The 47,417-nt window shown below is 54.6% G+C and carries 42 protein-coding genes and 1 other RNA gene (1 of these 43 cut by a window edge); 18 read left to right on the forward strand and 25 right to left on the reverse strand.

Features of this window, described 5'->3' with window-relative positions; translation table 11 throughout:
• A protein-coding gene (gene yczE / locus WFK85_RS13765) for a membrane protein YczE (RefSeq protein ID WP_166994584.1) crosses the window boundary here: on the reverse strand, positions 1-559 show its 5' portion. 56 nt of this gene lie to the left of the window's left edge; only the first 559 of its 615 coding nucleotides appear in the window; the start codon lies at positions 557-559; the stop codon falls past the left edge of the window.
• A gap of 91 nt (positions 560-650) precedes the next feature.
• Between yczE and yczR the strand changes: the two genes are divergently transcribed.
• Positions 651-2,078: a MocR-like transcription factor YczR gene (gene yczR / locus WFK85_RS13770; protein ID WP_336708312.1), complete on the forward strand. Its 1,428-nt coding sequence runs from the start codon at positions 651-653 to the stop codon at positions 2,076-2,078.
• Positions 2,079-2,154: 76 nt separating this feature from the next.
• Here yczR and WFK85_RS13775 read toward each other — a convergent pair whose 3' ends face one another.
• The 3 genes from WFK85_RS13775 to WFK85_RS13785 form a co-directional block, all read right to left on the reverse strand.
• Positions 2,155-2,379, reverse strand: a complete 225-nt coding sequence (locus WFK85_RS13775) for a hypothetical protein (RefSeq protein ID WP_008454666.1) — start codon at positions 2,377-2,379, stop codon at positions 2,155-2,157.
• Positions 2,376-2,630, reverse strand: a complete 255-nt coding sequence (locus tag WFK85_RS13780; protein WP_008454659.1) for a hypothetical protein — start codon at positions 2,628-2,630, stop codon at positions 2,376-2,378. The genes WFK85_RS13775 and WFK85_RS13780 overlap by 4 nt, the downstream gene beginning before the upstream one ends.
• Before the next feature lie 131 nt (positions 2,631-2,761).
• Positions 2,762-3,208: an Lrp/AsnC family transcriptional regulator gene (locus WFK85_RS13785; protein ID WP_008454658.1), complete on the reverse strand. Its 447-nt coding sequence runs from the start codon at positions 3,206-3,208 to the stop codon at positions 2,762-2,764.
• 105 nt (positions 3,209-3,313) lie between these two features.
• On the opposite strand from WFK85_RS13785, the gene WFK85_RS13790 reads away from it, so the two are divergent.
• A complete protein-coding gene (locus WFK85_RS13790) occupies positions 3,314-4,207 on the forward strand; it encodes an EamA family transporter (RefSeq protein ID WP_166994447.1) in 894 nt (297 codons plus the stop codon).
• A gap of 17 nt (positions 4,208-4,224) precedes the next feature.
• Here the strand turns inward: WFK85_RS13790 and ffs are convergent.
• Positions 4,225-4,321, reverse strand: an RNA gene (gene ffs, locus WFK85_RS13795) — signal recognition particle sRNA small type.
• Positions 4,322-4,492: 171 nt separating this feature from the next.
• Between ffs and WFK85_RS13800 the strand changes: the two genes are divergently transcribed.
• Positions 4,493-4,804, forward strand: a complete 312-nt coding sequence (locus tag WFK85_RS13800; protein WP_336708310.1) for an MGMT family protein — start codon at positions 4,493-4,495, stop codon at positions 4,802-4,804.
• A gap of 28 nt (positions 4,805-4,832) precedes the next feature.
• Here the strand turns inward: WFK85_RS13800 and WFK85_RS13805 are convergent, their stop codons facing one another.
• Entirely contained in the window at positions 4,833-5,405 is a 573-nt protein-coding gene (locus WFK85_RS13805) for a YbaY family lipoprotein (RefSeq protein WP_034807615.1), read from the reverse strand.
• A 200-nt stretch (positions 5,406-5,605) separates the two neighbouring features.
• On the opposite strand from WFK85_RS13805, the gene tesB reads away from it, so the two are divergent.
• On the forward strand, positions 5,606-6,466 hold the full coding sequence (gene tesB / locus WFK85_RS13810; RefSeq protein ID WP_166994444.1) for an acyl-CoA thioesterase II: 861 nt from the start codon (positions 5,606-5,608) through the stop codon (positions 6,464-6,466).
• A gap of 91 nt (positions 6,467-6,557) precedes the next feature.
• On the opposite strand, the gene amtB is transcribed toward tesB, so the two are convergent.
• From amtB to WFK85_RS13835, 5 genes are all read right to left on the reverse strand, one after another.
• Positions 6,558-7,850: an ammonium transporter AmtB gene (gene amtB / locus WFK85_RS13815; RefSeq protein WP_336708307.1), complete on the reverse strand. Its 1,293-nt coding sequence runs from the start codon at positions 7,848-7,850 to the stop codon at positions 6,558-6,560.
• A gap of 31 nt (positions 7,851-7,881) precedes the next feature.
• Positions 7,882-8,220, reverse strand: a complete 339-nt coding sequence (glnK, locus tag WFK85_RS13820) for a P-II family nitrogen regulator (protein ID WP_002891893.1) — start codon at positions 8,218-8,220, stop codon at positions 7,882-7,884.
• Positions 8,221-8,480: 260 nt separating this feature from the next.
• A complete protein-coding gene (locus tag WFK85_RS13825; RefSeq protein ID WP_336708303.1) occupies positions 8,481-10,256 on the reverse strand; it encodes a SmdB family multidrug efflux ABC transporter permease/ATP-binding protein in 1,776 nt (591 codons plus the stop codon).
• Positions 10,246-12,027: a SmdA family multidrug ABC transporter permease/ATP-binding protein gene (locus tag WFK85_RS13830; RefSeq protein ID WP_336708302.1), complete on the reverse strand. Its 1,782-nt coding sequence runs from the start codon at positions 12,025-12,027 to the stop codon at positions 10,246-10,248. The genes WFK85_RS13825 and WFK85_RS13830 overlap by 11 nt, the downstream gene beginning before the upstream one ends.
• A gap of 74 nt (positions 12,028-12,101) precedes the next feature.
• Positions 12,102-12,563, reverse strand: coding sequence for an Lrp/AsnC family transcriptional regulator (locus tag WFK85_RS13835; RefSeq protein WP_039290800.1), 462 nt, complete (start codon positions 12,561-12,563; stop codon positions 12,102-12,104).
• A 115-nt stretch (positions 12,564-12,678) separates the two neighbouring features.
• Between WFK85_RS13835 and WFK85_RS13840 the strand changes: the two genes are divergently transcribed.
• Positions 12,679-13,725 carry a pyridoxal-phosphate dependent enzyme gene (locus WFK85_RS13840; protein WP_166994436.1) on the forward strand — a complete coding sequence of 349 codons (1,047 nt, stop codon included), beginning with the start codon at positions 12,679-12,681 and terminating at the stop codon, positions 13,723-13,725.
• 34 nt (positions 13,726-13,759) lie between these two features.
• Here the strand turns inward: WFK85_RS13840 and cof are convergent, their stop codons facing one another.
• Positions 13,760-14,584 (reverse strand): HMP-PP phosphatase, encoded by an 825-nt coding sequence (gene cof / locus WFK85_RS13845; protein WP_166994434.1) that lies wholly within the window; start codon positions 14,582-14,584, stop codon positions 13,760-13,762.
• Positions 14,585-14,678: 94 nt separating this feature from the next.
• Between cof and WFK85_RS13850 the strand changes: the two genes are divergently transcribed.
• The gene (locus tag WFK85_RS13850) at positions 14,679-16,382 is read left to right on the forward strand and encodes an SgrR family transcriptional regulator (RefSeq protein WP_336708299.1); all 1,704 of its coding nucleotides are present in this window, start codon (positions 14,679-14,681) and stop codon (positions 16,380-16,382) included.
• 74 nt (positions 16,383-16,456) lie between these two features.
• Positions 16,457-17,152 (forward strand): 7-cyano-7-deazaguanine synthase QueC, encoded by a 696-nt coding sequence (gene queC / locus WFK85_RS13855; protein WP_336708297.1) that lies wholly within the window; start codon positions 16,457-16,459, stop codon positions 17,150-17,152.
• Positions 17,153-17,294: 142 nt separating this feature from the next.
• Here the strand turns inward: queC and WFK85_RS13860 are convergent, their stop codons facing one another.
• The 9 genes from WFK85_RS13860 to bolA all read right to left on the reverse strand — a co-directional run bounded on the left by WFK85_RS13860 (position 17,295) and on the right by bolA (position 27,737).
• Positions 17,295-17,696, reverse strand: a complete 402-nt coding sequence (locus WFK85_RS13860; RefSeq protein ID WP_008454627.1) for a YbgC/FadM family acyl-CoA thioesterase — start codon at positions 17,694-17,696, stop codon at positions 17,295-17,297.
• Positions 17,697-17,827: 131 nt separating this feature from the next.
• Complete coding sequence (locus WFK85_RS13865; RefSeq protein ID WP_336708295.1) at positions 17,828-18,184, reverse strand: ComEA family DNA-binding protein; 357 nt, start codon at positions 18,182-18,184, stop codon at positions 17,828-17,830.
• A 139-nt stretch (positions 18,185-18,323) separates the two neighbouring features.
• Entirely contained in the window at positions 18,324-20,198 is a 1,875-nt protein-coding gene (gene ppiD / locus WFK85_RS13870; protein ID WP_336708293.1) for a peptidylprolyl isomerase, read from the reverse strand.
• Positions 20,199-20,434: 236 nt separating this feature from the next.
• Positions 20,435-20,707, reverse strand: a complete 273-nt coding sequence (hupB, locus tag WFK85_RS13875; protein WP_008454620.1) for a nucleoid-associated protein HU-beta — start codon at positions 20,705-20,707, stop codon at positions 20,435-20,437.
• A 209-nt stretch (positions 20,708-20,916) separates the two neighbouring features.
• Positions 20,917-23,271 carry an endopeptidase La gene (gene lon / locus WFK85_RS13880; RefSeq protein ID WP_008454618.1) on the reverse strand — a complete coding sequence of 785 codons (2,355 nt, stop codon included), beginning with the start codon at positions 23,269-23,271 and terminating at the stop codon, positions 20,917-20,919.
• A gap of 176 nt (positions 23,272-23,447) precedes the next feature.
• A complete protein-coding gene (gene clpX, locus WFK85_RS13885) occupies positions 23,448-24,722 on the reverse strand; it encodes an ATP-dependent protease ATP-binding subunit ClpX (protein WP_008454617.1) in 1,275 nt (424 codons plus the stop codon).
• Between the two features lie 132 nt (positions 24,723-24,854).
• Positions 24,855-25,478: an ATP-dependent Clp endopeptidase proteolytic subunit ClpP gene (gene clpP / locus WFK85_RS13890; RefSeq protein ID WP_008454616.1), complete on the reverse strand. Its 624-nt coding sequence runs from the start codon at positions 25,476-25,478 to the stop codon at positions 24,855-24,857.
• 294 nt (positions 25,479-25,772) lie between these two features.
• The gene (gene tig, locus WFK85_RS13895; protein WP_008454615.1) at positions 25,773-27,071 is read right to left on the reverse strand and encodes a trigger factor; all 1,299 of its coding nucleotides are present in this window, start codon (positions 27,069-27,071) and stop codon (positions 25,773-25,775) included.
• A 348-nt stretch (positions 27,072-27,419) separates the two neighbouring features.
• Positions 27,420-27,737: a transcriptional regulator BolA gene (bolA, locus tag WFK85_RS13900; RefSeq protein ID WP_008454607.1), complete on the reverse strand. Its 318-nt coding sequence runs from the start codon at positions 27,735-27,737 to the stop codon at positions 27,420-27,422.
• A gap of 305 nt (positions 27,738-28,042) precedes the next feature.
• On the opposite strand from bolA, the gene WFK85_RS13905 reads away from it, so the two are divergent.
• Together WFK85_RS13905 and ampG are read left to right on the forward strand one after the other, a co-directional pair.
• Entirely contained in the window at positions 28,043-28,621 is a 579-nt protein-coding gene (locus WFK85_RS13905) for a lipoprotein (protein WP_008454604.1), read from the forward strand.
• A 57-nt stretch (positions 28,622-28,678) separates the two neighbouring features.
• Positions 28,679-30,154, forward strand: coding sequence for a muropeptide MFS transporter AmpG (ampG, locus tag WFK85_RS13910; protein ID WP_008454603.1), 1,476 nt, complete (start codon positions 28,679-28,681; stop codon positions 30,152-30,154).
• A 78-nt stretch (positions 30,155-30,232) separates the two neighbouring features.
• Here the strand turns inward: ampG and WFK85_RS13915 are convergent, their stop codons facing one another.
• Positions 30,233-33,010: a flavocytochrome c gene (locus WFK85_RS13915; RefSeq protein WP_336708287.1), complete on the reverse strand. Its 2,778-nt coding sequence runs from the start codon at positions 33,008-33,010 to the stop codon at positions 30,233-30,235.
• A 646-nt stretch (positions 33,011-33,656) separates the two neighbouring features.
• On the opposite strand from WFK85_RS13915, the gene WFK85_RS13920 reads away from it, so the two are divergent.
• The gene (locus tag WFK85_RS13920; protein WP_166876093.1) at positions 33,657-35,168 is read left to right on the forward strand and encodes an anion permease; all 1,512 of its coding nucleotides are present in this window, start codon (positions 33,657-33,659) and stop codon (positions 35,166-35,168) included.
• Between the two features lie 47 nt (positions 35,169-35,215).
• On the opposite strand, the gene WFK85_RS13925 is transcribed toward WFK85_RS13920, so the two are convergent.
• On the reverse strand, positions 35,216-36,535 hold the full coding sequence (locus tag WFK85_RS13925) for a molecular chaperone DnaJ (protein ID WP_166994420.1): 1,320 nt from the start codon (positions 36,533-36,535) through the stop codon (positions 35,216-35,218).
• A gap of 2 nt (positions 36,536-36,537) precedes the next feature.
• The gene (locus tag WFK85_RS13930; protein ID WP_336708285.1) at positions 36,538-38,238 is read right to left on the reverse strand and encodes a molecular chaperone HscC; all 1,701 of its coding nucleotides are present in this window, start codon (positions 38,236-38,238) and stop codon (positions 36,538-36,540) included.
• 540 nt (positions 38,239-38,778) lie between these two features.
• Here WFK85_RS13930 and cyoA point away from each other — a divergent pair.
• The 6 genes from cyoA to WFK85_RS13960 all read left to right on the forward strand — a co-directional run bounded on the left by cyoA (position 38,779) and on the right by WFK85_RS13960 (position 45,087).
• Complete coding sequence (gene cyoA, locus WFK85_RS13935) at positions 38,779-39,741, forward strand: cytochrome o ubiquinol oxidase subunit II (RefSeq protein ID WP_008454597.1); 963 nt, start codon at positions 38,779-38,781, stop codon at positions 39,739-39,741.
• Positions 39,742-39,760: 19 nt separating this feature from the next.
• On the forward strand, positions 39,761-41,752 hold the full coding sequence (gene cyoB / locus WFK85_RS13940) for a cytochrome o ubiquinol oxidase subunit I (RefSeq protein WP_166994416.1): 1,992 nt from the start codon (positions 39,761-39,763) through the stop codon (positions 41,750-41,752).
• Complete coding sequence (locus WFK85_RS13945; protein ID WP_008454595.1) at positions 41,742-42,350, forward strand: cytochrome o ubiquinol oxidase subunit III; 609 nt, start codon at positions 41,742-41,744, stop codon at positions 42,348-42,350. Before cyoB ends, WFK85_RS13945 begins: the two co-directional genes overlap by 11 nt.
• The gene (locus WFK85_RS13950) at positions 42,350-42,679 is read left to right on the forward strand and encodes a cytochrome o ubiquinol oxidase subunit IV (protein ID WP_008454594.1); all 330 of its coding nucleotides are present in this window, start codon (positions 42,350-42,352) and stop codon (positions 42,677-42,679) included. The genes WFK85_RS13945 and WFK85_RS13950 overlap by 1 nt, the downstream gene beginning before the upstream one ends.
• A gap of 11 nt (positions 42,680-42,690) precedes the next feature.
• Positions 42,691-43,578 (forward strand): heme o synthase, encoded by an 888-nt coding sequence (gene cyoE / locus WFK85_RS13955; RefSeq protein WP_008454592.1) that lies wholly within the window; start codon positions 42,691-42,693, stop codon positions 43,576-43,578.
• Between the two features lie 147 nt (positions 43,579-43,725).
• Complete coding sequence (locus WFK85_RS13960) at positions 43,726-45,087, forward strand: MFS transporter (RefSeq protein WP_166876106.1); 1,362 nt, start codon at positions 43,726-43,728, stop codon at positions 45,085-45,087.
• A 69-nt stretch (positions 45,088-45,156) separates the two neighbouring features.
• On the opposite strand, the gene WFK85_RS13965 is transcribed toward WFK85_RS13960, so the two are convergent.
• A complete protein-coding gene (locus tag WFK85_RS13965; protein ID WP_008454581.1) occupies positions 45,157-45,648 on the reverse strand; it encodes a YajQ family cyclic di-GMP-binding protein in 492 nt (163 codons plus the stop codon).
• 141 nt (positions 45,649-45,789) lie between these two features.
• Here WFK85_RS13965 and panE point away from each other — a divergent pair, with 141 nt between their 5' ends.
• Complete coding sequence (panE, locus tag WFK85_RS13970) at positions 45,790-46,707, forward strand: 2-dehydropantoate 2-reductase (protein ID WP_166994412.1); 918 nt, start codon at positions 45,790-45,792, stop codon at positions 46,705-46,707.
• Positions 46,667-47,263 (forward strand): protein deglycase YajL, encoded by a 597-nt coding sequence (yajL, locus tag WFK85_RS13975; protein ID WP_008454578.1) that lies wholly within the window; start codon positions 46,667-46,669, stop codon positions 47,261-47,263. Before panE ends, yajL begins: the two co-directional genes overlap by 41 nt.
• Positions 47,264-47,417 lie beyond the last annotated feature (154 nt).

Consider the following 47,417-nt stretch of genomic DNA (forward strand, 5'->3'; position numbering starts at 1 on the left):
ACCACGGCAGGCAAAGCTGAATGAGAGGCCCGATAGCTAACGCATAAAGCACGGTGCCCACGCCAAAACTGCCGCCCATCAGCCAGCCGGAGATCAGCACTGTCACCTCAATGGCGGTACGCACGCTGCGCACCGACCAGCCCGTTCTGGCATGGATCCCGGTCATCAGCCCATCTCGCGGCCCGGCACCAAAACCAGCGCCGATATACATGCCTGTCGCAAGGGCATTCACTATCAAAGCACCGACCAGCAAAACGGATCGCGCAAAAAGCGATTCCAGCGGCGGCATTAGCGCCAGCGTGGCATCCGCCGCCAGCCCCAACACAATCACGTTGCTAATGGTGCCAAGGCCTGGACGCTGACGCAGCGGGATCCACAGCAGCAACACCAGCGCCCCCACAATAATCATCACCAGCCCGAGGTTGAGCGAAAAAAGTCTGGCCACGCCGAGGTGGAAAACGTTCCACGGGTCCGCGCCCAGATCGGCACGCACGAACATAGCGGTTGAAATGCCGTAAAAGACCAGGCCGGTATAAAGCTGCAGCAGGCGACGAGCCATCATGACAAAGATCCTCAGTGTGTTTTTATGGCTATACCCTCTCGCAAAATGGACCTAGTATTAAGGTCCAGTTATCAGAAAGTGGACTGCTATGACGCTGCGCAGAATCGGAATTTCATCTTTAACTCGCCTGCTTGGCCACTGGCATCAGGCATCATCCCGGTCGCCGGTCTATCGCCAACTGGCGGACGGACTGCGGCTGCTGATCCTGGATGGGCGCCTACCGCTCGACAGCAGGCTGCCGGGGGAAAGAGAGCTTTCTGGCGCGCTGGGCGTGAGCCGCACCACGGTGGCCTCTGCGCTGGCGCAGCTCAGGGAGGAAGGGTATCTGCTGAGCCGCCAGGGCTCAGGCTCCGTCACCATGCTGCCCGAAAGCAGCCCGGCCATTTCCCCCTTGCCCGGCAATGCTCCGGTACTGGATCTCTCCACCGCCGCCCTCAGCGCCGGGCCGGAAATTCATCGGGCATACTCCACCGCGCTCACTTTCCTGCCGGAACATTTGTCCTCAACCGGCTATGACAGCCAGGGCTTGCCGGAGCTGAGAGAAGCAATTGCGCGGCATTATGCGTCACGGGGATTACCCACGACGCCTGACCAAATCATGGTGGTCAACGGTGCCGTCAGCGGACTGGGGCTAATACTTAGACTGTTCACCGGCCCGGGCGATCGCGTCGTCGTAGACCATCCCACTTACCCGATGGCGTTGGCGGCGATTCGCGGCGCCTCCTGCCGCCCCGTGCCGGTCAGCCTGCCCGCAAGCGGTTGGGATGTTGACGGTCTAGCGGCGACTATCGCCCAGACTTCTCCCCGGCTGGCTTACTTGATTCCAGATTTCCATAACCCAACTGGCCGCTGTATGGACGCGGCCACGCGCCAAAGGGTGAACGAGATAGCCGCCCGCAGCCACACCACGTTGGTTGTGGACGAAACGATGGCCGATCTCTGGTTTGATGCCCCTCCTCCTCCTCCCCTGGCGGCTTTTGGCCCGGAAGAACACACCATCTCGCTAGGCTCCGCCGGGAAAAGTTTCTGGGGCGGGCTGCGCCTCGGCTGGATAAGGGCTTCAGGCAAAACCATCAGTTCGCTGATACAAATCCGCAATACCTTTGATTTAGGGACGCCTCTGCTGGAGCAACTGGCTGCCACGCAGTTGTTTGCCGACGCGGCGCAGTTCTTGCCTCAGCGCAGAGAGATGCTGCGCCAACGCTGCGAAAGCAGCTTCGCCGCGATGCAAGCGCTGTTCCCTGACTGGCAAACATCTCCCCCGGAAGGCGGCCTGTCGTGGTGGGTGGAACTACCGAAACCGCTGGCCACAATTTTTGCCGCCGCCGCCGAGAGTCAGGGCATTCGGATCGGTGCCGGGCCAAGGTTTGGGGTCGATGGGGCTTTTGAGCGCTTTTTACGCCTTCCCTTCAGCCTTGAACCCGCAGAGATGCAGCTTGCCCTGCAGCGGCTGCAGCCGCTTTGGCATCACCTGGCGGCAACAAGAAATGAAAGTCTGCGGGGAATGGTATTTTAGAAAGCGAAATATTTCCCTCTAAAATAAAAGAGGGAAATATTATTCTGCAAGCACAGCAATAGGGCGATGCAATAAATTAGTTTTGTGAAATTCTGGGAATAGCGAACCCTTTTAGGGTGATGGTGAAATGTTCACCCTCTTTTTTAATACTGGCCCCGGTATCGCACCAGTCTGAAGCAATGCGGAAAAACTCATCGCTGCCAATATTCCAGCCAAGCTTCACTTTTTTCAGGTAACCTGAACGCAATAACTCACAGGCTTGCTGATAGCTGTAGGCGGTACTGTCCGTACCGGCGTTCATTTTTTCTTCTTCAACAGTTTACGCAATGCCTTGATCTCACGATCGTTTAATGGCGTCACGCGGGCCTCAGAAGTATGCTGACTGTCCACATCATCTTCATCGACGCCCACGTCGCTGTCGAGCTCGTCAAAGGCTTTGGACAGAAGTCGTTCCGTTACGCTTGCCAGGGTTTCACTATTCTCTTCCGCATAGTGACGAATCTTCTCTTTTAACTCGATGCTTATTTTTACGTTCAGCGTAGCCGTCGTCATTGCAAATCCTTAGTGCTTAAACAGAGGTTGGTGTTTAATACTATAGAGAATAAATAAGATCCAGCCAGTGAGATAAATTTAATATTTCTGTCATAATTCAAATACCCGGAAAATATATCAGGTTTATTTATTTACAAAGGCGGTAGCCTGCGTTTCACCGGCGTGCTTTTGACGATAGACGTATTGCACTGGGCAAACTCAGCCAGCTCATCAAGAATTTCATCAAGTTGCTCAATAGAGCGGATCACCAGCCGGATGATGAAGCAATCTTCACCGGTGATTTTGTCGCATTCTATACACTCGGGAATCGCCTGAATCATCTTCTCCACTTTATGCAGCATGCCCGGTAACGGTTTCATGCGAACCAGTCCCTGCAGGGTGTAACCCAGAGCCGTGAGATTGGCGTTCATGGTGTAGCCGTTAATCACGCCGCGTTCCTCCAGCCGCTTTACTCGTTCTGCCGTGCTCGGTGAAGAGAGACCAATTTTTCCACTAAGCACTTTCAGGGAGATACGAGCATCCGCCGCAAGAATAGTCAGAATATGCCTGTCGATATCATCAGGAAGGTAATCACTCATTTTTATCTCATTTATAAAGGCAAAAGTATCTTATAACCTAATTTTTACACTTCAACGAGTTCGCCGCAGTGCGCAGAATAAAGTTCTTTATTCTGGAGAGACAAAATGATTCGCGAGATAAGAACCGGCAGCCTGCAAATGATTGTGGCGATGCTCATCTCCGGCACCATCGGCGCCCTCGTAGTAATATCTCAGCAGCCTATCGCCAACGTCGTTTTCTGGCGCTGCGTGTTTGCGACTATTACGCTGTTCATATTGGGCCTGATGAGCGGTAACTGGCGCAGCCATCTGACCCGCAGGGTCGTTGCGATATCCGCCCTCGGCGGCGTGGCGCTGGTCGTCAACTGGCTGCTGCTGTTCGCTGCCTATTCACGAACGTCCATTGGGCTTGCCACGGTCCTGTACAATACGCAGCCGCTGATGCTGGTCGGGATGGGCGTTTTTATCCTGAAAGAGAAAGTCAGCCGCAGCAAGTGGCTTTGGCTGGGAGCATCCTTTATCGGCATGCTGCTTGTGCTCTCAAGCGGGCTAAATCATGACGGGAATGGTGGCTGGCTTTTGGGCATCGTGCTGGCGCTGGGCGCCGCGTTCTTTTATGCCCTGACGGCGCTTATCACACGCCAGTTGAGGGGCATTCCTCCACAGCAAATCGCACTCGTTCAGGTGGCCGTCGGCACGCTGCTACTGCTGCCACTGGTAGATTTCCAGTCGCATATGACATTCACGCATTGGGGAATTGTCGCCACGCTGGGCATAGTGCATACCGGCATTATGTACCAGTTGCTGTATGGCGCGATCCAAAAGCTGCCGACGTCAATTACCGCCTCACTCTCGTTTATCTACCCCATTGTGGCGGTGATCGTGGATCGCTTCGTCTTCCATCACAGTCTGAGCCCGATTCAGTTTATCGGTGGCGCGATGATTTTGCTGGCAGCGGCTGGGATCAACTTAGGATGGGGAGAAAAGCGTATGACTAAAACATTGCTGGCTAAGGGGTAGCCAGAATTGGGTGGGGGCCCTGCCAGCTACATCCCGGCACACACGTCGCCTGCTGCGGCTGCTTCCTTCCGGACCTGACCGAGTTCACAAGTTAGTGTTGCGGGAGAACCAACAGGGCCCCCATTGAGAGCGTTGTTATCCAACGCGCTGGCGCATTATCCACATCCCCCCCGCGAATTGCAAGCCAGCGGCGGTCAGGTGTTGGTTTATTGCGCATCAACGGTTTAACTTGGTGCTTTCTCCGTCGCCGATTATCCTTAGAAGCGATTTTGCCAGGAGTTCTCTATGGATAAGCACGATTCCTTTCCACAGCGCGTTTACCAAATTGTTGCCGCCATTCCCGAAGGTTGCGTGACCACCTACGGCGAAATTGCCGCGCTTGCCGGGTCGCCCCGGGCTGCCCGCCAGGTGGGTGGCGTACTCAAGCGTCTGCCCGAAGGCAGCCGTTTACCGTGGCATCGGGTGGTGAACCGGCAGGGTGTGATTTCACTGACAGGACCCGATCTCCAACGTCAGCGCCAGGCGCTGCTTTATGAAGGAGTGATGGTGTCAGGCGACGGTCATATTGATATGCTGCGTTACCGCTGGAAATATTAAAACGCCCCCAATTTGGGGGCGTTTCGCTTTAGTAAGTTGTTGGCGCAGGCACCGCTGAAGATGGCGTGACCTGAGTCGGCGAGGTGGATGGCACGGTTGTTGCCGCCCCACCGCCTTGCTGAACTGGAATCGCCGTATTTTGTACCGGCACCAGCGTCAGGTCGGCCTTCGTCCCGCCCTGGTTGATCACCGGCTGGAAGGTATCGGTGATAAACATCAGCTTACCGTCCACGGTGATGGCAGCACTCAGCAGGATACGCGCGTTCGGCTGAATGTCAGCCGGGTTGAACGGGATCACGAAGCTGAAAGGCGCCTGTTTACCTTCGGTACGCGTGACTTTCTGAGCAATGACTTTCGAAGGGGCATCGGCCAGTGAAGCGTCAGAGACAGTCACCGTCAGCACGGCATCTGGCGGCAGAGCAACCCGCTGACGGATCCATGCCGTACCGGAGACGTTAGGCATTGCGATGTTAGATTGCTGGGCAGATGCGGCCCCGGCGGATGCACTCGGCGCAGGAGTAGGCACATCAGCACTCTTGTGTGCGCAACCTGCAACAGCAACCGCGATAGCCAAAGCACTTAACATAGGCACAAGTTTCATTGATTTTTTCTCCTTATTATCAATGTCGCGCCGGGGACTAACCCCGTTGAAAAACGCGCTTAACGGCTTAAGTGTGGCACAGATCACTGAATTCTGCTGAAAACCAGGAATGTTCCCAGCGGCAGTGCATCAAATACGCTGTTTACGGGCATGTTATAATCGAGAAAATTTGCCGCATTCCCTTTTATTGAGGACATTTTATGAGTCAGGCGCTCAGCAATTTATTGGCGTTACTTAACCTGGAAAAAATTGAAGAGGGATTGTTCCGTGGCCAAAGCGAGGATTTAGGCCTGCGTCAGGTGTTTGGTGGGCAAGTGGTCGGCCAGGCGCTTTACGCAGCTAAAGAAACCGTACCGGAAGAGCGCCTTGTTCACTCTTTCCACAGCTATTTTTTACGCCCGGGCGACAGCCAAAAGCCCATTGTTTATGACGTAGAAACCCTGCGCGACGGCAACAGTTTTAGCGCCCGCCGCGTTGCTGCGGTGCAGAACGGCAAGCCGATTTTCTATATGACCGCGTCATTCCAGGCCCCTGAATCTGGCTATGAGCACCAGAAAGAGATGCCCCCAGCGCCAAAACCGGATAGCCTGCCGTCCGAAACGGACATCGCCCGCTCTCTGGAAAAATTCCTCCCGCCGCATGCGAAAGAGAAGTTTCTTAGCGAAAAGCCGCTGGAAATTCGCCCGGCCGTATTCCACAACCCGCTGAAAGGCCACGTCGATCAGCCGTCCCGCCAGGTCTGGATCCGCGCGAACGGCAACATGCCGCAGGATCTGCGTGTGCATCAGTATCTGCTCGGCTATGCCTCCGACTTCAATTTCTTGCCGGTCGCCCTACAGCCGCATGGCGTTGGTTTCCTGGAACCGGGGATGCAGGTCGCGACTATCGATCACTCAATGTGGTTCCATCGTCCGTTCGACATGAACGAGTGGCTGCTGTACAGCGTGGAAAGCACCTCCGCGTCGAGCGCTCGCGGCTTTGTCCGTGGAGAGTTTTATACGCAGGATGGCGTGCTGGTCGCGTCCACGGTTCAGGAAGGCGTCATGCGCCATCGCGGGTAGTTGACGCTGCAATAAAAAAACCACCTGCATAACAGGTGGCTTTCACAGAGAAGTAAAACCTCGCCCGACCGGGCGAGGTTTTGATAACGAATCAGTTGTTGTACGCGTTTTCGCCGTGGCTGTTCACATCCAGGCCTTCGCGTTCCTGCTCTTCTGGAACACGCAGACCTACGGTCAGGTCAGCAATCTTGAACGCGATGAACGCCACCACGCCAGACCAGACAATGGTAATTGCCACGCTTTCAAGCTGAACCAGAAGCTGATGCCCCATAGTCACGCCTTCTGCATAACCCACGCCGCCCAGAGAAGTTGCCGCAAAGATACCGGTCATGATGCACCCGATGATGCCGCAGACGCCGTGCACGCCGAACACATCACATGGGTCATCCACGTTCAGCCATTTTTTCAGCGTCGTCACGCCCCACAGACCGGCCAGACCAACAACCAGACCAATCAGCAGTGCACCGCCCACGCCAACGTAGCCACACGCCGGGGTAATACCCACCAGACCCGCGATAGCACCGGAACAGGCACCCAGCAGAGAAGGTTTACCGCGCAGCGCCCACTCGCCAAAGACCCAGGAGAGAATCGCCGCCGCAGTGGCGACAACGGTGTTAACGAACGCCAGCGCAGCGATTTCGTTGGCCGCACTTGCAGAACCGGCGTTGAAACCGAACCAGCCGAAGTAGAGGATTGCGGTGCCGATAAACACCATTGGCAGGTTGTGCGGCTTGAACGCTTCTTTGCCGAAGCCAACGCGTTTACCCACCAGGTAAGCACCTACTAAGCCAGCAACAGCGGCGTTAATGTGCACGACTGTACCGCCCGCGAAGTCCAGCGCGCCGTGCGTAGCCAGAATACCGCCGCCCCAGACCATGTGCGCAATTGGCACATAAGAGAGCGTCAGCCAGACGGCAGCAAAAATTACCACTGCAGAGAAGCGCACGCGTTCGGAGAGAGACCCTACCACCAGTCCAACGGTAATACAGGCGAAAGAGCCCTGGAACGCCACATGAATATACTGATAGAAAGTGCCCATCAGCGCTTTCAGCTGGATATTTTTCAGCATCACCCAGTCAAAGCTGCCGAAGAAGTTATTGCCGGTGCCAAACGCCAGGCTATAGCCATACACGACCCACAGCACGCAAACCAGGGCGAAGGTGACGGAGATTTGCGTCAGCATCGACAGCACGTTTTTAGAGCGAATCAGACCGCCGTAAAACAGCGCAAGGCCAGGGATGGTCATAAACAGCACCAGCGCGGTGCATATCATCATAAAGGCGTTGTCGGCTTTGTCCGCGACCGCAGGCGCGTCCGCAGCGAAGGCCAGCGTCGGCAATAAAGCCAGGGCGCCTGAGCCAAGGAGTGCAGCTAATTTTTTCATTTTTCCCATCCCAATCAAGGCTTGCCAGCAGTTACAGAGCGGCTTCGTCGGCTTCGCCGGTACGAATACGAATAACGCGTTGCAGTTCTGCAACGAAGATTTTCCCATCACCGATTTTGCCGGTGTAGGCGGCTTTGCTGATCACGTCGATGACTTCATCGAGCTGGTCGTCAGCAATAGCAACATCGATTTTTACTTTCGGCAGAAAGTTGACGCTGTACTCGGCGCCACGGTAAAGCTCCGCATGGCCTTTCTGGCGGCCGAAACCTTTCACTTCGGTCACGGTAAGCCCCTGAATACCGATTGAAGAGAGCGCTTCACGCACGTCTTCAAGCTTGAACGGTTTGATTACCACGGTTACCAGCTTCATAAATTCTCTCCACTCAGAATTAGGTCGTTACCTGCACGTAGAGAGCAAAGCAAAGCCCATGCCAGGAATAAAAAAACAGGGTTATTCAGCACGTTTTCAGGCTTCAGGCGGGTTACCGGAAAGCCAGATGAAGGCGTCGGATCGGGCGGGATTAGTCTGAAAAGAAAAAACGCACCACTGCGGTGCAGGATGCGTTTTTGTTTTGCACCAACGCGGAGAAGCGAAGGTTTTTATGCGACGCGTTGCATGGTTGTGGTGCATCAGGCCGTGAGCGATTCTTCCTGCGCGGCGGCGGCCAGTTCCTCACCGGCTAACTGAAGCTGATACATCTGCCAGTAGCGGCCCTGCTGTGCCAGAAGTTCACTGTGCGTACCGCGCTCCACGGCCTGCCCGCGATGCAGCACCAGAATCGTGTCGGCATCGGTGATGGTAGACAAACGGTGGGCAATCACCACCAGGGTCGTGTGCTGACGAACTACCGCCAGCGCCCGCTGAATAGCCTGCTCGGTGCCGGAGTCGATATTCGCCGTGGCTTCGTCGAGGATCAGGATCTGCGGGGCTTCAACCAGCACGCGCGCCAGAGCAAGCAGCTGCTTCTGGCCAACGGAGAGATTGTTCCCCTGCTCGCCCAGGCGGGTATGGATACCCTCCGGCAGCGCTCGCGCCAGTTCGGCCAACTGAACCGTCTCCAGCGCCTGCCAGACCCTCTCTTCGCTGATGTCCCGCCCCAGGGTTACGTTGGCAAAGAACGAATCGGCCATCACCACCGGATCCTGCTGCACCATCGCCACGCCGCGGCGCAGCGTTTCATGGCTGAGGGAGTCCAGCGGCCGGCCATCGAGGCGTATTTCGCCTTTCGTTAACGGGTAATAGCCCATCAGCAGGTTGGCCAGGGTGCTTTTTCCGCTGCCGGTATGCCCGACCAGGGCAATAAAGCTCCGCGAAGGCACTTCCAGATTAATGTCCTGCAGCACCAGGCGATCGCCACGGTAGGCAAATGAGACGTTGTCGACGCTGATCGCGCCGCTGGCGAGGGGCCGGTTGTCATTGCCGTAATCCTGACGTTTGCCGTCCATCAGCTCAAACACGCGTTCCCCGGCCACCACCGCCTGTTGCAGAATGGATTGCTGGGTGGTCAGCTCAATCAGCGGTTCGTTCAGGCGGCCAAGGTAGTTAATAAAGGCATAAAGCACGCCAACTTCGATGGTGCCGCGCGAGGTGAAGCCGAACAGCATAAGCAGGCCACACAGAATCATCGCCGAAAACAGGCTAAGCAGCGGCCGCAGAAGCCAGCCATCAAGCCGCAGGGTTTGCATCCGCGCCAGGTAGTGAGAGCGGCTTGCCTGCCCCATGCGTTCGCCGAAGCGGGCCTGCTGGCGGAACTGCTGAATCACGCTCATGCCGTTGATGACTTCATTAAAGCCGTCGTTGATGTCCGCCAGATAGCTGCGTACCCGGCGCACAATCGGCGTGCTGTAGCGCTGGTAGATAAACATCACGGCGATAACCGCTGGGAAGATGGTGATAGCTACCAGCGCCATGCGCCAGTCGAGCGTGAACATCGCCACCAGCATAGCGCCGATCAGTGCCGCGCTGCGCAGCACCGTTGCCACAACGGTGACATACAGGTCACGGATCACTTCGGTGTCGTTTGTTACGCGCGAGATCAATTGCCCTACCGGCTGCGTGTCAAACGCACTCAGCGGCTGGCGCAGCGCAGCGTCCATGACATCGGTACGCAGTTTTTGCACCACACCTACCGCCGCGCGGTTAAACAGCAGCGCCTGAAGGTAGTGCAGCCCGGCAGCGCTAATCGACAACAGGATATAAGCCACCGCCAGTCCGGCCGCCAGGCCAAGCGGCATCTGGTTTTTCGCCACCAGGTTATCAATAAAATAGCTCACCAGCACCGGGCCACAAACCTCAGCGGCAGCCGCAACCCAGAGCATCAGCATCGCCCCACCCAGCGGTTTGCGCCACGGCGATCCGTAAGCCAGCAGGCGTTTAATGGTAGGCCACTGTTGTTTACGACTCATTGGCGCTCTCCCTGACATCTTCCTGCTCCGGGGCTTCGTCCAGCGCGGCCTCCAGCTGTTGATAGCGGTACATATCCCGATACCAGCCCGGCTGAGACGCGAGCGCATCATGGCTGCCACGCTGGGCGATATGCCCGTGCTGCATCACCAGGATCTCGCTAGCTTCCGTTAATGCAGACAGGCGGTGGGCGCTGATAATGACCGTGCGGTGTTCACCCCACTCGCGCAGGTTGTGCAGAATTTGGTGCTCGGTGCGGCCATCTACTGCGGAAAGCGCGTCATCCAGAATCAGGATTTCGGCATCAAGCAGCAGCGCCCTCGCAATAGAAATACGCTGTTTTTGCCCACCCGAAAGCATGACCCCACGCTCACCCACTTCGGTATCGTACCCTTGCGGCAAGCGCAGGATATCTTCATGAACGCTGGCCAGGCGAGCGACACGCTCAATGTCCTCCTGGGTGGCACCCGGTTTACCCAGCGCAATGTTGCTGGCCACGGTGTCAGAGAACAGGAACGGCGTCTGGTTCACGATAGCCAGACGGCTTCTCCAGCCGTCAATTTTCAGCGCCGTGAGCGGAATATCGTGGTAGCGAATATCGCCCTCTTCCACGTCGAAATGACGCTGGATCAGCGCGAGAATCGTGCTTTTACCGGACCCCGTTGGCCCGCACAGGCCAAGCATTTCACCCGGTTTAAGGGTGAAGTTGACGTTTTGCAGCGTCGGCTGAGCGGTCTGCGGGTAGTGGAACTGGCGAATCGAAGCCACCAGTTCAGCCCGCCCTTCCGGCAGCGTTTTATCGCCGTCGACCACGCCCGGCTCTTCTTCCAGCATCGCGCGGATACGGCTGTAGGCCGCACTTCCTCGTTCGACAATATTGAACATCCAGGCCAGCGCCAGCATCGGCCAGATCATCAGGCCGAGGTACATCACAAAACTGGTGAGCTGCCCCAGGGTAAGCGAGCCCTCGATAACCATCCAGCTTCCGCCGCCGATGGCTAAAAGGTTTGCGGCCCCAATTGCCACATAAATGGTGGGGTCAAAGCGGGCATCAATGCGCGCGACGCGCATGTTTTTCGCCCCGGCATCCTGAGCTTCTGCGGCAAACAGCGCCGACTGCCTGTCTTCAAGGCCGAACGCCTTGATCATGCGGATGCTGGTCATGCTTTCCTGAGTACGATCGTTTAAGGCTGAGAATGCCGCCTGCGCCACTTTGAAGCGATCGTGCAAACGCGCGCCGTCACGTTTAATCACCACGGCCATAATCGGCATCGGCAGAAGCGCCAGCAATGTGAGCTCCCAGCTGATTTGGGTGGACATGACTATCAGCACCGCCAACCCCATGACCAGCGAGTCCACCAGAGTTAGCACCCCTTCCCCCGCGGCGAATACCACGCGATCGACATCGTTAGTCGCGCGCGCCATGAGGTCGCCGGTACGGTGACGGAGATAAAATTCAGGGTGGTGGCGGCTTAGCTGGCGGTAATAGTTTTCCCGCAACTCAACCGCAAGCTGGTAAGACGCCCCGAACAGCAGGACGCGCCAGACGTAGCGCACCAGATAAACTACCACAGCAATAAGCAGCATCAGGCCAATCCACATCAGCACCTGCTGAGAGGAGAGACTCTGCTGCACCACGCCATCCACAATCACGCCCACCACTTTTGGCGGCACGAGCTGCAAAATAGCGATGATAATAAGCAATGCCACCGCGCCGAGGTAGCGTCGCCACTCGCGGGTGAAGTACCAGCTTAATTGAGCAAATAATCGCACGAAGTTTAGATCCTGAAATGCTGCCTGCCGGCCAGGGCAAAAGAGTAGAGGCTACTGTTCCGCACATTGCGGAATCAGGAAGTTAGAGGTAATGCTGTGGTGTATTTTATCTGTTCCATGGCAAAACTCGAAGTGACATCGCTTAATCCCGGGATGCCGTTCACCAGCCGCTTATAAAAGTCGTCGTACCGCTTCATGTCGGCGACCTGAACCCGAATCAGATAGTCATATTCGCCGGCCATGCGCCAGAACCCCAGAACTTCGGGCATGGCTTCCACCACCGAGACAAATTTGCAGTACCATTCGCTGCTGTGCTGCTGGGTTTTAATCAGCACAAACGCCGTCAGGCCCAGGCCGAGTTTTTCCGGGTCCAGCAGCGCCACTTTGCCGCGAATATAGCCTTCGTCTTCCAGACGTTTTAAGCGTTTCCAGCACGGGGTGGTGGTCAGATTAACGGCATCCGCCAGCGCCTGCAAAGACAGGGTACAGTCCTGCTGCAGCATCGCAAGCAGCTTTTGGTCAATTTTATCTATCATGAGACCACCGGAGAGAAATATTTTCTCTAATGGAAGCGCTAAACAGGCAAAATGGCAACTTTTTTATCCTGACTTTGGATTACGCTAAGCACAAATTGATAAATGAGAATTTTCCATGACCAGTACCTGGGTGACCAACGCCATCAGCGAGATCAACGCCGACTATCAACGCTCTGCGGATACGCATCTGATCCGCCTGGCTTTGCCCGCTTTTCCGGGTATTCAGCTGTATCTGAAGGATGAGAGCACTCACCCGACCGGCAGCCTGAAGCACCGCCTCGCGCGCTCCCTGTTCCTGTACGGGCTGTGTAACGGCTGGATTAAAGAAGGCACCACGATTATCGAAGCCTCCTCTGGCTCAACGGCGGTGTCAGAAGCCTATTTTGCTCGTCTGCTTGGCCTGCCGTTTATTGCCGTAATGCCCGCCAGCACCGCAAAACGCAAAATTGAACAGATCGAATTCTACGGCGGCCGCTGCCACTTTGTAGACAGCGCCTGCGAAATTTACGCCGCTTCGGAAATGCTTGCCCGCGAGCTGAACGGCCATTATATGGACCAGTTCACCTACGCTGAGCGGGCAACCGACTGGCGCGGGAACAACAATATCGCCGACAGTATTTTCCGCCAGATGACCCATGAGCCGAATCCGGTACCGGATTACATCGTGATGAGCGCGGGGACCGGCGGCACCTCAGCCACCATTGGTCGTTATCTTCGCTTCCAGGGCCACGACACAAAGCTGGTCGTCGTCGATCCGCAGAACTCAGTATTTCTTGATTACTGGCAGCAGCGCGACTGTGGCCTGAAAAGCGCAGTGGGCAGCAAAATCGAAGGAATTGGTCGCCCGCGCTGCGAGCCTTCGTTTATTCCCGATGTGATTGACGAGATGATGCGCGTGCCGGACGCCGCCAGCGTCGCCACCATGCAATGGCTTGAATCCCAGCTTGGCCGCAAAGTGGGGGCCTCAACCGGCACCAATATGTGGGGCGTATTGCAGCTTGCCGCGAGAATGCGTGAGGAAGGCCGGAGTGGTTCTATCGTGACGCTGCTTTGCGACAGCGGCGAACGCTACCTTGAGTCCTACTACAATTCAGCCTGGGTCAACGATCATATCGGCGATCTCTCACCATTTAAGGCTGAGATTGGCCGTCTGATTAAATAAAAAAACCGGGCTAAATGCCCGGCGCTGTAAGGTCTCAATATTCGGGGGAATAGGTGAGATGTGGAGTGTCCAGCCAGTGCGTCAAATAGTGCGAGACCGCCTGGTTACGGCAGTGGCCGATAACCGGCAGATGGGGTAAATCCGCTTTTAGCTGCGGCATGGCGTTGCCCATAATCAGGCCGTGCCCAACCGCCGAGAGCATTTCGCGGTCGTTCATCGCGTCGCCAAATGCCATGCAATCCTGCAGAGTCAAACCTAAGTGGGCGCTCAGTACATCAAGCGCTGCGCCCTTGTTGCTGCCCACCGGCAGCACTTCCAGGCAGTCCATTGCCGAGAAGCAAAGAAAGGCGCGATCGCCCAGTGCTTCATTGAGCTGAATGCGCAGGCGGCACAGATCGTCATGATCGCCGCAGAAGCAGATCTTGGTGACCTCGTGAGCCGGTAAACGACGAAGATCGACGATATGTGGCCGGAAACCGCTGTATACGTGTGCATGAAGCATTTCCGGGATTTCATGGCTGGTTAGCCAACCTGAATCGTTAAAGGCATGCATGCTCGCTTCGGTATCCCAGTGGCCGTGCAGCACCGTCTCTACCGCCCACGGCGAGAGATCGTTGCGGTGCATTAGCTCACCTTCCATGCTGTGAATGCGCGTGCCGTTGCCGGTGATCAGGAAAGCGTCGAGATCGATCTTGCCGAGAATATGGCGCATCTCCAGCTCGTGGCGGCCGGTTGCAAAAGCCAGGGTTATCTGGCGCTCTTCACGCAGGCGCTTCAGCGTATTCAGGGTTGCTTCCCCAAGGTGATGGTCGGGCAGCAGCAGCGTGCCGTCCATATCAAATGCAGCCAGACGAGCCATGGTTACTCCAGAAGTGATCGTGACAGGCAAAAGTATCCTCTGGAATATACGGAACTAATAGTGAATACTTGGAAAAAAATGTTCCGGGTTTATTATGCGACTTCTGAATCGGCTCAATCAATTCCAGCGTTTATGGCAGCCTTCCGGCGGGGAACCGCAGCAGGTGACCGTTGCCGAGCTGGCCGAGCGCTGTTTTTGTAGCGATCGCCACGTCAGGACGCTGCTTAATCAGCTTGAAGACGCGGGCTGGCTGCGCTGGCGTGCACAGTCTGGCCGCGGTAAACGCGGTGACCTGACGTTTCTGGTTTCGCCGGAAAACGTGCGTTCCGGCATGATGGAGCAGGTTCTGGATAAGGGCCAGCATCAGAATGCGCTGGAGCTGGCTCAGCTTGCGCCGGAACAGCTTCGCCAGTTATTACAGCCGTTCCTCGGCGGCCAGTGGCAAAACGATGTCCCCACGCTGCGCATTCCCTATTATCGCCCTCTCGATCCCGTTGCCCCTGGTTTTCTGCCGGGTAGAGCCGAGCAGCATCTCGCCGGGCAGGTGTTTTCCGGCCTCACGCGCTTTACCCGTGAAAGCCCGGAGCCCCAGCCTGACCTCGCCCACCACTGGCAAATATCAAACAATGGCCTGTGCTGGGACTTTTTTATTCGCTCAACCCTGCACTGGCACAATGGCGAACCCGTAGAAACCCATCAGCTTCAACAGCGGCTGATGATACTGCTCGAGCTGCCCGCCCTGCGGCGGCTGTTTATCAGCGTCAAGCGTATTGAGATCCCTCACGCGCAGTGCCTGCGCTTTATTTTGCATCGGCCGGACTATTGGCTCGCGCATCGCCTGGCGAGCTACTGCAGCCGCCTGGCCCATCCGCAGGATACACAACTGGGCTGCGGCCCATTCCGCATTGTCAGCTTCAGGCCGAACCTGGTGCGGCTGGAAAGCTTTGAAAGTTATCATCTGAAACACCCGCTGCTGAAAGCCATCGAATACTGGATAACCCCGCAGCTCTTCGAAACTGCACTCGGCACCAGCTGTTTGCATCCGGTGCAAATCGCCATCGGCCAGCAGGATGAGCTGGAGAATCTGCGCCCGGTCAGCAGCAGTATCAGCCTGGGTTTTTGCTATCTGGGGATCCGCCCGCAGGGAAGACTCAACGCCGCGCAGGCCAGAACAATCATGCAAATTGTCCGGGAACCGGAGATGATCGCCACGCTGCCGCTTAACAGCGATCTGATCACCCCCAATAGAGAGATGATCCCTGGCTGGCAAATTCCCGGCTGGGATGCGCACACAGCCGTCACGTTACCGAAAAAACTGACCCTGGTTTACCATTTGCCGGTCGAACTTCACGCGATGGCTCTTCAGCTCAAGCGTTACCTGGCAGAACGAGGCTGTGAACTGACGGTAATTTTTCACGATGCTAAAACCTGGGCTGGCTGCGGGGATTTAGCCCAGGCCGATATCGTGATGGGCGACAGGATGATTGGCGAAGCGCCGGAATACACCCTGGAGCAATGGCTTCGCAGCGATGTATTGTGGCCCAATTTATTAAGCGCCGGACATTACGCCCATATGCAGGCCACGCTGGATGCCGTGCAGGCTTCCCCTCCTTCTTATGAACGCAATGAAGGGCTGAAAGACGTTTTTTATGGCCTGATGCGGGATGCCGTGGTCACACCGCTGTTTAATTATCGCTACCAGATAAGCGCCCCACCCGGCGTGAACGGCATTGAACTGAATGCCTGGGGCTGGTTTGATTTTTGCGAAGCCTGGCTCCCGCCGCCGGGAATGACGTGAAGAAGCTGGCTCACGCCCTGGCGGGACGTTACCATAGCCTTTTCCAGACACCCTAATGAACGACAGGATAGAGAATGAAACGTACAGTCGTGGTTTTCAGCGGCGGACAGGACTCCACCACTTGCCTGATTCAGGCCTTACAGCAATACGATGAAGTCCACTGTGTGACCTTTGATTATGGTCAGCGCCATCGGGCAGAAATTGACGTGGCCCAAAAGCTCTCGCTGAAACTTGGCGCCCGTGCGCATAAAGTCCTGGACGTTACCCTGCTGAACGAACTGGCGGTGAGCAGCCTGACGCGAGACAGCATTCCGGTGCCGGGTTACAACCCGGAGGACAAAGGCATCCCAAGCACTTTCGTCCCAGGCCGCAATATCCTGTTCCTGACCCTGGCGGCGATTTACGCTTATCAGGTTGAAGCGGAATCCGTGATAACCGGCGTCTGCGAAACGGACTTCTCTGGCTACCCGGACTGCCGCGACGAGTTTGTCAAAGCACTTAACCATGCGGTAAGCCTCGGGATGGCAAGAGATATCCGGTTTGAAACGCCGCTGATGTGGCTGGACAAAGCGGAAACCTGGGCGCTGGCCGATTACTGGCAGAGCCTGGAAACGGTCCGCCAGGAGACGCTGACCTGCTACAACGGCGTCCAGGGCGACGGCTGTGGCGAATGCGCCGCCTGTAATCTGCGAGCTAAGGGCCTGAACCACTATCTGGCCAATAAACCCGCAGTCATGGCCGCAATGAAGCAAAAAACAGGCCTCAAATAAAACATAACGGCGTGGTCACAAGCCTCTGTCGATAGAAGAAATACCGGACAGTTCGTAAAAAAGACCAGAAAATCAATTCATTGATTTTCTGCTGATGATAACAAAGAGGGAAAACCAGGCTTTTCCCTCTTTGTCGGCGATTTTAGGCACTCATCATCTGTTCCAGTTTCTCACGCAGTTCACCTTCCAGCGGAACGGCCTTTTGCGTCTTTAAATCAATGCAGACGAAGGTCAGCAGCGCGTCGGCCACGGCTTCGCCTTCAGGCTCCAGCGTCACCACCTGGCTCAACACACCGCTTTTACCGTTAATCTGCTGGAGTTTGCTGTCAATGCGCAGCAGATCCCCAAGTACCGCCGGACGGCGGTAGCTAATATTGATGTTCACCACGATAAAAGCGATGTTGTGTTCCGTCATCCACTGGAAGCCCGTCGTTTTTTCCAGCCCTTCCCAGCGGGCCTCCTCGAGGAACTCAAGATAACGGGCGTTGTTAACGTGTTGATAGACGTCCATGTGGTATCCACGAACTTTGATATGTGTCTGCATAGCGCGAAGCCCTTGTTCTGTTCTTGTTGTCATCAGGTGAAGGTAAGCGAGGCCATACCCCGACAACTGGTATGACCTCTAGCTCAGCGTAGCAAACTTTTCTCTTCAGGTGGAAGCCTGAGCACGTAAACTCAAAGTTTTATGCGAGCCAGATTACGTTCTACCAGCGATGCGCCAATGCCCGGGACCTCCTGCAGCTGATCTAGCGTTTTAAACGGGCCGAACTCGTCACGGTAGCTGACGATGGCCTGCGCCTTTTTCAATCCCACGCCATTCATTTTCTGGGCAAGTTCTTCCGCCGGGGCGCTATTGATACTCACCAGCCCCTCCCCTTGCTCTGCCGTTTTGGCGGAGGCGGCTTTAGACTGCGTCGCTGCCGAGCTGACCGAGGCTGAACCGGCTTTTTCTGCGGCAGCATGTGCCGGGGCGCAGCCAAGTAAACCGGCCAGAACGAGGGAAAGTGAAAATGCTTTAATGCCTGATGTCATGCTGTGTCCTCCATGTATGTTGACAGCCCGGTCACCATAGCGAGGATAAAAATCAGGAACAAACGCCGGATTTAAAATGTGGAAAAGGCCGCGAAAGCGGCCTTCAGGTATTACACTGCGTTGCAAAAATTTGCGAGGATTACTGCTGTTGGTCGATGCTATCGCCCAGTTTGATCTTCGCTTCTTTGCGCAGGTTGGACATCAGCGCTTCGAAAGCAATCTGGGCATTGTTCTGGGTGATCCCCTGCACCATCGCTTTTTTCTGCTCGTCCGGCATAGAGCCTGCTTTCACTTCATCCAGAGACAGCAGCACAACGTTGCCCTGCATATCATTGGCGACGCCATAGCTCGGCTTGTCTTTCGCCGGCAGAGGCAGCCCAAAGGCGGCCTGGCTGATCGGATCCTGCCCGGTACGGCTCAGGGTTTTCGCTTCGCCGAAGCTCAGGCCCGCTGCTTTCAGTTCGTCACTGCCTTTGCCCAGTTTCAACGCGTTCAGCAGTTTGTCAGCATCCAGCTTCGCCTGCTGCTCCGCTTTCTGCTGCTTCACGGCGGCAATCACCTGGTCACGCACTTCGGTGAGTGGTTTAACCGCTTCAGCTTTGTGCTCGGAAACACGCAGGACGAAAGCGCGATCGCCATCGACGGTGATAATGTCTGAGTTGCTGCCCGGCGAACCGTTTTCACCCACCAGACCACCGCTGAAGATAGCGTCGGCAACCGGTTTGAAGTTCAGCTCTTCCGGCAGGTTGTCGTGGCCGAACCAGCCAGTTTCAACCGCTTTAACCCCGGCGACTTTCTCAGCGCTTGCCAGAGATTCGTTGTCGTTGCTCGCGGCATCGCTCACTTTCTGCTGCAGCGCATAGTAAGCATCAACGGCTTTTTCCTGCTTCACTTTAGCCACGATGCCATCGCGAACTTCCGCCAGCGGCTTCACAACGGCAGGCTGGATGTCATCCAGGCGAACGATCAGGAAACCAACGGAAGATTTAACGACGCCGGACAGCTGACCTTTTTCTTTCAGGCCGGCATTTTTCAGTTCGTCAGGCGTGGTGGAGGCTTCCAGCCAGCCCATATCACCGCCGTTGCGGGCAGAGATGATGTCAGCAGACTTAGCCTTCGCCAGTGCAGCAAAATCGCCGCCCTTGTTCACCTCGTCGAGAATCGCTTTCGCTTCATCTTCGGTTTTAGTCTGAATCACGCTGTAGCGGTTACGCTGCGGCTGGGTGAATTCGTCTTTGTGCTGGTCGTAGTAAGCCTGAACGTCCGCATCACTGGCCTCTTCCTGCATGGAAGCCGCGTCCAGCTTGATGTAGCTAACCTTAAACTGTTCAGGGGTGATGTAGCGGTTTTTGTTCTGCTCGTAGTTGGCGTTGATTTCCTGCTCGGAAGCGTCTTGCTTCGCGGCCAGCGCTTTCACATCGATTGTGGCTTCACGCACGACGCGCTGCTGGGAGACCAATGCCGCCAGCTCGTCGGTTTCGCCGGTGAGCATAAAGTCGGTGCCGACCACGGCTTTGATCAGCTGGTCGGTGGTGAGCTGATTGCGCAGCGCCTGTGCATATTGGTCGGCAGTTAATCCCATATTGCCGATGATGGCGTTATAGCGAGCGTTATCGAACTTACCGTTAGTCTGGAAGGCAGGCTGGCTGAAGATAGCCATTTTTACCTGCTCGTCGCTGATACCGAGGCCCAGATGTTTGGCGTACTGGTCAAGCAGCGATTCATCAATCAGCTGGTTGAGAACCTGCTGGCGCATTTGCTTCATATAGCCTTCGTTACCGGCAAGAACGGAGAACTGGTCGCCCAGCTGCTGCTGCTGACGATTACGTTCGTTCGCTACGGCATTTTCGAACTGGCCACGGCCAATCTCCTGGCCATTTACTTTTGCGGCATAATTATTGTTACCGCCAGTCAGGTAGCTACCCACGCCAGTCAGAACGAATGACAAGATAATCAAACCCAGAATGATCTTGAGCACGACATGGTTAGCCGCCGCTCGTAAATTGTCCATCATGGTGTAACAACACTCCGCTGTAGTATGACTTGGTAAACCTGCGCAGGCGCTAAGCTGGCATCCTTAATGACTCAAGCTGCCCTGTGCTGCGCGCAAAGGCGTATTGTGACAAGAAACCCGCTGCAAATCATCAACACCTGCGTAAAATTCGGCTTCAGGCAATAAAAAAGGCACATCAAATGATGCGCCCCTGCGATACCTGACACCATCTACCCCAGTCAGTCGGGGCCAATAAATCAGTTAACAGCGTCTTTCAGCGCTTTACCAGCACGGAAGCCTGGTACTTTTGCTGCGGCGATGGTGATTTCTTTACCGGTTTGAGGGTTGCGGCCAGTACGGGCAGCACGCTCTTTAACAGCAAAGGTACCAAAACCTACCAGTGCTACGTCTTCCCCGGACTGCAGAGATTCAGTAACAGAAGCAATAACAGCATCTAATGCACGTCCAGCCGCGGCTTTAGAAATATCAGCACCTGCGGCAATTTTGTCTATCAGTTGAGATTTATTCACTCTTCTCTTCCTCTCTTTATAATTTATATCGCACCTGATATCCCTCAGGCGCGACCGCGCAGCAGTTATAACAGGCTCGTCATGCCCTTACAACAGGAGTTGTGGACGATAAGCTCAGCCAGCAACTAAATTAGCGACACAAAAAAAAGCTGGCAAGTGACAATTCACTTACCAGCCCTAATTTTATTGACTGTATTTGCGTCAGGTCACTATTTTGCGGTGACCACCTGCATGCCGGAAGGCTCATTCTGCAGCGCGAGGGCCAGAACTTCCTCAATACGCTTCACAGGATGAATCGTCAGGTCTGCAATCACGTTGTCCGGAATTTCTTCCAGATCGCGCTTGTTGTCGTCCGGGATCAGCACGGTTTTGATGCCGCCACGATGCGCTGCCAGCAGTTTCTCTTTCAGGCCACCAATCGGCAATACCTGGCCACGCAGGGTAATTTCACCGGTCATTGCCACATCGGCACGAACCGGGTTCCCTGTCAGGCAGGACACCAGCGCGGTACACATTGCGATACCGGCGCTTGGGCCGTCTTTTGGCGTTGCCCCTTCCGGCACGTGAACGTGAATATCACGTTTTTCGTAGAAGTCACCGTTGATACCCAGTTTTTCCGCACGAGCACGGACGACGGTCAGCGCCGCCTGGATAGACTCCTGCATAACTTCACCGAGGGAGCCGGTATAAGTCAGTTTGCCTTTACCCGGTACGCAGGCGGTTTCGATGGTCAGCAAATCGCCGCCCACTTCCGTCCACGCCAGCCCGGTCACCTGGCCTACGCGGTTTTCGCTGTCGGCACGGCCGTAATCAAAGCGTTGCACCCCAAGGTAATCCTTCAGGTTGTCGCCGTTGATTTCGATGTGCTTGAGCGATTTATCCAGCAGCAGCTGCTTCACCGCTTTACGGCACAGTTTGGAGATTTCACGCTCCAGGCTACGGACGCCCGCTTCACGAGTGTAGTAGCGAATGATGCCCACAATGGCGCTGTCATCCACTTTCAGCTCGCCTTTTTTCAGGGCGTTGCGCTCAATTTGCTTCGGCAGCAGGTGCTGTTTGGCAATGTTCAGCTTTTCGTCTTCGGTATAGCCAGACAGGCGAATCACTTCCATACGATCCAGCAGCGGCGCCGGAATGTTCATGGAGTTAGAGGTCGCCACAAACATCACGTCGCTGAGATCGTAGTCCACTTCCAGGTAATGATCGTTAAACGTCACGTTCTGTTCTGGATCAAGCACTTCCAGCAGCGCAGAAGCAGGATCGCCGCGCATGTCGGAAGACATCTTGTCGATTTCATCCAGCAGGAACAGCGGGTTTTTGACGCCGACTTTGGCCATCTTCTGAATCAGTTTACCCGGCATAGAGCCGATGTAAGTCCGGCGGTGACCACGGATTTCCGCTTCGTCACGCACCCCGCCCAGCGCCATACGCACGTATTTACGACCCGTGGCTTTAGCGATGGACTGGCCCAGAGAGGTTTTACCTACCCCCGGCGGCCCAACCAGGCAAAGAATTGGCCCTTTCAACTTATTGACACGGCTTTGGACTGCGAGGTATTCCAGAATGCGATCTTTCACACGTTCCAGACCGTAATGGTCGGTATCGAGGATTTCCTGCGCCTGACGCAGATCTTTTTTGACCTTGCTGCGGGCGTTCCACGGCACCTGAACCATCCAGTCGATGTAGCCGCGCACCACGGTAGCTTCCGCAGACATTGGCGACATCATTTTCAGCTTCTGCAGCTCGGCTTCGGTTTTCTCGCGCGCTTCTTTCGGCATTTTTGCCGCGTCAATTTTGCGCTTCAGCGCTTCATTTTCATCAGGCGCATCGTCCATTTCGCCCAGTTCTTTCTGAATCGCCTTCATTTGCTCATTCAGATAGTACTCGCGCTGGCTTTTTTCCATCTGCTTTTTAACGCGGTTGCGAATGCGTTTCTCCACCTGCAGCAGATCGATTTCCGACTCCATCATCGCCATCAGGTATTCCAGACGCTCGTTGATATCGGACATCTCAAGCACAGATTGCTTGTCCGACAGCTTAAGCGGCATATGGGCGGCAATGGTATCGGCCAGACGTGCAGGATCGTCGATGCTGTTCAGCGACGTCAGCACTTCTGGTGGAATTTTTTTGTTCAGCTTGATGTAGCCTTCAAACTGATTAATTGCGGTGCGAACCAGCACTTCCTGCTCGCGCTCTTCAATCGCCGGCGAGTTCAGGTACTCCGCCTGCGCAGAGAAGTGGTCGCCGTTGTCAGACAGCGTGGTGATACGCGCGCGCTGAAGCCCTTCTACCAGTACTTTTACCGTACCGTCGGGCAGTTTCAGCATCTGCAGAATTGAAGCAACGGTACCTACAGTGAACAGGTCGTTAACACCTGGCTCATCCGTCGAAGCCTCTTTCTGCGCCACCAGCATGATTTTCTTATCATGGTCCATTGCAGCTTCCAGGCAGCGAATGGATTTTTCACGCCCGACAAACAGTGGAATAACCATGTGCGGATAAACCACCACATCGCGCAGCGGCAATACGGGGATTTCAATGCGTTCAGAACGCTCAGGATTCATAGAGCTCTCTCTTAGTTTAATGTCCGCCAGGTGATTTGGTGAACGCTTCCGCTCCACCAACAAGTAAATCAGTATATGGGGCTGTTTCCCGGACATTCAACTGTGGGAATGCAGGAAAAATAAATGGGGGATAAAATCCCCCATTTTCTTATTAACTGACTGGTTATTCTGGCGAATTATTCACCGGATGCCTGCTGTGCTTCCGGCTTACCATAAATTAATAGCGGCTTGGACTGGCCAGCGATGACGGACTCGTCAATCACCACTTTTTCCACGTCGTCCAGAGATGGCAGATCGTACATGGTGTCCAGCAGCGCGCCTTCCACGATGGAACGCAAGCCACGAGCACCGGTTTTACGGATCATCGCTTTCTTCGCAATCGCGTCGAGCGCTTCATCACGGAATTCCAGCTCTACGCCTTCCAGGTTGAACAATGCCTGATACTGTTTGGTAAGCGCATTTTTCGGCTCTTTCAGGATCTGGATCAGCGCGTCTTCGCTCAGTTCGCTTAAGGTTGCGACCACCGGCAGACGACCAATGAACTCAGGGATCAGACCGAACTTGATCAGATCTTCCGGTTCAACCTGGCCGAGCAGCTGGCCTTCGCTGGCTTTCTCAGACTTCGCTTTTACCGTTGCGCCAAAGCCGATACCAGAACCCGTTTCCACGCGGTTGGCGATCACTTTATCCAGGCCTGCAAATGCGCCGCCGCAGATAAACAGAATCTTGGAGGTATCAACCTGCAGGAATTCCTGCTGCGGATGCTTACGGCCACCCTGAGGTGGAACGGCAGCCACGGTGCCTTCAATCAGCTTCAGCAGCGCCTGCTGTACACCTTCACCGGACACGTCACGGGTGATGGACGGGTTATCAGATTTGCGGGAGATTTTATCGATCTCATCGATATACACGATGCCGCGCTGGGCTTTCTGTACGTCGTAGTCGCATTTCTGCAGCAGCTTCTGAATGATGTTTTCAACGTCTTCGCCCACGTAACCTGCTTCGGTCAGCGTGGTTGCATCGGCCATAGTAAATGGCACATCCAGCAGGCGAGCCAGCGTTTCTGCCAGCAGCGTTTTACCGCTACCTGTCGGGCCGATCAGCAGGATGTTGCTTTTACCCAGCTCAACGCCGTTGGACGTGTCGCTGTTGCGTAGACGTTTGTAGTGGTTGTAAACCGCAACCGCCAGCACTTTCTTCGCCTGCTCCTGGCCGATAACATAATCGTCAAGATGATGGCGAATTTCGTGCGGCGTTGGCAACGCACTGCGTTCACGGTGCGGCGCAACTTCTTTAATCTCTTCGCGAATGATGTCGTTACATAAATCGACACACTCATCGCAGATATACACTGACGGCCCGGCAATCAGCTTGCGCACTTCATGCTGGCTTTTGCCGCAAAAAGAGCAGTACAGCAGTTTGCCTGAACCGTCTTTGCGCTTATCTGTCATCAGTAAAACCTCTTCTCTGTTTCTGTGTGCTACCACCGGTAGCACAAGTGCCATTCTACGGCGCAGCCGATAGTGAAGCGTTAAGTCAGGCCGCGACGTTGACTATAGTATAGCGGCCTAAAGCTTCGGGCATTAGTTACGGTGAGTCAGGATCGAATCAACTAAACCGTACTCTACCGCTTCGCTTGCGGAGAGGAAACGATCGCGCTCGGTGTCTTTCTCGATTTGTTCAAGCGATTTGCCCGTATGTTCCGCCATCAGCTCGTTCATACGTGCTTTCACTTTCAGGATCTCTTTAGCGTGGATTTCGATATCCGTCGCCTGGCCCTGATAGCCGCCCAGCGGCTGGTGAATCATGACGCGGGAGTTCGGCAGGCAGAAACGCTTACCTTTTGCCCCAGCGGTCAGCAGGAATGCGCCCATCGAGCAAGCCTGGCCCATACAAATGGTGCTAACGTCAGGCTTAATAAACTTCATGGTGTCGTAAATCGACATCCCGGCCGTAATTACGCCACCCGGAGAGTTGATGTAAAGATAGATATCTTTTTCCGGGTTTTCTGCTTCCAGAAACAGCATCTGCGCCACAATCAGGTTAGCCATATGATCTTCTACCTGACCGGTCAGGAAGATGACGCGCTCCTTAAGCAGACGAGAATAGATATCGTATGAACGTTCGCCGCGGGATGTTTGTTCAACAACCATCGGCACCAGGGCCATATGGGGTGCTAATTGATCTCGTTCGCCACTGTATGACATGTCCGTCTCCTGGAGTAATTAAGCCTACTGTACTGATTCTACTTGAGACGCAGGATATTGACTATGTTCCTTGCGCCGATTCTGGACGGAGTCAGTCAGGGATTGTTAATGGAACCTCACCCGAATAATGGGGATGATTTGCCCTGTTTCAAGCATAACAACCTTTTGTTGTTACGCTAACCCTGAAATGGGGTTTTATTGATGGCTTATCGTGTGATTTAGCAATAAAAAAGCCCGCCACCAAAAGGTGACGGGCCCGATGCTGCGTTTTTTGGCTAATCAGCCAAAAAGCACTTACGCCTGCTGGTTCATCAGCTCGCTGAAAGTGGTCGCTTTTTCGGACACTTTCGCTTTAGCCAGAACGGCTTCAACAGCCTGCTCTTCCAGCGCAACGTTGCGCATGTTGTCCATCAGCTCTTTGTTTTTACCGTAGAACTCGATGACTTCAGTCGGATCTTCGTAAGCAGAAGCCATTTCTTCGATCAGACCTTTAACACGCTCTTCGTCAGCTTTCAGCTCGTGGGTACGAATCACTTCGCCCAGCAGCAGACCAACAACAACGCGACGTTTAGCCTGCTCTTCGAACAGTTCACGTGGCAGTTCCAGAGCCTGTTTCTCGTTGCCACCGAAACGCTGTGCAGCCTGGCGACGCAGAACGTCGATTTCGCCGTCGATCAGCGCAGCTGGCACGTCGATGTTGTTAGCGTTAACCAGACCGTCGATTGCCTGAGACTTGATGCGGTTACGCACGGCGCCTTTCAGTTCGCGATCCATGTTTTTACGCACTTCGGTACGCAGGCCAGCCACAGAACCATCTTCAACGCCGAAACGCTTGATGAACTCTTCGGTGAATTCTGGCAGCTCGCGCGCTTCAACTTTCTTCAGCACGATGTCGAACTTCGCCGCTTTCCCTTTCAGGTTTTCAGCGTGATATTCTTCCGGGAAGGTTACTTCGATAGTGAACTCTTCGCCCGCTTTGTGGCCAACGATGCCGTCTTCGAAGCCAGGAATCATACGACCCTGACCCATTGCCAGCACGAAGTCAGAGGCTTTGCCGCCTTCGAACACTTCGCCGTCAACGGAACCGGTGAAATCGATGGTAACGCGATCTTCTGCAGTCGCTGCAGCGTCGCTGTCTTTCCAGGTCGCCTGCTGCTTGCGCAGGGTGTCCAGCATCGCATCAACGTCTTCGTCGGTCACATCAACAACCGGTTTTTCAACTTCGATGGCTTCCAGACCCTGCAGCTCAACTTCTGGGTACACTTCAAACTCTACCGCGTAGGTGAAGTCTTCGCCCAGTTTGTATTCGCCCGGCACATAGTTAGGTGCGCCAGCCGGATTGATCTTCTCTTTGATGATCGCATCAATAAAGTTGCGGCTCATAAGCTCGCCCAGCACGTCCTGACGAACGGAAGCACCGTAGCGCTGCTCAACGACGGTCATCGGCACTTTGCCTTTACGGAAGCCATCGATACGTACTTTTTTAGCTACGTTGACCAGCTCGCTTTTTACAGCGGTTTCGATGCTGTCTGCAGCGATAGTAATCGTGAGACGGCGGCCAAGGCCCTGAGTGGTTTCAACTGAAACTTGCATCTTGTTACCTCAAAAAATCACAGTGCTCGGTCAACTCTGGAAGCCCTGGTGGCTTCACAGAACCAGGATGTTCTCTGAATCAGAAACACATTCCCTGTCGTCAGAATCATCCCGAAGACATTCAAAAAATAAGACGCAGCATTATAGCGGCATCACAGGGGTGAGTCGAGAACGGCAATAGCGCTCGGCTGCGGCCTTTTTCACACTTCTTTGTCATTTATTCTTCTTTGCCCGCTCCCTTAAAGAGGCAGGCAAAACAAAACGGCCCGCAGGCCGTTTTGGGAAACGCAGTATACATACCGCAACATAACGGAAAAGTTCCCTTAGTTGCAAACGCTTAGCGGTTAATCAGGCAATGCTGCCCGCGCCACGGCAGTTCGGGGAGGCAAACACCGTGTCCTGCAGCCCTTCCCACTCTTTGACGGTGTAAGTATGCAGCGCCAGCGCGTGTACCGGGCCTGCCAGTTCCTCACTTAATGTGCCATAAATCATGCGATGGCGGTTTAAAAAGCGTTCGCCGGTAAAACGATCGCTAACCAGCACCACCTTAAAATGGCTTTCGGAGCCCGCCGGGACATTGTGACGATAGCTTTCATCCACGACTTCCAGGTACGCGGGGGTAAAGGCGGCTTTTAACTTCTCTTCTATCTGCTCGCGTATCAGCATGAACTTTCTCCTCGACAACGTAGAGATGCCACTCATCCCTTTAAATGTTAGCCGCTTTTAGCCAGATTTTGCTTTGAACACAACAAAAATTTAACTTTCGCGGGCCTTTCTTCACCCGGTTATCAGAACGTTCACAGGGTTAAGGCACTAAACCGAATGAAAAGTGTCAGAAGGTTTTGCTGAAGCCCAGAAAAATGGCAACGCGATGAAATTCCGTGCGTTAAGCACTTCCCCTGCACGACCGCAGTGTTATGATGGCGTGATTTTTTATCAGCCTGCCCTTTGAGTACATTGAGAAAGCGAACATGTTAAAAAAATTACTTTTCCCGCTGGTTGCCATGTTTATGCTGGCCAGCTGCGCAACACCGCCAACCACCATTGAAGTGTCACCAAAGATCACCCTGCCACAGCAGGATCCAAGCCTGATGGGCGTGACGCTAAGCATCAACGGTGCCGATCAGCGTACCAGCCAGGCGCTGGCGAAGGTGACCCGCGACAATCAGCTAGTCACGCTAACGCCATCCCGCGATTTGCGCTTCCTGCTGCAGGAAGTGCTGGAGAAACAGATGACCGCCCGCGGTTATATGATTGGGCCAAACAGCCCGGTTGATCTGCAGATCATCGTTAACCAGCTGTATGCTGACGTTTCCCAGGGTAACGTGCGCTACAACATCGCCACTAAAGCGGATATCTCCATCATTGCTACCGCGAAGAACGGTAACAAGATGACCAAGAACTACCGCTCCAGCTATAACGTTGAAGGCGCGTTCCAGGCTACCAATAAAAATATCGCTGACGCGGTTAACTCCGTGCTGACCGATACCATTGCGGATATGGCTCAGGACACCAGCGTTCACGACTTCGTTAAGCAGAACGCTCGTTAATTTTTACCCCGTTGGCCTGCTCACGCGGGCCAACAACAGAGTTTGTACAATTCCCCTATGTCCAATCATTATCTGCGCATCTTTCAGCAGCCAAAATCAGCCATTTTACTGATTCTGGGCTTTGCGTCCGGCCTGCCTCTAGCCCTGACATCAGGGACGCTTCAGGCCTGGATGACCGTCGAAAACATCGACCTGAAAACCATCGGTTTCTTCTCGCTTGTGGGCCAGGCCTACGTCTTTAAGTTTCTTTGGTCGCCGGTAATGGACCGCTATACCCCGCCGCTGCTCGGGCGTCGTCGTGGCTGGCTGCTAATCACGCAAATTCTGTTGTTGGTGGCAATCGCCGCCATGGGGTTCCTTGAACCCTCCTCGCAGCTGCGCTGGATGGCTGCCCTGGCGGTGATCATCGCCTTCTGTTCTGCCTCCCAGGATATCGTCTTTGATGCCTGGAAAACTGACGTTCTGTCTGCCGAGGAACGCGGGACCGGTGCCGCCATCAGCGTGCTGGGCTACCGCCTGGCAATGCTGGTTTCCGGCGGTCTCGCGCTCTGGCTGGCGGACCGCTATTTAGGCTGGCAGGCCACCTACTGGCTGATGGCAGCCCTGCTTGTGCCCTGTATTATCGCCACGCTTTTGGCGCCAGAGCCTACAGATGCCGTCCCCGTCCCTAAAAGCCTGGAGCGCGCCGTCGTTGAACCGCTGCGTGACTTCTTTGGCCGCAACAATGCCTGGCTGATTTTGCTGCTGATTGTGCTTTATAAGCTGGGCGATGCCTTCGCCATGAGCCTGACCACCACGTTCCTGATCCGTGGCGTTGGCTTTGATGCCGGTGAAGTCGGCGTGGTGAATAAAACGCTGGGGCTGTGCGCCACCATTTTCGGCGCGCTGCTTGGCGGAATGCTGATGCAAAAGCTGACGCTGTTCCGCGCCTTGCTGATCTTCGGCATTTTGCAGGGCGTGTCCAACGCCGGTTACTGGCTGCTGTCGGTAACGGATAAAGACATGATTACCATGGCAAGCGCGGTGTTCTTCGAGAACCTCTGCGGCGGCATGGGCACTGCCGCCTTCGTGGCGCTGCTGATGACGCTGTGCAACAAGTCATTCTCAGCCACCCAGTTTGCGCTGCTTTCCGCGCTTTCCGCCGTGGGCCGCGTGTATGTCGGCCCGATTGCCGGCTGGTTCGTGGAAGCCCACGGCTGGCCGACGTTCTACCTGTTCTCCGTAGTCGCCGCTGTACCGGGGATCCTATTATTACTGGTCTGTAAGCGCACGCTGGAGTTCACCCAGCAAAACGAAACCTTCATGACGCGCAGTGAATTTGCTCCGGCTTACCGCCTGGCGCTGCGTATTCTGGGCTTTGGCTGCCTGCTGCTGGCGGCGTGGCTGCTGGTTATTATCAGCAATGCGCTTGGGCTGACCGAATGGGCATTTGGTTTACAGCTGCTGGAATGGGGCGCTTTGTTCGCCATCGGTGGGATTCTGTTTGGCGGCCTGCTGGACTTCCTCGCCCTGCGCAAAACGTCACTTATCTGATAAGAATAAAAAAACCGGGCGGATAAACGCCCGGTCTGAGAAAGCCGGCAAGGTCACCCTGCCGGCTTTTTTATCGCCTTAAGCCAGCGCGTGTGCTGCCGCGTTTTGCCCGGCAAGTGTACCAAAGATGATGATATCGGCGACGGCGTTGCCGCCGATGCGGTTTGCACCGTGAATGCCGCCCACCACTTCACCCGCGGCCCAGACGCCCTGAATCACCTGATGCTGTTCGGTTACCACTTCTGCGCTGGTGTTAATGGTGACACCGCCCATCGTGTGGTGAACCCCCGGCGCAATGCGGATCGCGTAGTATGGCCCAGTGTCCAGTGGGAAACGCATCCCGGTGGTACGCCCAAAGTCTTCGTCCTTTTTCTGCTTCACAAAGCCGTTGTAGCGATCCAGCGTTTGCTGCAGCGCGTGCGCATCCATATTCAGCTTCACCGCCAGCTCTTCCGCCGTTGGCGCGCTGATCACAAACCCACGGGCAATATATTCATCCGCCGCTTTGTTGTTCTGGCGTACCTGCTCATCAAACAGGATCCAGGCACTTTTCTCCGGCAGAGCGATAATCTCTGCGGAAACCTTGTCACGGGTTTCCAGCTCATTGAAGAAGCGCTGCCCTTCCTGACTGACCAGAATAGCCCCGCCGCCGCGAATGGACTCGGAGATCAGATAAGAAGTCGTTTGCTCCACGGTCGGGTGGATCTGGATCTGATCCATGTCCACCGTACCGGCGCCGATCTTCTCCAGCAGGGCAATACCGCTCCCGGTCGCACCTTTATGGTTGGTGGTCACAAAACCTTTCAGCTCAGGGCGGTAGTGAACAACCATTTTACGGTTGGCGCTGAAGCCACCGGTAGCCACAACCACGCTTTTCGCCAGCAGAATATGGTGTTCGTTATATTCGTTCGCGACCTTAACCCCGGTTACCACGCCGTTTTCATGCAGAATCTCTTCCACGGTGGTATCCAGCAGTACGTCAATGCTGCGCTGGTTGACGTTGTTGACCAGGCCGCTTATCAGGAAGCCACCAACGGCCGAGCGGTCTGCCGGGCGGTGTGTACGGTCAATACTCATCCCGCCGGTGATGGTAATGTCGTTCAGGACGATATCCAGGCTTGCCAGCCAGTCAATGGCGCCTGGCGCGCGCTCGACGAACTCTTTCAACAGCTCGGTATTGTTTCTGAATTTACCGCCTTTCAGCGTCTCATCGTAGAACAGCTCTTTGCTATCTTTGATGCCCTTCATCGCCTGGAAGCGCGTTTCCGCGGCGTTCATGCCCACGGAGGCTTTGATGGTGTTGCCGCCGATGGTTGGCATCTTCTCGATGATCACCACGCGGGCACCGGCGTCGGAAGCACGAATAGCCGCCGCCAGGCCTGCACCGCCGCTGCCGATCACCGCCACATCGTAGCTTTGAGGTGCATCCGGGTTGCCGCCTTCTTCAATCACATGTTCTTTGCTGGAGGTGGTCATCGCGCGGGAGACCGCTTTCTTCAGGGCCTCACTTTGTGCCGTTGCCCCGGTCACCGCATCCACATACGGGCTGTTGGCCACCAGCATACGCGAGCGCAAAATTTCGAAACTTGGGGTGAAATCGACATCCACCGAATCGTCCTGCACCAGAGTAATGTCGGTGATACGGTCAGTGTCGAGCGTGACGCTGATTTTGAGCTTGAGCGCTTCGGCCTCCACTTTTTCCTGGAAGACCCCGGCTTTGTATTTGCGGCCAGTGGTGCTGGTGTCGCGGATCATGGCATCGACCAGCGAGAAGCGCCACAGCGGCTCAGGGATCAGCAGCTCTTCACGCTTGGTGCTGTCAATGAACAGATCCAGCGTTTCATTTTTTAGAATGCGATCGGCCCAGTCCGGGTAGGCAATACAGGCTTTCCCGACGGCAATCAGATCGTACCCGAGGCCCAGCGCTTCTTCGGCATCAGTGCGATTAACGACCCCACCCACCCCGATAACCGGCACTTTCGCCAGTGTTTCAGACCGCATCGCCAGATACTTGTTGATCAACATGGTCGGATCTTTGGTATCGACGATCGACGCACGCTTGAAGTAGCCCACGGAGAAGTGCACGTAATCAACGCCCCTTTCCGCCAGCTTTTCCAGCAGGTACATGGTGTCATCGAAGCGGATGCCCGGCACCTCAATCTCTTCCGGCGAGAAACGGTAGCCGATAATAAAGGAAGCATCGGCGAAGCGGCTGGCCATTTTGTGGGTGATTTCGAGCACTTCCAGCGGGAACCTGGCGCGGTTGTCGCGGCTGCCGCCCCACTTATCGTCACGCTGGTTAGAGTTTGGCGAATAGAACTGCTGAATCAGGTAAGTGTTTGCGCCGTGGATCTCCACGCCGTCGAATCCGGCTTTGATTGCACGGTTCACGGCATCGCCAAACTTGGTGATCATCACATCCACTTCTTCGGCGGTCAAGGCTTCTGGCGTGGTGGCCCCTTCACGCGGTGCGGCAATGGCGCTCGGCGCGACGGGCTTCTTGCCGCCAATCAGCTCCGGCTCAACCATTCGGCCGCCGTGATAAATCTGCAGAATGGCTTTAGAGCCGCGGGATTTAATCGCGCTGGCAATTCGCGCCAGGCCAGGAATTTTGTTGTCACTGTCGATAGCCAGAGCACCGGGGAAAGCGGGGCCTTTAGGATCGATAAAGCAGCATTCGACGATAACGGTGCCGATGGTGCCCGCGCGTTCGCGGTAATACTCAACCAAATCGCTGGGCACGCTGCCGTCGTAAAAACCGGTACAGGTGGTCATCGGCGCCATGATCAGGCGGTTTTTCAGCACCGCACCGTTGGGCAAGGTGAGTGGCTTCAGGATCGGAGTTTTGGAGTTCATTCTTTATCATTCCAGCAGGTGAGGTCGACATTGTCCGGCACTCAATGAATAGCCCCGGCAGGCAACACAATTATCAGGGAGTAACGTAATTTGAATTAGAGAACAGAAACGGCAATTTTGCGGAATATATTTTTCGAATGTTAGTCAACGCCTTAAAAAAAGCAAATACAAATAATAACCATAAATAACAAAAGGTTTTATATCACTTTGCTTCTACTGAATAGTCGATGGCAATCAGCGAAGCGGCTTATTTACATCAGGTTACGATTTGATCTTTAACCACTTAAATACTATGGATATAAATGAAGCGGATTTTTTTAGTTAAATAAAATCGTTGGCTTTTTGCTATACAGAAACAAAAATCTAATACCTGACACGGTCAGCAGGAGCGCAAAAGAAGGGATAATCTCCCATTGTTTCAGTATGATGAAGGATTCGAGAAACAATCGCTTATCACTCAATAAATATGAGGTTAAATGGAGGCAGGGAGCAGGTGCGATGGGCGGTCAGATTTGCACCGGTTAAAAAAACTATCATGAATGTATAAAATTCTGCCTATAAAAGATGAGGTGGAAATAAAAGTCGGGAAACAGGTTTTGCAGGGAATATTAATCGAATTCATCATGATAACTTTAAGGCACAGGCTATGACTAACACCTCACCAATAAGCGCGACAGCGAAAGCATCGCCCCCGGACGCGGGGAATAAAAAGCGCTTGATATTGCTATTTTTACCTATCCTTATCAGCATCATTATATTACTGCTTCCGGTTCCGGCCGGATTAGAGCCCTACGCATGGCACTTCTTCGCCATCTTCGTCGGGGTGATTGTCGGGCTTATCTTCGAACCCTTACCAGGCGCAGTTATCGGGCTGACAGGCATCGTGGTTATCGCGCTGTTCAGCCAGTGGCTATTGTTTAGCCCGGCCGAGCTGGCAGATCCTAAATTTAAGCTGGCGAGCCAGTCCTTCCAGTGGGCGGTCAGCGGCTTTAGCAACTCCACCGTTTGGCTGATCTTCGGCGCCTTTATGTTTGCCGCCGGCTACGACAAAACGCAGTTTGGCCGCCGTCTGGCGCTGATCCTGGTGAAATACCTGGGCCGACGCAGCCTGACGCTGGGTTACGCGATCACCTTCGCCGACCTGCTTCTCGCCCCGTTCACTCCGTCTAACACCGCGCGCAGTGGGGGCACGATTTACCCGATTATTGCTAACCTGCCGCCGCTGTATGGCTCTCTGCCCAATGACCCAAGCTCGCGCAGAATTGGCTCTTACCTGATGTGGGTGGCGATCAGCGCCGCCTGTATCACCAGCTCGATGTTCCTCTCCGCGCTGGCACCGAACCTGCTGGCGCTGGCGCTGGTGAAAAGCATCATCGGCTTTGAGATCTCCTGGGGCATGTGGTTCCTGGCCTTCCTGCCGCTGGGCGTGCTGCTGATCCTCACCATGCCGCTGCTGGCTTACTGGTTCTACCCGCCGGAAGTGAAGGTGAATGACGAAGTGCCGAAGTGGGCTGCCGCAGAGCTGGAAAAACTGGGCAAACTGTCGCGCAACGAAATCCTGCTGCTGCTGTTTGTCTGCAGCGCCCTGCTGATGTGGATTTTTGCCGCCGCATGGATTGAGCCTGCTATGGCCGCTCTGCTGGTCATTATCCTGATGCTGTGGACCGGCGTGCTTAACTGGAACGACATTATCAGCAATAAACCGGCCTGGAATACCTTTGCCTGGTTTGCCACCCTGGTGGCGCTGGCCGATGGCCTCGCTCGCGTGGGCTTTATTGCCTGGCTGGGTAAAGAAGGTGCCGCGCTGCTGCACGGCTTCGACCCGCAGGTGTCGGCGGTGATGCTGCTGGTGGCGTTCTACCTGCTGCACTATCTATTTGCCAGCACCACGGCGCACACCACCGCCCTGCTGCCGGCCACGCTGACCATCGCCGCATCCATTCCGGGTATCAATATGCCTGTCTTCTGCCTGATGATGGTGACTTCACTCGGCGTGATGGGGATCATCACCCCTTACGGCACCGGTCCAAGCCCGATTTACTACGGCAGCGGCTACCTGCCAACCAAAGATTACTGGCGAATGGGTACCATCTTTGGCGCTATCTTCCTCTGTTCGCTGATGCTTATCAGCTACCCGTGGATGGTGCTGATGTTCTGATGCACAACGTTTGATGCAAAAGCCCCCGGCATAAACCGGGGGCTTTTTTATTTTATGAAGTAAACCATTTCGATGGTGATGCCATAAAGCATAGGCAGCAATATCATGCCCAATAGATTCACCAGGGGAGGAAGCTGACGGATAAATAAAACCGGGAACATCAGGACAACAACCACAATCCTGACAGGTAAGTTACGCCAGTCGCCACGTCTTTGCCAAAGCGCCCATCCCACCGGGATAACAAGGAAGAGCAGGATAACCAGCGCCCGCATCGTTATGACATCTTTTCCCTGCCATGCGCTCGCTCCACGCCATGCGCTATAAAATGCCATCGCAAGAAGCAGCCACGATGCCAGCCAGAAAACAGTATGGACGCATTTGCTTGCCGCTCCTCCGGATTTAAATCGGCGTTCAAGAAACGGATATCCCCAGAGAAAAGTCGCCACTACGGCCAGCATGACGCCTGACTGAAACGCGGCTTTCGGTGACTCATGGCCCGTTAGCCAGGCCGTATACCCCCAGAAAACTACGGCAATGATGGCTCCCCAGCTTAGCGCCAGGGTTGGTTTTTGCAGCACCTCAAGGAGTGAAGGATTAAGGCGCTCCAACAATGCGGGCGACTGCTGGCGTAATTCCCCCACCTGCTTCGCCAGCTGCGACAGCAGATCGGGAACCAGCCTTACCCACCCTGGAATCGCCATCCCTTTTTCCGTCAGCAGCCGCCATTTCAACTGAGCATAACGATTGCCTCCATATTGCCTGGCCAGATACTGCCAGTAGTTCTCCCGGTTAGTTATCGCAATCTGCTGTTCGAGGGCATGTACCAGCCAGTCAGGAAGTTGAGAGGAGCGGTAGCTGTCAATCTGCCAGTCCATCACCGCAGAGACTTCATTTAACAGGCTGCGGTTAAGCCACTTCTGCTCGCTTAGTGCTTCGGCGAGCATCAGGCTAAACACGTGTCGGGCTTCAAGTGCATCGGGGATTTCATTATCAAGGTAACGATGCAGCGTCCCCAATCCTTCAAGTTCATCCCTGATTAACAGAGTCGAAACTGACTGCGCCTGTTCCCAGAGTTCATTTTTGCTCCAGAGTGTTTGTGGCTGAGAGGTCTGCTCCTGCATCAGTTCCCGAACATAATCCATCATCGGCGTAGGTTCAGGTTTACCCGGGAAATGCTCATCTTCGTCGTTCAGAACAACCGTCGAACTGGCATAGCGTTTGGCGCTATCAAACGCCTCGCGCAACGCCTGAAACCCCTTCGGGTCTTTGTCCGGTCGCCGTAGCTTTAGCTCCCGGGCATAAGCCCGACGAATTTCGCTTTCATCTCTTGTAGGCTCAATGCCCAGCACATCCCATATCGTCGCCATCTTTACAGTCCGTCGTTAAGCTGGTCTAACACCCGACGCAGGTCGTCCCGCGCGGCAGCAATAACACGCAGATCCTGGCGGTCCAGCGCCTGTTCAAACTGCGTCGCATAATGATCGATAATCTGGCGTCTGTCTCCCAGCGTCTGCTCATAGCGTTTTGCCGCTTCGGCAGCCAATTGGCGATTTTCAGGCACGTCCCGGGGATGTTGTTTGAGCGCGTCCAGCTGTTTTAAGCGGTTTGCAATATCCTCAGCGCTGAGCATGCCCGGCGATTTCTCGATAACCATTGTGGACGCGGTTTGCTCGCCGCTGACTCTGCATTCCACTTCCAGGATGCCGTCAAGGGTATAGGTGAAACGCACGTCCACGCTAACTTCCCCCGCTTTGCGCGGCGGGATCTGAATCGACATGCTGTCCAGGCGCAGGTTGTCGCTGACTTTGCGGGATTCTCCCTGATAAACCTCAATCTCGATCTTGCGCTGGTTATCATTCATGGTGCTGAAGGTCTGCATCACGCTAACCGGCACGAAGGCGTTGCGCTCAATCAGCGGCGAGAAAAAGCCTTCTTCTATTTTGTCCCCGTGCCGGCGGGCCACTTCGATCCCCAATGAATAAGGCATCACATCGGTGAGCACCACGTCGTCCAGCGCTTTGTCTTCCGCTATAAGTCCGGCCTGAACGCCGGCGCCCAGCGCCACCACTTCGTCAGGATTCAGTTCATTACGAGGGAAGCGACCAAACATGCGGGTCACCAGTTGGCGAACCAGCGGCATACGGGTTGCGCCGCCCACCAAAATAACGTGGTCGAGTTGCGCAACGTCAAATTGCGCATCCTGTAACGCCTGAACCACCGGTTTTTTCAGGCGGGACAGCAGCCCACTGCAACATTCCTGGAAAGCCTCTTCGGTCATATCCCAGCCGTATTCCTCACCACCGCAAGTCAGTTTCGCAGTGGCTTTTTCCTGATTGCTGAGCTGGCGTTTTAACGATTCCGCCTGGCGGGTCAGTTCTGCGGCAAACGCCGGGTCATCAAGCGTTAGCTGGGGATAGTGGCTTAGCATCCACTGGCGGATTGCTTCGGTAAAATCATCGCCCCCCAGCCAGGCATCGCCGCTGCTGGCGCGCACCTCTATGACGCCTTCAAACATATCGACGATGGAGACATCAAACGTTCCGCCGCCTAAGTCGAAGACCAGGAATTTTTGCTCACGGCTGTCGGCCAGTCCGTAGGCCAGCGCGGCTGCGGTGGGCTCATTAAGAAGGCGCTCAACGTCCAGGCCGGCCATCTGCCCGGCAGCTTTCACCGCTTTACGCTGGGTATCGTTGAAGTAAGCCGGTACGGTAATGGCCGCACGCGTGACGCTGCGGCCAAGCGTAACTTTGGCATCCGCTTTTAATTTTCTCAGCACTAACGCGGCAAGCTCTTCAGCACGAAATGACTGCTGGCCAAGAGTGAAGGTTTTATCGGTGCCCATATAACGCTTGAAACTGGCGACAGTGAGATGAGGATGACTAACCAGTCGGGCCTTTGCCGCCTCGCCAACCAGCAGATGCCCATCGTCATCCAGCCCGACAACGGAAGGGGTTAAACGCTCACCGCGGCGGCCCAAAATTAACGTTGTCCCCGCAGCACCAAACCAGGCCACGGCGCTATTGGATGTGCCGAGATCGATACCAATAATGGGTGAAATATCTCCTGCCATGATCTTATCCCTGATTAAAAAGTGGCTACTTAACGCCCTTAACTCTGTCGTTTTCACCTGCTTTGTGATTAAGAAAATGTAATTAATACCGGATAGTTACTTTTTTTGTCTATTAATTACCCAGGCCATAAAGTGTTACCGTCGAGGACTATTTATCGTAATTAAATACAGTTTTCTTTAATTACTTTGTTCAATAAGCATTAAAAGATTATCCTTAACGATTCAGCCCGGTGAGAAATTAATATTTGTTGGAAACATGTGACAAATGCTGCCGCATTGTTAATTAAATGTATTTTAATTTGACTGGTTATACTCATTTCCCCGGACTATTTCCGCCAACATAGGTTTTCGTTATAACCTGCGGAGCCCGCGCACCAACGCTAGATTTTACAGTTTGTTGCATTCTGTGTGACATCGTAGGCAGAACCCGGTAACACCCTACTGACACTGCGCCATTCATGTTTACAGTAATGTAACCTTCCCGTAAAATGCCGGCACACTTTAAACGACAATAGAGCTCCCTGGAATTGAGGTCGTTAAATGAGACTCAGGAAATACAATAAAAGTTTGGGATGGTTGTCATTAATCGCAGGCGCTTTTTTACTCAGTGGCTGTGATTCTGCACTCCTGGATCCCAAAGGACAGATCGGACTGGAACAACGTTCACTGATACTGACGGCCATCGGCCTGATGTTGATTGTCGTTATCCCTGCAATTGCAATGGCTATCGGTTTTGCCTGGAAGTATCGGGCATCCAACAAAGACGCCAAATACAGCCCTAACTGGTCGCACTCGAACAAAGTGGAAGCTGTAGTCTGGACGATTCCTATCCTTATCGTTATCTTCCTCGCGGTACTGACCTGGAAAACCACTCACTCTCTTGAACCTAGCCGCCCGCTGGAACATGAAGCGAAGCCGGTGACCATCGAAGTTATCGCCATGGACTGGAAATGGTTCTTCATCTATCCGGAGCAGGGTATCGCTACGGTGAATGAAATCGCCTTCCCGGCCAATACCCCAGTGGAATTCAAAATCACCTCTAACTCAGTGATGAACTCCTTCTTTATTCCGCGCCTGGGTAGCCAAATCTACGCAATGGCAGGTATGCAGACCAAACTGCACCTGATTGCCGATGAAGCCGGCACCTACGACGGTATTTCGTCAAACTACAGCGGTAAAGGTTTCTCCGGCATGAAGTTCAAGGCTATCGCCACGCCGGACATGGACACCTTTAACCAATGGGTTGCTAAAGCGAAACAGTCTCCTGAAGTCATGAACGATATGGCGACCTACGAGAAACTGGCCGCGCCAAGCGAATACAACAAAGTCGAATACTTCTCCAGTGTTAAACCTGATTTGTTTAAAGACGTGATTAACAAATTTATGGGACACGGGAGCATGCACATGACCAAGCCGGAAGGTGAACAGGCTTCCCATGACGATATGAAAGGCATGGAAGGTATGGAAGGCATGGACATGAGTCACGCGGAAACCTCTCACTAAGGGGCCGAGGAATAATACGATGTTCGGAAAACTTACACTGGATGCAATCCCGTACCATGAGCCAATTGTCATGGTTACGGTTGCGGCAATCATCGTCGGGGGACTGGCGCTGCTTGCGGCTATCACTTACTTCGGTAAGTGGGAATATTTATGGAAAGAGTGGCTAACCTCCGTTGACCACAAACGCCTCGGCGTGATGTACATTATCGTCGCTATCGTCATGCTGCTGCGCGGCTTTGCCGATGCGGTAATGATGCGTAGCCAGCAGGTACTGGCCTCCGCCGGCGAAGCAGGCTTCCTGCCGCCTCACCACTACGATCAGATCTTTACCGCCCACGGCGTTATCATGATCTTCTTCGTAGCGATGCCATTTGTTATCGGCCTGATGAACATCGTTGTGCCTTTACAGATTGGCGCGCGTGACGTTGCCTTCCCATTCCTGAACAACCTGAGCTTCTGGTTCACCGTTGTCGGCGTGGTGCTGGTTAACCTGTCACTGGGCGTGGGCGAATTCGCTCAGACCGGCTGGGTGGCTTATCCACCGCTATCGGGGATTGAGTACAGTCCGGGCGTCGGGGTCGATTACTGGATCTGGAGTCTCCAGCTGTCCGGTATCGGTACGACACTGACCGGTATTAACTTCTTCGTGACCATTCTGAACATGCGTACCCCGGGTATGACCATGTTCAAAATGCCGGTGTTCACCTGGGCTTCGCTGTGTACTAACGTACTGATTATCGCCGCGTTCCCAATCTTCACCGTGACCGTCGCGCTGCTGACCCTTGACCGCTACCTTGGCACCCATTTCTTTACCAACGATATGGGTGGCAACATGATGATGTACATCAACCTCATCTGGGCATGGGGCCACCCGGAAGTTTATATCCTGGTGCTGCCGGTGTTTGGTGTGTTCTCTGAGGTGGTTGCAACCTTCTCTAAAAAGCGTCTGTTCGGTTACACCTCCCTGGTGTGGGCGACCATCGCGATTACCGTTCTGTCGTTCATCGTTTGGCTGCACCACTTCTTCACCATGGGCAGCGGGGCGAACGTAAACGCCTTCTTCGGTATTGCCACCATGATTATCGCCATCCCGACCGGGGTGAAGATCTTCAACTGGCTGTTCACCATGTATCAGGGCCGCATCGTCTTTAACTCCGCGATGCTGTGGACCACTGGCTTCATCGTCACCTTCTCTATCGGTGGGATGACCGGTGTTCTGCTGGCGGTGCCGGGCGCGGACTTCGTGCTGCACAACAGCCTGTTCCTGATTGCACACTTCCACAACGTTATCATCGGCGGCGTGGTCTTCGGTTGCTTCGCAGGTCTGACCTACTGGTGGCCAAAAGCGTTCGGCTTCACGCTGAACGAAACCTGGGGCAAACGCGCCTTCTGGTTCTGGATTATCGGTTTCTTCGTGGCATTTATGCCGCTGTACGTGCTGGGCTTCATGGGCATGACCCGTCGTCTGAGCCAGCAGATCGATCCACAGTTCCACACCCTGCTGGTTGTTGCAGCCTGTGGTGCGGCGCTGATCGCTCTGGGCATTCTGTGCCAGCTGATTCAGTTCTACGTTTCTATCCGTGACCGCGAGCAGAACCGCGATCTGACCGGTGACCCATGGGGCGGCCGTACGCTGGAGTGGGCAACGTCTTCCCCACCTCCGTTCTATAACTTCGCCCACCTGCCTCACGTTCACGAGCGTGATGCATTCTGGGAGATGAAAGAGAAAGGTGAAGCGTACAAGCAGCCTGCGCACTATGAAGAGATTCATATGCCGCGTAACAGCGCAGCCGGTATCATCATCGCTGCATTCAGCACCGTGTTTGGCTTTGCCATGATCTGGCACATCTGGTGGCTGGCGATTGTTGGCTTTGCCGGCATCGTTATCACCTGGATTGCGAAAAGCTTCGACGAAGATGTGGATTACTATGTTCCGGTGGCTGAAGTCGAAAAACTGGAAAATCAGCATTTCGAAGAACTCACCAAAGCAGGGCTGAAAAATGGCAACTGAGACTGTAAATAACGCCCACGCCGCGGAGCACGGGCACCACGATGCGGGAACCAATAAGGTCTTTGGTTTCTGGATCTACCTGATGAGCGACTGCATTCTGTTCTGTTGCTTGTTCGCGACCTATGCCGTTCTGGTGAACGGCACCGCAGGTGGCCCGGCAGGGAAAGACATCTTCGAGCTGCCGTTCGTGGCCGTTGAAACTGCCCTGCTGCTGGTGAGCTCCATCACCTACGGCATGGCGATCATCGCCATGAATAAAGGCAACAAAAGCCAGGTTATCTCCTGGCTGGCGCTGACCTTCCTGTGCGGTGCAGGCTTCGTTGGGATGGAAATCTATGAATTCCATCACCTGATCAAAGAAGGCTTCGGCCCGGATCGCAGCGGCTTCCTGTCAGCGTTCTTCGCGCTGGTCGGTACCCACGGTCTGCACGTCACTTCCGGTCTGGTGTGGATGGCATTCATGATGATTCATGTTTCCCGCCGCGGCCTGACTAGCACCAACCGTGCGCGTCTGATGTGCCTGAGCCTGTTCTGGCACTTCCTTGACGTGGTTTGGATCTGCGTATTCTCTGTAGTCTATCTGATGGGGGCAATGTAATGAGTCATTCAACTGAACATAGCGGCGCCCACCACGGTAGCGTGAAGACCTACATGACAGGTTTTATCCTGTCTATCATCCTGACGGCTATTCCGTTCTGGATTGTAATGGAAGGCACGGCCTCTCACGGCACCATGCTTGCCGTGATCCTGGTGACTGCAGTCGTCCAGATTCTGGTGCACCTCGTGTGCTTCCTGCATCTGAACACCTCGTCGAGTGAGCGCTGGAACCTGGTGGCCTTTGCCTTTACGGTGCTGATTATTGCCATTCTGGTGATTGGCTCGATCTGGATTATGTGGAACCTCAACCTGAACATGATGGTTCACTAAGAGCGGCATGTATGATTAAGCAATACCTGCAAGTAACGAAACCAGGAATTATTTTCGGTAATTTAATTTCTGTCATTGGGGGATTTTTACTGGCCTCGAAGGGCAGCATTAATTACCCGCTGTTCCTCTATACGCTGGTTGGCGTATCACTGGTGGTCGCATCAGGTTGTGTTTACAACAACTTTATCGACCGCGATATCGACCAGAAGATGGAGAGAACGAAAAATCGGGTGCTGGTTAAAGGCCTGATTTCACCGAAAATTTCGCTGGTGTACGCCACCGTGTTGGGTATTGCTGGCTTCATGCTGCTGTGGTTTGGTGCTAATCCGCTGGCGATGTGGCTGGCCGTGATGGGCTTCGTGGTGTATGTCGGGGTGTATAGCCTCTACATGAAACGCCACTCGGTCTACGGCACGCTCATCGGCAGCTTGTCCGGTGCGGCTCCTCCGGTTATCGGCTACTGCGCCGTGACCAACGAGTTCGACACCGGCGCCGCTATCCTGCTGGCTATCTTTAGCCTGTGGCAGATGCCGCACTCCTATGCGATTGCCATCTTCCGCTTTAAAGATTACCAGGCCGCCAATATTCCGGTTCTGCCTGTGGTAAAAGGCATTTCCGTCGCCAAGAACCACATCACGCTGTACATCATCGCTTTTGCGGTGGCGACGCTGATGCTTTCTCTGGGCGGCTATGCCGGATACAAATACCTGATCGTCGCCGCGGCGGTCAGCGTCTGGTGGCTGGGTATGGCGCTGCGGGGCTATAAAGTGGAAGACGATAAGGTCTGGGCGCGCAAGCTGTTCATCTTCTCTATCGTGGCCATTACCTCGCTGAGCGTCATGATGTCGGTCGATTTTATGGTGCCAGACTCACATAATCTGCTGACTTACGTCTGGTAAGTCGCGAAAAGCATAAAAGGGCACCTCAGTGCCCTTTTTTATCAGTATCATCAAAGTACCTGCCCTGTAATATCTGCTAAATAACTAACGATTTACCCTCCCCTGCCCTCGCACTACACTAAGGCCGACTTTTTATCTGAGGTGGTAATGAACGATTACAAAATGACGCCCGTCGAGCTGCGTGCGACGTGGGGTTTAGGCACTGTCTTTTCCCTGCGTATGCTGGGTATGTTTATGGTATTGCCAGTTCTTACCACCTGGGGCATGGCGCTGCAGGGCGCAAGCGAAGCGCTCATCGGCCTGGCAATCGGCATTTATGGCCTGGCGCAGGCCGTCTTCCAGATCCCTTTCGGCCTGCTTTCTGACCGTATTGGCCGCAAGCCGCTTATCGTTGGCGGGCTGGCTATCTTTGTGCTTGGCAGCGTTATTGCCGCCCTGAGCGACTCCATTTGGGGCGTCATTTTAGGCCGCGCGCTGCAGGGCTCCGGCGCAATCGCCGCCGCTGTTATGGCGTTACTCTCCGATCTAACCCGTGAACAGAACCGAACCAAAGCGATGGCCTTTATCGGCGTCAGCTTCGGGGTAACCTTCGCCATCGCGATGGTGCTCGGCCCGATCATTACTCAGGCGCTTGGCCTGCAGGCGCTGTTCTGGATGATTGCCGTCTTAGCCAGCTGCGGCATTCTGATTACGATTTGGCTGGTCCCGAATAGCAAAACGCACGTGCTTAACCGCGAGTCGGGGATGGTCAAAGGCTGCTTCCGCAAAGTGATGATGGAGCCGAAGCTGCTAAAGCTGAATTTCGGCATCATGTGCCTGCATATCATGCTGATGTCCACCTTTGTCGCCCTACCGGGCCAGCTTGAACAGGCGGGCTTTCCGGCGGCTCAGCACTGGAAAGTCTATCTTTGCACCATGCTGATTTCGTTTGTTTCGGTCGTACCCTTCATTATTTATGCCGAAGTTAAGCGCCGCATGAAGCACGTCTTTGTGGGCTGCGTGGCGGTACTTCTGATTGCCGAGATCGTGCTTTGGGGCGCGGGCCCGCACTTCTGGGATCTGGTGATTGGCGTGCAGCTGTTCTTCCTCGCCTTTAACCTGATGGAAGCGATTCTGCCTTCGCTTATCAGCAAAGAATCTCCGGCGGGCTACAAAGGCACCGCCATGGGCATCTACTCCACCAGCCAGTTTATCGGCGTAGCCATCGGCGGCTCGCTCGGCGGCTGGCTGAACGGGCTGTTTGATTCGCAAACCGTCTTCCTGGCAGGCGCGGTGCTGGCGATGGTCTGGCTATTCGTCAGCTGGACAATGCAGGAGCCGCCTTACGTTAGCAGCCTGCGCATTGAGCTGCCGGAAAGCAGTGCGAACGACGAACATTTGCGTGAAAGGCTGCTGGCTCAGCCAGGCGTGAGTGAAGCGAACATCATTCCAGAAGAACGCAGCGCGTATGTGAAAATCGACAGCAAGCTGACGAACAGATATGAGATTGAGCAGGTGGTGAAAGGATAGAACATCCCTCACCTGATGCGGTGAGGGATTAAGCAGCATGCCCTCTCATGTTTCAGGAGAGGGCGTGAATCAGTCGCGGAAGTTCTTAAACTGGAACGGCTGCCCCAGATTGCCGCCACGAATCAGCGCCATTACGGCCTGTAAATCATCGCGAGCTTTACCCGTCACGCGGATCTCTTCGCCCTGAATCTGGGTCTGAACCTTCAGTTTGCTGTCTTTAATCAGCTTAATGATTTTCTTCGCAACGCTTGCTTCAATACCCTGTTTCAGCTTAGCTTCCACGCTCCAGGTTTTGCCGCTGTGAACAAACTCTTCAGGCACATCAATAGAGCTGCCTTCTATGCCGCGCTTAAGCAGCTTGGCGCGCAGGATATCCAGCAGCTGGTTTACCTGGAAGTCAGATTCGCTGGCAACTTTGATGGTCTGATTTTTTTCATTCAGTTCAAAGCTTGCCGGCACGTTACGGAAGTCAAAACGGGTCGCCAGCTCGCGCTCGGCGTTCTCTACCGCGTTGTTTACTTCCTGCAGGTCGATTTCAGAAACGATATCAAAAGATGGCATGTGTTTTCTCCCTCTCTGGTTTGCGTTGCATAATACCCGCTGGGCTGCGCAAAACAACCTGTTAAAGAGCCGGGAAGCCGATAACGCTATAATAGAAAGTAAGTTTAGCATTCGCGCAGTGTGCGAATGGGGGAGGCAATAATGAAAATCACCGTGCTGGGTTGCGGTGCGCTGGGTCAGCTCTGGTTGACCGCACTTCACAAGCAAGGGCATGAGCTTCAGGGCTGGCTGCGTGTGCCGCAGCCGTATTGCCACGTCAATCTGCTCGATACCACCGATGGCAGCGTCTTTAACGAGTCCTTCACGGCTAACGATCCCGAATTTCTCGCCACCAGCGACCTCCTGCTGGTGACGCTCAAAGCGTGGCAGGTTTCTGATGCCGTGCGCACTTTGGCAGCCCAACTGCCTTCGAGCTGCCCGATATTGTTGCTGCATAACGGGATGGGGACGCTGGATGAGCTAAACGGATTGCCCCAACCTTTGTTGCTCGGATTAACCACTCAGGCCGCGAAAAGAGACGGAAACGTGATTGTGCACGTCGCTTCCGGCATCACTCACGTTGGCCCGGGGAACGCTAAAGCCAGCGACTTTAGCTACCTTGCTGATACACTCCATGCCGCGCAGCCCGATGTGGCCTGGCATAACAATATCCAGCCGGCGAGCTGGAACAAACTCGCGGTAAACTGCGTGATAAACCCGCTGACCGCGCTGTACAACTGCACTAACGGCGAATTGAAGAATCATCTCGATGAGGTGACCAGCATTTGTGAAGAAGTCGCCCAGGTGATGACGCGCGAGGGCCACCACACCTCACCCGAAAACCTGCTGGATTATGTCGGGCAGGTGATAGAAAGCACGGCAGAAAATACCTCATCGATGCTGCAGGACATCCGCCTGGAGCGCCACACGGAAATTGACTATATCACCGGCTACCTGCTGCGCAGAGCGAGAGCTCACGGCGTCCCTGTGCCTGTGAATGCCCGGCTCTATGAGCAGGTTAAACGTAAGGAGAATGAATATGAGCGCACAAGCGCTGGTCTGCCTGGCACCTGGCACTGAAGAGACCGAAGCGGTTACCACTATCGATCTGCTGGTCCGCGCCGGGATCAAGGTGACGACGGCGAGCGTTGCTCCCGATGGCGACCTGAAAATTGTTTGCTCACGCGGCGTGAAATTACTGGCGGATGCACCGCTGGTTGAAGTGGCCGACGGCGATTTTGACATCGTGGTGCTCCCCGGCGGCCTGAAAGGTGCCGAATGCTTCCGCGACAGCCCGCTGCTGGTCGAGACCGTGCGCCAGTTTCATCTGTCAGGCCGCATCGTTGCCGCCATTTGTGCGGCGGCAGGCACTGTTCTGGTCCCGCACGAGCTGTTCCCGATAGGCAACATGACCGGTTTTCCTGGCCTGAAGGACACCATTCCCGAAGGGCAATGGCAGGATAAACGCGTTGTCTGGGACCCACGGGTTAACCTGCTCACCAGCCAGGGACCGGGAACCGCGATTGATTTTGCACTGAAGATTATCGATTTGCTGGTGAGCCGCGAAAAGGCTCATGAAGTGTCGCAGCAGCTGGTGCTGGCGGCGGGGATTTATAGCTTCAGGGATTATCAGTAAGAACCCCTCACCCTAACCCTCTCCCCATGTACGGTCCGGGGACATCGTGAACACTTGTTCGGGGACATGGTAGACACTTACAACTAAGGCATAAGAACCCGTTTATGGAGCCGCTTATGCCGTGGGATGCGAGAGATACCATGTCATTACGTTC

The sequence above is a fragment of the Cedecea sp. VD22 genome, assembly GCF_037150195.1.
Classification (GTDB): domain Bacteria; phylum Pseudomonadota; class Gammaproteobacteria; order Enterobacterales; family Enterobacteriaceae; genus Cedecea.

Bases quoted from the DNA above. Each gene is read 5' to 3' on its own strand.
- yczR (WP_336708312.1), top strand. From the start codon at position 651: ATGACGCTGCGCAGAATCGGAATTTCATCTTTAACTCGCCTGCTTGGC.
- WFK85_RS13775 (WP_008454666.1), bottom strand. From the start codon at position 2,379: ATGAACGCCGGTACGGACAGTACCGCCTACAGCTATCAGCAAGCCTGT.
- WFK85_RS13780 (WP_008454659.1), bottom strand. From the start codon at position 2,630: ATGACGACGGCTACGCTGAACGTAAAAATAAGCATCGAGTTAAAAGAG.
- WFK85_RS13785 (WP_008454658.1), bottom strand. From the start codon at position 3,208: ATGAGTGATTACCTTCCTGATGATATCGACAGGCATATTCTGACTATT.
- WFK85_RS13790 (WP_166994447.1), top strand. From the start codon at position 3,314: ATGATTCGCGAGATAAGAACCGGCAGCCTGCAAATGATTGTGGCGATG.
- WFK85_RS13800 (WP_336708310.1), top strand. From the start codon at position 4,493: ATGGATAAGCACGATTCCTTTCCACAGCGCGTTTACCAAATTGTTGCC.
- WFK85_RS13805 (WP_034807615.1), bottom strand. From the start codon at position 5,405: ATGAAACTTGTGCCTATGTTAAGTGCTTTGGCTATCGCGGTTGCTGTT.
- tesB (WP_166994444.1), top strand. From the start codon at position 5,606: ATGAGTCAGGCGCTCAGCAATTTATTGGCGTTACTTAACCTGGAAAAA.
- amtB (WP_336708307.1), bottom strand. From the start codon at position 7,850: ATGAAAAAATTAGCTGCACTCCTTGGCTCAGGCGCCCTGGCTTTATTG.
- glnK (WP_002891893.1), bottom strand. From the start codon at position 8,220: ATGAAGCTGGTAACCGTGGTAATCAAACCGTTCAAGCTTGAAGACGTG.
- WFK85_RS13825 (WP_336708303.1), bottom strand. From the start codon at position 10,256: ATGAGTCGTAAACAACAGTGGCCTACCATTAAACGCCTGCTGGCTTAC.
- WFK85_RS13835 (WP_039290800.1), bottom strand. From the start codon at position 12,563: ATGATAGATAAAATTGACCAAAAGCTGCTTGCGATGCTGCAGCAGGAC.
- WFK85_RS13840 (WP_166994436.1), top strand. From the start codon at position 12,679: ATGACCAGTACCTGGGTGACCAACGCCATCAGCGAGATCAACGCCGAC.
- cof (WP_166994434.1), bottom strand. From the start codon at position 14,584: ATGGCTCGTCTGGCTGCATTTGATATGGACGGCACGCTGCTGCTGCCC.
- WFK85_RS13850 (WP_336708299.1), top strand. From the start codon at position 14,679: ATGCGACTTCTGAATCGGCTCAATCAATTCCAGCGTTTATGGCAGCCT.
- queC (WP_336708297.1), top strand. From the start codon at position 16,457: ATGAAACGTACAGTCGTGGTTTTCAGCGGCGGACAGGACTCCACCACT.
- WFK85_RS13860 (WP_008454627.1), bottom strand. From the start codon at position 17,696: ATGCAGACACATATCAAAGTTCGTGGATACCACATGGACGTCTATCAA.
- WFK85_RS13865 (WP_336708295.1), bottom strand. From the start codon at position 18,184: ATGACATCAGGCATTAAAGCATTTTCACTTTCCCTCGTTCTGGCCGGT.
- ppiD (WP_336708293.1), bottom strand. From the start codon at position 20,198: ATGATGGACAATTTACGAGCGGCGGCTAACCATGTCGTGCTCAAGATC.
- lon (WP_008454618.1), bottom strand. From the start codon at position 23,271: ATGAATCCTGAGCGTTCTGAACGCATTGAAATCCCCGTATTGCCGCTG.
- clpX (WP_008454617.1), bottom strand. From the start codon at position 24,722: ATGACAGATAAGCGCAAAGACGGTTCAGGCAAACTGCTGTACTGCTCT.
- clpP (WP_008454616.1), bottom strand. From the start codon at position 25,478: ATGTCATACAGTGGCGAACGAGATCAATTAGCACCCCATATGGCCCTG.
- tig (WP_008454615.1), bottom strand. From the start codon at position 27,071: ATGCAAGTTTCAGTTGAAACCACTCAGGGCCTTGGCCGCCGTCTCACG.
- bolA (WP_008454607.1), bottom strand. From the start codon at position 27,737: ATGCTGATACGCGAGCAGATAGAAGAGAAGTTAAAAGCCGCCTTTACC.
- WFK85_RS13905 (WP_008454604.1), top strand. From the start codon at position 28,043: ATGTTAAAAAAATTACTTTTCCCGCTGGTTGCCATGTTTATGCTGGCC.
- ampG (WP_008454603.1), top strand. From the start codon at position 28,679: ATGTCCAATCATTATCTGCGCATCTTTCAGCAGCCAAAATCAGCCATT.
- WFK85_RS13915 (WP_336708287.1), bottom strand. From the start codon at position 33,010: ATGAACTCCAAAACTCCGATCCTGAAGCCACTCACCTTGCCCAACGGT.
- WFK85_RS13920 (WP_166876093.1), top strand. From the start codon at position 33,657: ATGACTAACACCTCACCAATAAGCGCGACAGCGAAAGCATCGCCCCCG.
- WFK85_RS13925 (WP_166994420.1), bottom strand. From the start codon at position 36,535: ATGGCGACGATATGGGATGTGCTGGGCATTGAGCCTACAAGAGATGAA.
- WFK85_RS13930 (WP_336708285.1), bottom strand. From the start codon at position 38,238: ATGGCAGGAGATATTTCACCCATTATTGGTATCGATCTCGGCACATCC.
- cyoA (WP_008454597.1), top strand. From the start codon at position 38,779: ATGAGACTCAGGAAATACAATAAAAGTTTGGGATGGTTGTCATTAATC.
- cyoB (WP_166994416.1), top strand. From the start codon at position 39,761: ATGTTCGGAAAACTTACACTGGATGCAATCCCGTACCATGAGCCAATT.
- WFK85_RS13945 (WP_008454595.1), top strand. From the start codon at position 41,742: ATGGCAACTGAGACTGTAAATAACGCCCACGCCGCGGAGCACGGGCAC.
- WFK85_RS13950 (WP_008454594.1), top strand. From the start codon at position 42,350: ATGAGTCATTCAACTGAACATAGCGGCGCCCACCACGGTAGCGTGAAG.
- cyoE (WP_008454592.1), top strand. From the start codon at position 42,691: ATGATTAAGCAATACCTGCAAGTAACGAAACCAGGAATTATTTTCGGT.
- WFK85_RS13960 (WP_166876106.1), top strand. From the start codon at position 43,726: ATGAACGATTACAAAATGACGCCCGTCGAGCTGCGTGCGACGTGGGGT.
- WFK85_RS13965 (WP_008454581.1), bottom strand. From the start codon at position 45,648: ATGCCATCTTTTGATATCGTTTCTGAAATCGACCTGCAGGAAGTAAAC.
- panE (WP_166994412.1), top strand. From the start codon at position 45,790: ATGAAAATCACCGTGCTGGGTTGCGGTGCGCTGGGTCAGCTCTGGTTG.
- yajL (WP_008454578.1), top strand. From the start codon at position 46,667: ATGAGCGCACAAGCGCTGGTCTGCCTGGCACCTGGCACTGAAGAGACC.